This is a genomic window from Chelativorans sp. YIM 93263 (assembly GCF_028767125.1).
Lineage (GTDB): Bacteria > Pseudomonadota > Alphaproteobacteria > Rhizobiales > Rhizobiaceae > Chelativorans.
In genome coordinates this window covers 210,001-261,421 of sequence record NZ_JAKCWP010000006.1, presented here as the reverse complement: position 1 = coordinate 261,421, position 51,421 = coordinate 210,001, and the positions used below count along the sequence as shown (strand labels likewise).

Genomic DNA, 51,421 nt, shown 5'->3' with positions numbered 1-51,421 from the left:
CCGGCGGTCCTGCGGACGACTTCCCCATCCAGGACGTGCTCCACGCCCACACGACCTTCGCTTCGGCCGACAACGCCGGCTCCCATTCGAGCGGTATTGTCGACTGGGCAGTGGACGTTCCGGGTGGTGCGGATGCGAGCACACCCGGCGAACTGGTGCTGACGGTCGAGGTGACGGTGAACGATCCGCTGCCTGCGGGCGTGGTGCAACTCGTCAACATCGCGAAGGAGCCGACGGAGACGGTGGACTGCACGGTGACGCCTACGCCGGCGAACTGTGTCATCACGCCGACGAGACCTCAGGTCGCGAAGGAAAAGCAGCTTGTGGGCGAGAGCGGCACGCTGGCCGGCATCGCCGAACCGGGCGAGACGCTCACCTATGAGATCACGCTGACGAACACAGGCGGTCCTGCGGACGACTTCCCCATCCAGGACGTGCTCGACGCCAACACAACCTTCGCTTCGGCCGACAACGCCGGCACGCATTCCGGCGGCACTCCGGCGGGCGGGATTGTCGAGTGGTCGCTGGACCTTCCAGCGGCGACAAACGCCAGCACGCCGGCGACGGCCGTGCTGACGGTCGAGGTGACGGTGAACGATCCGCTGCCTGCGGGCGTGGTGCAACTCGTCAACATCGCGAAGGAGCCGACGGAGACGGTGGACTGCACGGTGACGCCTACGCCGGCGAACTGTGTCATCACGCCGACGAGACCTCAGGTCGCGAAGGAAAAGCAGCTTGTGGGCGAGAGCGGCACGCTGGCCGGCATCGCCGAACCGGGCGAGACGCTCACCTATGAGATCACGCTGACGAACACAGGCGGTCCTGCGGACGACTTCCCCATCCAGGACGTGCTCGACGCCAACACAACCTTCGCTTCGGCCGACAACGCCGGCACGCATTCCGGCGGCACTCCGGCGGGCGGGATTGTCGAGTGGTCGCTGGACCTTCCAGCGGCGACAAACGCCAGCACGCCGGCGACGGCCGTGCTGACGGTCGAGGTGACGGTGAACGATCCGCTGCCAGCGGGCGTGGTGCAACTCGGCACCATTGCCAAGGAGCCGCCGGAGACGGTGGACTGCACGCTGTCCCCGACGCCGGCGAACTGTGCCATCACTCCGACACCGGGAAGTGCGGTGCCGGTGAAGAACTTGACGGCCGAGAGCGGACAGGTGCCGGACGTTGCGGAGCCAGGTGAGGCGCTCACCTATACGGTGACGTTGACGAACAGCGGGACGGTAGACGCCATCTACGACCTGACCGACAACATCGATGACAACACCCCCTATGTGGCGGGGTCTGGGACGGTGGACGGCACGTCGGACGAGCCGGATATGGCAACCGATCCACTGACATGGGACGACATCACAGTGCCAGCCGGCCAGTCGGTTGATGTTGTATACCAGGTTTTGGTGGCCGATCCGATCCCCGATGGCGTGACGGAGATCAGCAACGTCGCCTACAAGACCGGCGACCCGGAGCCGGATTGCACGGTAACACCGACGCCGGCGGGCTGCGTAACGGTCCCGGTTCCCGGCGAGGTCACCCCGAGCAAGGAGCTTTCGGCGGAAAACGGTACCGTCGCTGACATAGCCGAGCCTGGCGAGACGCTCACCTATACGGTGACGCTCACCAACGATGGCGCGGCGACGGCCTACAACCTGGCTGACAACATCGACGACAACACCACCTATGTGGCGAACTCCGCCACGATCGACGGGGTTGCCCAGGAGCCGGTCGGCAGCGATCCGCTCATCTGGAACGACATCCCCGTGCCTGCCAATGGCACGGTCAGCGTGGTCTACCAGGTGACGGTGGCGAATACCCTTCCCGAAGGCGTGACGGAGATCCGTAACATCGCCTACGACGGCGAGAAACCGGAGCCGAGCTGCGATGACGTGCCGGACCAGTGTGTCGTTACCGACGCGCCGGAGCCCGAAATCACGCTGGAAAAGGGCGGCAGATTCCAGGACGAGAACGGCAATGGCGTTGCCGAGGCCGGCGAGACGATCCTCTACACCTTCACGGTGACGAATGCGGGCAACGTGCCGCTCGATGATGTGACGCCGAAGGATCCCGGCCCGACCTTCAACAAGGTGAAAGGAACGGGGGCGCTTTCCGACTTCGAACCAGCTTCCAGTGCATCCCCCGTCTCGCTTGATCCCGCAGGCGCGCAGGAGTTCACTGCCACCTACTCGCTCACTCAGGAGGACATCGACAACGGCGCCGGCGTCGAGAACGGGGTCGAGAACACGGCCACGGCCGTCGGCATGGCGTTCTCCGGCATGGTGTCGAGCCGGGAGGTGGAATCGGAAGAGGCGGTTGCGCTTCTGGCTCTGCCGGCTGCGGTGAGCGACATCACGGTGACGAAGGTTGCCAATCTACGCTTCATCCGCCGCGGCGAGCAGGCGCCGTTCACCATCCGGGTGGCGAACAACGCCGCCACGCCTGCGCGGGATTTGACTCTGGTCGATACGATCCCGTCGGGCTTCCGCTTCGTCGAAGGCTCGGCGCAGGTGGACGGCGTCAAGGTGATGCCGATCGTCGCCGGGCGGCAGATCCGCTTCGAGGACGTGACTGTGCCGGGCGACGGTGAGATCGAGATCGAGCTCAGGCTCCTGGCCTTGTCGACGGCTGGCCCGGGGGATCACGTCAACCTCGCGCATGCAGAGGATTCGTTAGGTAACCGGGCGGGCAACGAGGCGCGTGCGGTGGTGGAGATCATCGTCGAGCCGGTGTTCGATTGCAGCGAAATCATCGGCAAGGTGTTCGATGACCAAAACCGCAACGGCTACCAGGATCAGGGCGAGCCGGGCCTGCCGGGGGTGCGGGTGGTCACGGTCAAGGGCTGGCTGATCACCACGGACGAATACGGCCGCTTCCACGTCGCCTGCGCCGATCTTCCCGAAGCGCGCATCGGCTCGAACTTCATCATGAAGCTCGACGAGCGGACGCTGCCCACGGGTTACCGGCTGACGACGGAGAATCCGCGCGTGGTGCGGCTGACGGCGGGCAAGATGACGGAGCTGAACTTCGGCGCCTCGATCGGCCGCGTGGTGCGGCTCGACGTCACGGACGAGGCCTTCGTGCCGGGCGAGGTCGAGCTCAACGCGCTATGGGCGGAAGGCGTCGACCAACTGGTCGTGGTGCTGGCCGAGGAGCAGGCGGTGCTGCGGCTCTCCTATATCGATGCCGGGACCGACCGCGAGCTCGCCAAGAAGCGGGTGCTGCGTCTCAGGGAACGGATCGCGGAAAGATGGCGACGGCGGGGAGAAGCCTACCCGCTCAACATCGAGATGCGTGTGGAGGCGGGGCAATGAGAATCCTGGTCCAAGCGATGCGCCTGAATGCGCGCGGCCCGGTCGAGGGCAAGCTTCTTCTCCTCGGCTGTACCGCACTTGCCGGCGTTCTGGCGACGCTGCCGCCGGTCGCCGCCGAGGAGGCGGGGCAGGGGGGCAGGATCCCCGCCGACAGCTCTGTGCATGCCCTCGCGATCGGCGAGAACACCGAAGGCGAAAGCGCTGCCGATCAGCCTCCGATCCCCTTCATGATCAGCGTCGACGGGGAGACGGTCGACAAGAGCGTAGATCCTGTCAATCCTGAGCCGGAGCTTGCCAAAGGGGGCGATCCCGCGCTGGCGGAGGCTAAGCCCGCCGAGAACCTGGCGCCAGGTGAAAAGGACCCCGCCTCCCGGCCTGTGGACCGGCAGCGGCAGACGGATGTCGACCTCGCCACGGTTGACATCCAGGTGAAGTTTGACGGGCTTGAAGCCGAGCCGCTGCTCAACGTTTCGACGTTGCCGGTAAAGCGCACCTACAAGGCAGGCGAGGAGGTGCGCTTCCTTGCCACCGCCAACTACCCCGCCTTCATTGAGCGGGCGGAAATCCGCATCCATGCCACCGAAAGCAGATACAGAAGGGATCCCGTGGCCGTCGTTCCGGTTGCCATCAATGGCGAAGGGGGCTGGACCATGCCGGAGGCGGAGGAGAGCGAGTTTACCTATGTGCTGCGCGTCTATGACGCCAAGGGGCGCTATGACGAGACGGCGCCACTTACCATTGCACGAACGGATCGCGGCTTCGCGCCTGACCCGCGGCAGGCAAAAGCGGTGGTGCCGGGCATGGGCGAGGACCGCACCCTGGTCCGCAACATTCCCGTTCGGGGAGGGGCGGTGACGGTGCACGGCAAGAGCGTGCCGCCCGGCTACTCGGTTATGGCCTTCGGCGAGGAGATTCCGGTCGATCCCGACCGGGCTTTCGTCGTGCAGCGCATCCTGCCGCCCGGCGACCATGCGGTCGATGTGGGGGTGACGGGCGTGTCGAAGTCGGGCGGGCTTTCTTTCATCCGCGACATCAACATTCCAGACAATGACTGGTTCTATGTGGCCCTGGCCGATCTCACCATCGGCAAGCGCATGGGCGACGACAATATCGAGGAGGTCAGGTCCGGCGAGTATGACGATGTCTATTCGAAAGGCCGGCTCGCCTTCTATCTGAAGGGCAAGATCAAGGGCAAATACCTGCTGACGGCCGCCGCCGACACGGGCGAGGACGATCTGGACGAGATCTTCCGCAACCTGGACAGTCAGGACCCGCGGCAGATCCTGCGCCGGCTCGACCCAGACGATTATTATCCCGTCTATGGCGACGATTCGACCATGGTCGAGGACGCGCCGACCAAGGGCAAATTCTATGTGCGGCTGGAGCGCGGCGACAGCCATGTCATGTGGGGCAATTACAAGACCCAGGTGACGGGCACCCAGTTCCTGCGCTCCGAACGCGCTCTTTACGGCGCCTCGGCCGCCTACCGCTCGGAAGCGGCCACCTCTTTCGGTGAGCGGCGCACGGAGATCTCGGCTTACGCGGCGCAGCCCGACACGCTGCCGCAGCGCGAGGAGTTCCTTGGCACCGGCGGCTCGGCCTACTTCCTGAAGCGTCAGGACATCGTCGAGGGCTCGGAGACGGTGACGGTGGAGACGCGCGACCCGGTGACCGGGCGTGTGCTCGAGCGCCGCGTGCTTGCCTATGGCGACGATTATTCCTTCGACTACATGCAGGGCGTCATCATCCTGCGCCGGCCGCTCAACTCCATGACCGGGGCGAGCGGGCCGGTGCGCGACGGAGCGCTCGGCGGCGGCAGGCTTTATCTCACCGTGCAGTACGAGTTTGAGCCTTTGGCCAGCGATGTCGACGGCTATGTCTATGGTGGCCGCGCCCAGCACTGGGTGAACGACCATGTGCGCCTCGGCGTCACCGGCATGGACGATTCGACCGAGATGGCCGACCAGAAGGCCTATGGCGCCGACATCATGCTGCGCCGCTCAGACAAGACCTGGTTCAAGGCCGAGATCGCCCATTCGGAGGGTCGCGGCTTCGACCTGTCGCAATCCTACGACGGCGGGCTGACTTGGGGCCGGGACGAGCCGGGCTATTACGGCGACCCTAACGATGACGAGGGCACGGCTTGGCGCGTCGAGGGCGAAGCCGACCTCGAGGAGCTTGGCGGGCCTTTGAAAGGCCGCGTCGGCGGCTATTACGAGGAGAAGGAGGCGGGCTTTTCCACACTGTTCGACGACGTGACCGTCGATCAGCGCATCTGGGGGGCGCATGCCGATCTCGACCTAAGCAAGAAGGCGGCTCTCGGGCTCACCTATGACGAGCTAACGGACGACCGCGGCCAGGTGCGCCGCGACGGCACCGGCAGCGTCTCCTACGAGTTCGACGAGCATTGGAAGGCCTCTTTCGGCGTCTCCTACACGGAGCTGATGTCGCCGCTCGCCATCGACGCCGGCAAGTCCGGCTATGACGGCAGCCGCGTCGATGCGGGCGTACGTGTCGACTACAGGATCGACGATGACCGGCTGGTCTATGCCTTCGCACAGGGCACCCTCGACCGCTCCGACGACATCGACCGCAACGACCGCGCCGGCGTTGGCGGCAGGATGCGGCTGACCGACAAGATCGGGCTCGAGGGCGAGGTGTCCTACGGCACGCACGGCATTGGCGCGCTCGCCGGCGTCACCTACGATCCGACCACCGACAGTCATTACTACCTCGGTTACAAGCTCGACCCAAGCCGCTCCTTCCACCTCGACAGCACGCGCGATCTCTTCGGCACCGACAAGGGGACGATCGTCGTCGGCATGCGCCGCACCATGGGCGATCTACTCTCGGCCTACAATGAGAGCAATTACGACATGTTCGGCGATCGGCGCACGCTGACCCAGACTTATGGCGTCGTCTATACGCCCGACGCCATGTGGACGGTCGATGGCGGGGTGGAGATCGGCCGTGTGCGCGATGACACGGTGGACGAGGACACCGATCTACAACGGGAGGACTTCGACCGCTACGCCCCGTCGCTGAGTATCGGCTACAAGGACGAGGAGCGCGGCATCAATGCGCGCGTGCGCGGCGAGGTCAGGATCGAGCGTTCGGACAACGAGACACGCGACCAGAACACCTATCTCTTCGCCGCGGGCCTCGGCTGGAAGACTAGCCCCGACTGGCGGCTTCTCGCCCATGTTGATGCGGTGGTGTCGGATTCGAAATCCTCTGAGACCTCCTTTGCCGATACCGACTATGTCGAGGCGTCCGTCGGCTTTGCCTACCGGCCGGTCGACAATGAGCGTCTGAACGCGCTTTTCAAATACACCTGGCTTTACGACCTGCCCGGCAACGACCAGCTGATCAGCGGCTCGACCGGCGATTACCTTGCCCCCGCCCAGCGCAGCCACATCGTCTCCACCGACCTGATCTACGACCTCTTTCCATGGCTCTCCGTCGGCGGCAAGTACGGCTTCCGCTATGGCGAGGTGCGATACCGCACCGGCACGGGATCCGATTTTGAGGAGGAGTGGCAGACAAGCTCCGCCCATCTCGGCGTCATTCGCGCCGACCTGCACGTCGTCAAGAGCTGGGACCTGCTGCTTGAAGGCCGCGTCATGCACATGCCGGAGGCCGAGACCACCGACTACGGAGCGCTCGCCGCGCTCTACCGCCATGTCGGCAACAACTTCAAGGTTGGTGTGGGCTACAATTTTGGGTCCTTCTCCGACGATCTGCGCGATCTCACCCTCGACGACAAGGGTGTCTTCCTCAATGTCGTCGGTAAGTTCTGACGGCATCTCGCCGCCGCGCCATCGCGGCGGGGAACTTTTCTTCGCGGCAGCAAAGCGTTGGGGGACGTAGATGCCAGAGGCAAACCAATGGACTTGCGAGGGCTGCAGCCACAAGCAAGTCTTCCGCAAGATCGATCATCACCGCTGGATCAAAAGCTCGGTTACTCCTTCGGGAGAGATCCTGAGCTACATGCGCCTGTTCGAACTCTGCCCGGCCTGCAAGTTCCGGCTCATGCAGAAGGAGCATCCTGAGTTCTGTCGCGAATTTTGATGTCGGACGCGCAACGGCGGATCACGTCTGCTGTTTTGGTGCGAGGATTTCGGAACTGCTCGGCAAGGGATGGATCTGGATTGAGGACATACCGCGAGATCACTGCTTTGAACGCGACGAGTTCCTCAGGCTAAAGAGCGTGTCATGCCTCGGTTGCTTACCGGAAAGCTTGCGACAGAACCTCGATGCGAAGGCAGCGCACAGCCTGAAGTCGTGCGCCGCTTTCATGTCTGCAGGCGGCAGATGCCCTTCAGTTCGAATCCGGCAGGCTGAAAGCAACCACCTGATCGCCCACGCGCGGCGTCAGAATGGAGTTCCCGCCGACGGCGAAGACTACATATTGCTTGCCTTTGTAGGTGTAGATCGCAGGCATCGAGACGGCTGGTGCATCCACCTGCGCCGTCCACAGCACATCTCCGGTTTTCTGATCAACGGCGCGGACCTTGGAGTCCATCGATGCGCCTATGAAGATCACGCCACCCTTGGTGATCGCCGGCGCACCGATGGTCACGGAACCCCAGGAATCAGGCATATAAAAGCCCCATTTCTGCACTGCGCCCAGTGGCTTGCGCCACAGAAGGTCACCGGATTTCAGATCATAGGCGGAGAGCTCACCATAGGGCGGGTTCCAGCAGGGCATGCCCATCGGATTGAGGAAATTGGACAGGCGAAACCCATAGGGGCTTCCGCTCATAGGCGAATAACCGCCGCCCGCTTCGGATCCACCGCTGGTCACCTTGTCGTAGTCGGCACGCGGGATGAGCTGGTAAATCTGTACCACGTGCGAATGGTTGACGACGAAGGTTTGGCTTTCGGGATCAACCGCGCCGCCACCCCATTCCACACCACCCGTCGTCGGGGGGTATATGAGCGAGCCCTTGAGGCTCGGCGGGGTGAACTGGCCGTCGTAGCGAAGTTCCTTGGCCTTGCGGCTGCAGTAGCCGAGGCTAAGCGCGTCGGCGAGCCAGAACACACCGGGCCATTCTTTTTTCACCACCGGCTCAGGCCGCGCCACAAAGGGCTGGGTCTTTGCCGCGACCTCGCCTTCCACATCGGAGGCGGGTACCGGCTTTTCCTCGATCGGATAGATCGGCTCGCCCGTGTAGCGGTTGAGAACGTACAGGAAGCCCTGCTTGGATGTCTGCACGAGTGCCGGGATCTTCTGCCCGTCCTTTTCAATGTCGACAAGCGTAGGCGGAGAATTGGTGTCGTAATCCCAGATATCGTGATGCACCAGCTGGCGGGTCCAGATGACGTTGCCCGTCTCGGTATTGAGTGCCGTCACCGAGGTACCCATGGGGATGGAATCAAGCCGGTTGCCGCCATAGAAATTGGGGCTCGGTGAACTGACCGGGATGTAGAGAATGTCGCGATCGGGATCGATGGACATGCTGGCCCAAACATTGGCCGTGCCGGTTTTCGCGCGTACTTCCGCTGGTATGGACTCGAAGGTCCATTCCAGCTTGCCCGTCTTGGCGTCGACCGCGAAGATGGTGCCGGACGGTGCCGCGCTATCCGTCCAATCCCTGCCAGCCCAGCCGATAAAGAGCTTATCCTTGTAGACAGTCGGCGGCTGGAGAATGGAAAGCGGCCATTTGTTGTTGGTGGTGTTCCAGGTGTTGATGTCGAGAACGCCATCCTGGCCGAAATCGGCGCAAGGCTGACCAGTGTCGGCATCGACGGCATGCAGCTTCGCATCCATCGTGCCTATATAGATGCGTTTCTGACAGGGTTGGCCATCAACCGGATTCGACGCTTCCCAGTAGGAAACGCCGCGGTTCTTCATATCGGGCTGGGTCAGCGCCTTTAGAATCGCCTTGCTGTCATAGGTCCATTTCACCTTGCCAGTATCGGGCTCGATGGCGAAGACACGGTAAAAGGGCGTACCTACATAAACCGTATCGTTCACAAAGAGCGGCGTGGCGGACCAGACGGACATGGGCACGTCGCCGCTGCCGTCGGACATGTCTCCCGTGTGGACTTCCCAGGCTTTCTCAAGCCGGCCTACATTCTCTGGCGTGATCTGGTCGGCCGGCGAATATTTCTGCGCCTTCAGGTCACCATTGAAGGTTTCCCAAGTCGTTTCCTGAGCCGTGGCAGGCACAAATCCAATCGCGGTCGTGAGCGCCAGGACGGAACAGAAAGAGGCGATCCGTTTCATTTGCATCATGATGCCCCTCCTTTGGCGGCATACGCATGGCGGGCGGGTCTCTCCTTCCGCCCCATAATGGCGAGTAGCCAGCCGATCAGGCACACGGCCATCGCCACCTGCAGCCAGACGCTCGCCAGGAAATGGGCGGCGAGGCCGGTTCCCAGAATGCCAAGCAGAAGCAGGAAGAGTAGAGTACCTCGAAGCCAGCCGCGCATTGCCGGCCAACAAGTAAGCGCCAGGGCCGCCAGCAGTATTGCAGCAGTTGAGGCGATGACAAGCAATGCGCCTGCGGTTCCGTTGATCCCGCTAGAGCGCGAGATGTATGCGAATATGGACAAGGCCAGGCCTGCCGCCGCCCCAAGGGCAATCAGGCCAGCCGTACTGCGCTTTCCAAGAGCCATGGTTTTCGATCTCCCGCCGCTAACCCGATTCTTCGGTTTAAAGATGCTGCGCCGTTCGTGAAGAAAACCTTAAGTTGCAATCCCGCGAGAAAAACCATCTCAGAACTTGAAAAGTTGGTTTCCGGCGTGATGCCGCATTGTTTTGGATTTTACCGGAACGTCATCGCCGAAGATTGCGGTGAAGGGACTGATCTCACCGAGTGCGGAGGCGATGATAACGGTGATAGCCGCCGATAGTGCCATACAGAAGGCCCGCATGGGATCGACGAGTCCTAAGGTAGCCTCCGACAGGTCGTCCATTTCTGCTTAGCTGACGCCACCTTCTGGATGGCCATTTCAGAGAAGGGCACTCCAGGGGGAACGCCTCGGAACCGGGCTCGTTATGGATGGCGATGGCCACGCCTGCTTTGATGCTCGCCGACACGGTCGCACCGAGCCGATCGGATCTGCCGAGGGCCGCGGCTCCTTTGGAGGCAAAGCGGTCGAACTGCAACCGCCAACACGGGTTCACCCCGCAAGGAGGAAATTTGCGTAGGAACATTTTTGCGTTGGGGCTGCTGGAATGGCAGCGGAAAGAGCTGGAAACGATCGCTGAAGCAAGGGAGCTGGATTTTTATTCCCTCCTGACTTGGGACGAACTGGTCGGGCAGCGTCTGGGCTTCGATGAACTCCTGGAACGGGCTCGACAGCAACTGGGCGAGTTCGGCGGCAAGCCGGATGCTTTTATCTGCCATTGGGATTTCCCATCCAGCTGCCTTGCACCGGTCCTATCCGCCGAATACGGTCTGCCGGCGCCCTCGCTAGAATCCGTTCTCAAGTGCGAGCACAAATACTGGTCACGCCTGGAGCAGCAGCGATGCGTGCCGGAGTGTACCCCGGATTTCCAGGCGCTTGACCCCTTCGATCCAGAGGCCGCGGACAAGCTGCGCCTTGAGTTTCCCATCTGGCTGAAACCGGTGGTGGGATATTCTTCCATGCTTGGCTTTTACATCGAGAATCGCAATCAGCTGGAAAGTGCGTTGGAAGAGATGCGCGAGCATGTCGGCGAATTGGGAAGGCCTTTCGACGAATGCCTTCGACACGCCCATCTGCCGGCTGAAGTGGCGGGAATCGGCGGTGGCCACGCTATAGCGGAAACCATCATGAGCGGCGACCAGTTTGCGCCCGAAGGATACGTTCTGGACGGGCAAATGCGCATTCATGGCATGTTCGACATGCTGCTCGATCAAGATGGCAAAGCGGTTTTGGGGCTGCGCTATCCCGCCAACCTGCCGTCTTCTCTGGAAAAACGAACCACCGATGTCTGCCGGCGCGTCCTTGAGCAGGTGGGTTTCGACAATGGGTGCTTCAATATCGAATTTCTCTGGGACGAAGCGGCGGACAAGTTGTGGGTCATCGAGGTGAACACCCGCATATCGCAATCGCATTGCGAGCTGTTCCGCTTGGTGGATGGCATGTCCAACCACGAGATAGCGGTCAGTGTCGCTCTTGGTCACGAGCCGCATCTGCCACATGAGCGCGGACCGAACGAGACGGCGGCGAAGTTCGTGCTCACCAAGCGCGATGATGCGGAGGTGACGCGAGTCCCGACCGAGGAAGAGCTGAAAGAGCTCTCCGGCCAATTGGGCGATGCCCTGATAGAGATCGGCGTGACGGAGGGCCAGCGCCTGTCGGACATTCCGGGGCAACCCGTCTATTGCTTCAATCTTGGAGAAGCATGGATCGGCGCGGATTCGATCGACGAACTGATGGAGCGGTATAGGGAATTGGTGCGCCGCCTGCCGATCGAGTTCAGTGATGACCGTCATTTGGAACCATAAGGAGGTCTCGTGCGAGAAGTAAACGAGTTCCCGCATAAGGTCCGCCAGATAGAACACGTTTTCATCGAGCTGCCCGATAGCGCCCGATTGGGCGCAAAGCTCTGGATGCCCGCGGATGCCGAAGAGCATCCGGTGCCGGCAATTCTGGAGTACCTGCCTTACAGGAAACGCGACATGACGCGCGGGCGGGATGCGGCCAACCATCCCTACCTTGCAGGGCACGGCTATGCGTGCGTGCGGGTCGACATGCGCGGCAGCGGCGAGTCGGACGGTGTGCTGACCGATGAGTACACCGAGCAGGAGCTTCAGGACGGAGTTGATGTGATCGAATGGATTGCCCGCCAGCCCTGGTGTGACGGCAATGTCGGTATGATGGGTATATCCTGGGGAGGCTTCAACTCGCTGCAGATCGCCGCCCGGCGGCCGGCGCCGCTCAAAGCGATCGTCTCCTGCTGTGCTTCCGACAATCAGTACGAGGACAACATGCACTACATGGGCGGCTGCCTTCTCGGAGACCATCTCTCCGAGGCAACCGTCATGTTCGCCTTCAACAGCCTTCCGCCCGATCCGCAACTCGTAGGCGATCGCTGGCGCGATATGTGGATGGAGCGCTTGAAGGGCAGTGGCCTCTGGCTGAAGACATGGCTTGAGCACCAGCGCCGGGACGCTTTCTGGCGAAGGGGCTCCGTTTGCGAGGATTATTCCGCGATTCAATGTCCCGTGCTGGCAATAGGTGGCTGGGCGGACGGTTACACGAATGCCGTTTTCCGCCTGATGGAGCATTTGCAGGTGCCGCGCCAGGGACTCATCGGGCCTTGGGGACACCGCTACCCCAATATGGGTGTTCCCGGCCCGGCGACCGGGTTCCTTCAGGAAGTGCTGCGGTGGTTCGATCATTGGCTGAAGGGCCAGGACACCGGTGTCGAACACGATCCGATGCTGCGCGTCTGGCTTCAGGACAGCGTGCCGCCTTCCGCGTCCTATGAAGAGCGGCCGGGCCGGTGGGTCGCGGAGCCGTCATGGCCTTCGCCGGATATTCAAGAACGCGTATATTCATTCGGCTACCGGCACTTGATGGAAGGGGATGCCGCGGGTGCGAACCTGGAGGAGACTGTGAACTCGCCACTTTCGGTTGGCCAGTTTGCGGGCAAGTGGTGCTCCTATTCCGCAGTGCCTGACCTGCCCTACGATCAGCGTGAAGAGGATGGGGGATCCCTGGTTTTCGATACCGATCCGCTGGAAGAAGATCTGGAGATGCTGGGCAATCCAGTGGTCGATCTGGAGATCGCATCCGACAAACCTGTTGCGCAGGTAGCCCTTCGCCTGTCGGACGTCCTTCCGGACGGTCGTGCGACACGCATTACCTATGGTCTTCTGAACCTCACGCACAGGGACAGCGACGAGCATCCTGAGCCGCTGCAGCCTGGGCGCTTTTACAAGGTCTGGATGCGGCTGAACGGTCTGGCGCAGCGCATTCCGGCAGGCCATCGGCTACGTCTGTCCCTGTCCAGCGCTTATTTCCCGCTGGTCTGGGCACCGCCGGAGCAGGCCTCGCTGACGGTTCGCACGGCAAGCAGCAGATTGCGGCTGCCTGAGCGCCCACGGCGGGGCGAAGGTGTCATTCGGGACTTGGGAGAGGCGGAAGGCTCACCTGCGCCGGAGGTCCAAAGGATCAACCCGCCGCGTCATGCCTGGCGTCTCGTACGCGACCTTGTCGAGGACAGATCGACGCTCGAGGTGGTAAACGACCAGGGGAGCTTCCGAATTCCCGAGATAGATTTGGTGGTCCGCCGCAACACGGAGGAATGGTACAGTTTTCGCGATGCCGATTTCAATTCGCTGCGCGGAGTAAGCTATACCGAGCGCGAGTTGCGCCGCGACGACTGGCACATTTCCACCACCACACGTACCGAACTGACCTCGGATGCGGAGAACTTCTACATACACGCCAGGTTGGATGCCTACGAAGACGACCGCCGTATCTTCTCGGATAATTGGGACGAAAAGATCCCTCGCCATCTCGTTTAGAGGCAGCCGTAGGATTCCCCGGCCACTCCGTTTCCCTCATGCAATTGTCAGGCGGGTAGTGCCATGCCTCCGTTCTTAATTTCCTGCGTAAGCACTGCTCTTTCCGCGTTTAGAGAGAGCGGTGCTTATCCAATGCTCGATCGAAGCTCGTGGAGCGCGGCATCACTTACCACCTATCCGACCACCTAACCTGGAGAGCGGTATGCTGGAAGAGAAAGTGAAGGAAGCAATCGCCGATGAACTGAAGCGTCAGGCGCAGCTCAGGCCCGACGATCTCAAAGTGTCACAGGATGGCCATAGAATCCGCGTCGACGGCGAGATTGATCTCGACGACCTTGCCATGGTTGTAATCGGTGCCCTCGCGGGAGGACCGTAGGACGCAGCTTTTGGTCCGCTGCAAGGAGATGTGACATAGTTGCAGGCATCCAGGAAAGCAGCCGTCAGTAGCCCCTCTCGCGGCTGCCGCCCTTGCGACGGTCCTTCTTTGCGGCCTTGCGGGCGGCGTAGCGCGCGTCGCGGCTGGCCTTCTGCTCGGCCTTGAGAAGAGCCTCGCGCTCGGCCTCTTCGGCGGCAAGGCGCGCCGCTTCCTCGACGGCAAGGCGCTCGGCGTCCGCGGCAGTCCTCGCCGCGATCTCGGCCTGATGGGCGAGCTCAGCCTCCTGCTCCTGCCGGGCGCGCTCGCGCTCGGCATGCCGTTCCGCCCTGGCCTTGGCGATCGCTTCGCGCTCGCGGCGTTTTTCGATCATGCGGGGATCATCCGGCCCCGGCGCCGCACGGAATTTCTCCAGCATGGCCTGGCGTGCCTCCGCCGCGTGCTTGCGGCGATCGTGGAAACCCGGGATAGCATTCTTTCTCATCAGTTCAGTCACTGTCCTTCATTGGAGTACTGGCTGCGGGAGTAGGGCTGGAGCCATCCCAAGGGGGTAACGTTCGGGCTGACGCTCACATTCTGGAGGTGGATCATTGATCGCCTGACAGCGGGCGAACACAGCGATTTCACGCTGCGCCGAATCCGCAATCTGGTAACCGCGCGGTAACCCTGGTCACTTGAGGTGGGATTTCGGATCGCGATTTCAACCGCCTTGGAAGCACGAAAGCCGCGGAGTTCTGCGGCTTTGGAAGACTTGGAAACTGGAGCGGGCGAAGGGATTCGAACCCTCGACCCCAACCTTGGCAAGGTTGTGCTCTACCCCTGAGCTACACCCGCTCATAACGGCGAATGCCGCAAGCGGCGCTTATATGGCTGATGTTACGGTCGAATGCAACAGCAAATTCGCAAGTTTCCATCACACCGCGACGCTCTTTTCCGCACATGCCGGTCTTGCCAATGCAGGAGTGCAGCCGATACAGATCTGCTAAAAAGCGCGGAGGAAAGAAATTGCCGAAAACTCCGGAAGAATTGTTAAGCCACCTCGCCAAACTCGGACTCGAAGTGGCGCATCACGAGCACCCGCCTCTTTTCACGGTGGAAGAATCGCGATCACTGCGCGGTACGATTCCCGGTGGGCACACGAAAAACCTTTTCCTGAAGGATAAAAAGAAGAACTTCTACCTTGTCACGGTTGACGAGGATGCGGAGGTCGACCTCAAGACCATTCACACGATCATCGGCGCCTCGGGACGGGTCTCCTTCGGCAAGCCGGATGAGCTTATGGAATCGCTCGGCGTCCAGCCGGGTGCGGTGACCGTCTTCGGCGTCATCAACGATACGCAACGCAAGGTAACCGTCGTGCTGGACGAAACGCTGATGGAAAACGACATCATCAATGGTCACCCTCTGCATAATGAGGCAACGATTTCGATCGGCAAGGCGGACCTGCTTTCCTTCCTCCAGGCTGTCGGGCACGAGCCGCTCGTCTTGAAAGTTTCGCAATAATCGCCACATCACGACCACTGCGCTTGCCCTGAGGCGGGCAGTCGTCATATTGGCATGCTAAAGAGCATGCAGCACACGAAGGGACAGCAATGAGCGACCACGACAATCCCTTTGGCGGAGGCGGTGGCCAGCCGGTGACGAATGTCAGTTTCGGGACACCGCCGCAAGACAGTCAGAGCCCGGGAGTTCTGTCAGAACCCGGCTCGACAGCAGCCAGTCTCATCAAGGACACCTCTACGGCCGCCTTTTCCAAGGATGTGATCGAGGAATCAAAGAACCAGCCGGTGCTTGTGGATTTTTGGGCGCCTTGGTGCGGTCCGTGCAAGCAGCTCACGCCAATCCTTGAGAAGGTGGTGAACGAAGCCGGCGGCAAGGTGAAGCTGGTCAAGATGAACATTGATGAGCATCCCGCCATTGCGGGTCAGCTCGGCATTCAATCCATCCCCGCCGTGCTCGCCTTCCAGAACGGGCAGCCCGTCGACGGCTTCATGGGCGCGGTGCCGGAAAGCCAGATACGCGAATTGATCAACAAGCTCGCAGCCGGCAGTGGCCAGGACCAGGTGAAAGAGGCGCTTGCCGCGGCCACCCAGGCGCGCGATGCAGGCGACCAGCAGGGCGCGGCGCAGATCTATTCAGCGGTCCTTCAACAGGAGCCGGAAAATGCCGATGCGCTCGGCGGACTGGCCGACCTCCTGTTCGAAGCCGGGCAGGTTGATGAGGCGAAATCCGTGCTCGACCGCGTACCGGAGGCGAAGAAGGATGTTCCTGCGGTTGCGGCCGTACAGGCGAAGATCAAGCTTGCCGAGCAGGTGGCCGACCTCGGCGATCCGATCGAGCTGCAGAAGCGACTCGATGCCGATCCTTCAGATCATCAGGCGCGTTTCGATCTGGCGCTGATCCAGAATGCCCGGGATGATCGCGACGAAGCCGCCGACAGCCTGCTTGCGATCATCAAAGCGGATCGTGACTGGCAGGACGGGGCCGCACGAACCAAGCTGCTCGAGCTTTTCGAAGCGTGGGGCATGAGCGATCCGGCGTCGCTGAAGGCCCGGCGCAAGTTGTCTTCGCTCCTGTTTTCCTAGGAGCGGAACACGCCCAGGGTGCTTTGGGATAGACCGGCAATGACGGAAGAGCATTCAGGTCACAGGCTGGTCGAACCCAAACTCCTGCAGCTTCTGGTCTGCCCCGTTTCCAAGAAGCCGCTCGAGTGGGATGCGGCACGGAATGAACTTATCTCGAAAGGGGCTCGGCTCGCCTATCCGGTGCGCGACGGCGTGCCGATTATGCTTCCCTCGGAAGCGCGACCCTTGAGTGAAGACGAAGCACGCCGATAGATCTCAATGGAAGTTTCGCCCCTTGGGCATGACGGCCACCGCGTTAGAATGCGGCAGCGCCGCATGGAACTCCGGACGCTTCTGTGAAACCGTTTCGGTGCGCACGTAATCCTCCAGTTGTTCGTCGTCACGCAGGAGGGCGCCGAGCATTCCACTCCGGTCCTCGATACGCTCGGCGATGACATGAATGACACCGGAGGCGATTTGCAGCTTTCCGGTGACCCGCACGAAACGCGCGCCCAGAACCTGCGGCCGAAATTGCTTGAACACTTTGTCCCAGACGACAATGTTTGCGACACCCGTTTCATCCTCGATGGTCATGAAGATGACGTTGGCCGTGCCGGGTCGCTGGCGGATGAGCACAATTCCGGCAACGGAAACGCGCCGGCCATTGCGCAGGTCTTCCAGACGGGCATTGGGAACGACTGCCTCCCTGTCGAGCCTGCGACGCAGGAAGGAGACGGGATGCGCCTTGAGGGAGAGCCCCAGCGCCCGATAGTCATGGACCACATGCTCGCCGAGCGGCATGGCAGGCAGACGCATTTCCGGCTCTCGTTCGGCATGGTCGAGATCGGGTCGGTCCAGAAGCGGCAGCCGCTCGGCCAGTCGGGCATCATCCAGCGCCTGGACCGCCCAGAGCGCTGCGCGCCTGTCGAGGCCGAGCGAGCGAAATGCGTCCGCCTCCGCAAGGCGCGTAATCGCGCTCCGGGTCAGGCCCGAGCGCAACCATAGATCATGAACCGAGACATAGCCTTCCCCGCGATTGGCGACGAACCGTTCCATGTCGGTCTTGGACAGGCCCTTGATCTGGCAAAAGCCGAGCCGGACGGCATGCCGGCTCTCGATCGTGACGCGCATATCTGCATGGCGTGCAGCTACGCGGGCGGGATCGAAGGGCGCGTTCTCCAGGGTGCAGTCCCATTCGGAGGCGTTGATATCCACGGGCCGGACCTCCACCCCATGCTCACGCGCATCGCGCACGAGCTGTGCGGGCGCATAAAAACCCATGGGCTGGGAATTGAGGATCGCCGCGCAGAAGACATCCGGATAATAGGCCTTGAACCAGGCGGAGGCATAGACAAGGAGCGCGAAGGAGGCGGCGTGACTTTCGGGAAAGCCGTACTCGCCAAAACCTTCGATCTGCTTGAAGCAGCGTTCGGCGAACTCGCGCGGATAGCCGCGCGCCTCCATGCCATCGATCATCTTTTTCTTGTAATTGCGAATGGTCCCCGTTCGCTTGAAGGTCGCCATGGCACGCCGCAATTGGTCGGCTTCCCAGGGTTCGAAACCACCGGCCTCAATGGCGATTTTCATCGCCTGTTCTTGGAACAGAGGGACACCCAGCGTTTTGCGCAGGATGCGTTCCAGCACTTCGCTGTGATATACGATAGGCTCCTTTCCTTCGCGCCGGCGCAGATAGGGATGCACCATATCGCCCTGGATCGGCCCAGGCCGCACAATGGCCACCTCGATGACAAGATCGTAGAATTCCTTCGGCTTCAGGCGCGGGAGCATTGACATTTGTGCCCGGGATTCAACCTGGAACACACCGATCGTGTCGGCGCGGCTGATCATGTCATAGACGGGCTTTCTTTCCTTCGGAATTGTCGCGAGCGTCAGCCTTTCGCCAAAATCGGTTGGATAGTTCTGCTCCAGAATGTCGAAGGCCCGGCGCAGGCAGGAGAGCATGCCGAGCGCCAGAACATCGACTTTGAGGAGGCCGACGGCATCGAGGTCGTCCTTGTCCCACTCGACCATCTTGCGCTCCTCCATCGCCGTCTTCACGATGGGGACGATCTCGTCGAGTCTGTCTTTTGTGATGACGAAGCCGCCCACATGCTGGGACAGGTGGCGCGGGAAACCCAGGATTTCATTGGCGCGTTCGACCAGATGCCTTGTCCGGGGGTCGGTCTTATCGAGGCCGGCGGCCCCGGTCTCCATGTCGCCAACCTCGGCACTTGACCAGCCCCAGATCGAGCCGGAAAGCGCCGTCATGACATCCTCGGAAAGGCCGAGCGCCTTGGCCACTTCCCTGAGCGCCGAGCGACCGCGATAGGTGACCACCGAGGCGGCAAGCGCGGTGTGTTTCTGGCTGTATTTCTTGTAGATATAGGCGATGACCTCGTCGCGCCGATCGTGCTCGAAATCCACGTCGATATCGGGCGGCTCGCCGCGTTCCGCGGAGATGAAGCGCTCGAGCAGGTGATCCATGATGTCGGGCCCGACATCCGTAATGCGCAGACAGTAGCAGATGATGGAATTGGCCGCCGAGCCGCGTCCCTGGCACAAGATTCCTTCTGCGCGCGCAAACCGCATGATGTCGTGGACGGTGAGAAAATAGCGCGCATAATTTTGTTCTTCGACAAGCGCCAGCTCCTTGCGAATGAGCTTCTTCATCTTCTCGGGAACGTCGCCCTCGAAGCGCTCCTGCGCCCCTTCCCAGGTAAGGCGCTCGAGTTCTTCCTGGGCCGGAAGGCCGGATTCGGTGGGCTCGTCGGGATAGTTGTGCTTGAGTTCCCCAAGCGAAAACGACAGGCTCTCAGCAAATCGTTGCGTCTCGATGAGCGCCTCGGGATAGTGACGGAAAAGATGTGTCATTTCCTCCGGCGGCTTCAGGTGGCGTTCGGCATTGGCCTCAAGGGCAAAGCCTGCCTCTGAGACTGGTACGTTCAGCCGGATAGCGGTGAGCACATCCTGCAGCGGACGCTTTTCCGCCGCGTGATAGAGCACATTGTTGACCGCCATCATCGGCAGGCGGGATGCCTCCGCCATGTTTGCCGCCTGGGCCAGCCGGAAACGGTCATCCCCATCATAACAGGCTGCCACGGCAAGCCAGACGGAACGCCCGAACCGGTCCTTCAGGCGCTTGAGGAAAGCGAGCGTTTCCTCGGTCGGCTTATCAAGCACAGGCAGGACGGCGAGGGAGATGCGCTCTCCCCATTCGAAGAGATCGTCCACGAGAAGGATAGGCGCTCCCTTCTCGCTTTCCTCGCGCATATTCGCCTGTGTCAGCATGCGGCAGAGATGACCCCAGCCCCGGCGATCCTGCGGATAGGCGAGAATGTCCGGCGTGCCGTCGGCAAAGACGAGCCGGCAGCCGGGATGATAGGGAATCGAGGTTGGCTCGTCCCCTTCCTCCAGGACGATGTTTCTGGACTGGCTCCACGCCCGCACCACGCCCGCCACGGTGTTGCAGTCGGCGAGACCAACAGCGGAAAAGCCGAGCAGCTTGGCCGCGACGACCAGCTCTTCCGGCCTCGAAGCACCGCGCAGAAAGGAGAAATTCGACTGCACGGCGAATTCGGCATAGGCAGGGGTTGCGGTCGCGCTCATGGGAAAATCCCGTGCAGGAACCAGCGCGGCGCGGTGGCATCTCCATAGCGTCCTTCCCGGTAGAGCCAGTAGCGGCGGCCCTCAACATCCTCGATACGGAAATAGTCCCGCTCGGGCGCGGGCGTATCTTCAAGCCACCACTCGGAGGCGATGCGTTCCGGCCCCTCGGCGCGGGCCACGCGGTAAAGCGCGCGCCGCCAGCGAAAGGAAAGGGGCGGGCCTTCGGGAACCTCTGCCGAAGCCTCGACCGGTTCAGGCTTCTCCAGAAGGCGGATGGGGCGGGGGCTTGTCGGTGGTGCACCATGCGAGGGGACGGTTTTCGCGGGCTTGCCGGGCACATCATCACACAAGGGCCTGAACCGAGCCCTGCGCTCGGGCACATGACTTTCAGCCAGGGCAGGGGACAGAATAGCGCTGCTGCCGAGCCGCGCGCGAATGCGGTCGGTGAGCAGGGAAAGTCCCTCCTCTTCCCGCGCAGACTGTCCCGAGAAATCCGCCTGTGATGTGGAAAATGGTCTGGCGACGATAACCGACAGGCGCAGAAGATCGAAACCGTAACCGGGATCCAGACTGTTTTCGAGCGCCGTCAAGCGCTCGTGAAAGAGCCGTGCAATGGCTTGTGGGTCGCGCATCGGGCGGGCAGTGCCCACCGGGATGCGCCTTACGACACCGTCAACACGGAAAAGAGAAAGCTGCAGGCGCCTTGCACCCTCGCCGCGCCGTTCCAGATCGTCTTTCAAAGACCGGGCAAGAAGCAGGATCAATTGTTCAATACCCTCTATGGTGCCGATCGATTCCGCCAGGCGGCGTTCGACGGAAAGCGGCGCCACGGGAAGACGGGGAGAGGTGACCTCCTCGACTGTTCCCAAGGCCTGGTCCAGCTGGGTGAGCAACATGCGTCCAAAACGGCGGGAGAGTGGCGCACGAGGAGCGCAAAGCAGTGCTCCGACATGGCGCAAGCCGACGCTCTCAAGGTTTGTTCGGGTCTTTCCGTCTATACGCAGGGCGGAAAGCGGCAAGGGAGAAAGCCTCTCCTCCTCCGCGCCCGCCGGCACATTGCGGTTGCTTCCTTCAAAATAACGGGCAGCGGCCCAGGCCACCCCTGGCGTTGAAGCGAGGCCGGCACGCACATCGAAGCCCTGCCCGGAAAGGCGATGAACAATCTCGTCCAGCATCGCATCTTCCCCGCCGAAAAGATGCGCGCAGCCGCTGATGTCGAGAAAAAGGCCGTCCCGGCCATCAAGCCCCACTAATGGCGTGAAGCGGTCGCACCAATCCGCCAGGCTCTCCAGCAATCGCCTGTCCGCATCCGGATCGGCTTCGAGAATCTCGATCTGCGGATGCATGGCCCGTGCATCGGCAATGCCTGTTCCCGGCCTGAGGCCGAGACTTTCGGCGCTTTCATCCAGAGCCATGATGCGTTGGGCGTTCTCCTGGCGGTGGCTGATGACCAACGGCGGAAAATCAACCTGCGCGCCTTTTCCTTCTCTGAGGCGCCAATCCGCCCCATGCCTGCGCCGCAGAACCCGATCTGACGGAAGATGCGGGAACCAGACCGCGAGGATCCTGCGGCCCTGATGTTCGGGCATTTTCCTGAACAGGTCGGTCTCTGATGGAGACTCTTTCCCGGAAAGTGAAATCATGAGGGTTCCATTCCAGTAGGAAGTTTTCGTTTCTTCCGATCCGGCTCCTGGCCAGGGCGACGGAAAAAGCCGGAGGGCCGATGGAGCGGGAGAGTGCGCCGGCCAGGGTCTCCCGCGGGGATGAAGGCGCAGGAGAAATGACAAGGCGCGTGGGCGCGGCCGTGGGCTCCGGTTCGGCCGAATGGCGGATGAGGAAAACGGGACGGCCCGCCTCCCGCGCCCGGTGGTGCAGGCGCCGGGTGGCCGTCAGGTCGAGGCGGGCGGGGTTGCCGCGAATTTCCAGGAACACTGCGGAAAGTCCGCCCGATTGGGCCGCCTCTTCGGCCACCCAGAGCGCATCTTCAAGCCGCCTTGCGCATGTCATAAGGAGGCGATCGGGCGCCAGATCGAAGAATTGCTCCACGCCGGGCGCATAGGGAAAGCCGGTCTCAAGGAGCATATCCGCCATGCCGACCCAGAGAACCGGCCGGGGCCGCTGCTCTTCATCGCGGCCATTCCGGGACGCCATGGCTGCCAGGGCCAGGGCAAAGCCGGAAACGATGCCGCCGTCGCGGCTTTCACGGCCGACGATTTCCGTAAGGGCAGCCTGCTGCAGACCGCCGCCAAGTGCAGCATCGAAATGCGGCGTGCCTGTTTCCGTGAATGTCGGGACATGCAAGCCCTCTGCCCGCCCGTCATGGCGCAGAACGGTTTCACCGCCATTCTCTGTCGGCGCAGCAAACCGCTCGGGCTGTCGGCCCTCGATCCTGGCTATTTCCCGACGCAAGGCATAAATCTTCTCCTGCGCCATGGCAAAGCGTGCCATGCCGTTCGCTCCTGACGAAATGTTCCTGTTATGTTCTTATGGATTCCAAACCTTGCTCCGAGAGTCAAGAAGGATTTTATTCCTTCGGCGCGGCACTTATCTTCGGCCCTTAAGCGGCTGTTGTGCAGAGCACTCTCGAATCCTGGCTCCGAAAGCGCTATATGCGCGTCAAAGGGTAAAAAATGGCACGCAATTATCAGACACGAGCCTGGCAAAACCAGCTTTCCCCCTCACTTTCGGAAATCGAACTTCTGGCGATGGAAACCTATGCCAATCTGCCGGATGATTTTCGTAAGCTGACGGGTGACGTCATCATTAGGGTCGCCGAGTTTCCCAGCGAGGAGATTATGGACCATCTGGCGCTGGAAACGCCATTTGACCTGCTCGGCCTTTTCGAGGGGCTCGGAATCGCCGAACGCTGGAACCCGGCCACCGGTGAGGGGCCGAACCGCATCACGCTGTACCGCCGCGCGATCCTCGACTACTGGACCGAGAACGACGAGACGCTGGGCGATATCGTCGCCCATGTACTGATCCACGAACTCGGACACCATTTCGGGCTGTCGGACGACGATATGGCGCGGATTGAGGAAACGGTGGATGACCGGCCGCTGCACGGAGCATGATCTAAGCAGATTCCACGTCCATCTGCGTGCCGCATGGAGTATGAAAGCTCAAGTAGATGGAACGCGGAAAATCCCGCGTGCTGACAATGCAGCGTCACGGCACTGGTGGTCGAGGGACTCTTCGACGGCGAAATCCTGAAAACCGAAACGCCCGCCGCCATGCATTTCTACACCGAAGGCAGAAAGCGGGTCTTCACCCTTCCAGGATCAAGTCCTGGGATGACGAGGTGGAGGACGTTTCGACCAATCACCGACGTTCAAGATTAGCGCAGACATCTCCGCCTTCGTCATACCAGGGCGTCGACCCTGGTATCCATGCCAGAGCATTGACGACACACGCCGGCGCCTCCGAAAAGCATCCCGCGCGGGGATAAAAAATGGCGCCTCAGACATTGTCTCGGCAGATAAGCAGTTGTTTTTGCTCGATATCAGAAGAAAGTTCGAGCTTTTTTCGACTGATTTTATCCTACGACATCCAGCCGCTCTTATCATCGGATCCATCGCCCTCGCGGGAACCGGGTCCGGACCGGGGATCAGGGAGGGCGGCGGCAGCCTCCCCCTCCAGGGATCCGGTACCTGGAGGCATGTGAGGGCCCGCAACAGGCCGGCGGCGCCGGGGTGCTGGGTGACAGACAGCATCGCCGGAAAAACCGGGCACCGGGTGAGAGACGGTGTCGGGCAGCCGCGGAGAAGCCGCTAGGGTTTCTTCTTCGGCCCGGCCAAGACCACCCCCTAATTGGGTGCAGCCGGGAAGGCGAGGAGGCCCGAGTGACCGGCCAACCGCGGGACAGCGGCCGGCGGGGCGCGTGGAACGCGCCACTTAAATTAATAGAGAGGCTCGGACCACGCGCCCCGTTTCCCGATTAACCAAAGGCCAGACGGTGAAGAAACCGGGCGTGGCGACGATGCCGCGCGTTCTGATGACAAGTGAAACTCGAATACCGGGAGCGCGGGAACGGGTTTGCGTGTCTACGCTTGCTGAGACGGAGAGCGGCGCACGTACAGGATGTCCGGCAGCCCCTCCTCGTTTTCGCTGCCGTCACCGAAGGCCTCGGCCTTGAATCCACGCCGCTCGTAAAAGCGGCGGGCTCCGCCATTGGCCTGGAAGCAGTAAAGCCTGACGGTCGGTATGCCGACGGTTGCGCTGCCGAGCAGCCGGTTTCCTATGCCGCGCCCGGTCCAGCCGGGCTTCAGGTAAAGCTGCTCGACCCACTCGCCGTGTACAGCGATGAAGCCGACGATTCCCTCGCCTGCTGCGGCAACGGTCACCCGCTGATGCGGCAGCACATGTCCGGAAATGAAGGCGCGGTCCTCCTCCGGCGTATGCAGCCTTGGCATCCAGTCGAAGGCGTCGAGCGCCGCGCGCATGACACATGCAATCTCGTCCGCATCCGCCGGTCCTGGAGAACGCAGGACGAGATCGCTAGCCATCGCCGTCAGGCGGCCTGCTTCTTTGGCTGGATAAGCCCGCGTGCCACCAACAATTCGGCAATCTGGATTGTGTTGAGTGCCGCGCCTTTGCGCAGATTGTCCGAGACGACCCACAGGGACAGGCCATTATCCACAGTCGAATCCTCGCGGATGCGGCTGATATAGGTCGCGTCCTCGCCAGCGCTTTCATGCGGTGTGACGTAGCCGCCATCCTCATGCTTGTCGATCACCTGGCATCCCGGCGCATCCCGCAGGATGTCGCGGGCTTCGTCTGCCGTGATCGGATTCTCGAATTCCAGGTTCACGGCCTCACCATGACCGATGAAGACGGGAACGCGCACGCAGGTGGCCGAAAGCTTGATCTTGGGGTCCAACATCTTCTTGGTTTCGACCACCATCTTCCATTCTTCCTTGGTGGTGCCGTCTTCCATGAAAACGTCGATATGCGGAATGCAATTGAAGGCGATGCGCTTCGTGTACTTCTTCGCCTCGATCGGGTCGGCGACGTAAACGGCGCGTGTCTGCTCGAAGAGCTCGTCCATGCCTTCCTTGCCCGAGCCGGAGACCGACTGATAGGTGGCCACGACCACGCGCTTGATCGTCGCCTTGTCATGCAGCGGCTTCATGGCAACGACGAGCTGGGTTGTGGAGCAATTCGGATTGGCGATGATGTTTTTCTTACGGAAGCCCTCCACCGCATCCGGGTTCACCTCCGGCACGATAAGCGGTACGTCCTGGTCGTAGCGCCAGGCCGACGAGTTATCGATGACGACGCAGCCCTGCTGGCCGATTCTCGGTGAGTACTCCTTGGAGATGGATCCGCCTGCGGACATGAGGCAGATATCCGTGTCGGAGAAGTCGTAGCCGTCCAGCGCCTTCACCTTCAGTGTCTTGTCGCCGTAGGACACCTCCGTGCCTACGGAACGGCGCGAAGCCAGCGGCACCACCTCATCGGCGGGAAAACCGCGCTCTTCCAGAATATTCAGCATTTCCCGGCCGACATTTCCTGTGGCGCCGGCAACAGCGATCTTGAAACCCATGGGTCGAAACTCCTGTCCTCTCCGCGTGGCTTATGGATTGGGCCCGCCGGCCTGCGGGCTTCTCCTCCCCGGCCTGTCTCGGGGAGAGAGCGAGCGGGCCAAGGAAGATCAGACCGTTTTGGCGGTTGTTTTGGCCGTCGTCGTGGTAAAGCGGGAACCGACGCCACCGTTCCCGGCAGCGATAAGCAGGCTGGCAATCTTCGGCGCAGAGAAGTGAGCGCGCATCCAGACGGTCTCCGTTTCCGCTTGCGTTTTTACGCTGAATCGCGGCGAAGTCAATTGTGCATCCCGAGTGGATGGTTTGTCGTGGTGCTCGCCGGAACGTGAATTGACCCACGGCATTGAAGCCGTACCTTGTATCAAAGGCCAATCAGGGAGACGGCTATGATTTCTCCAATGCGTTCTTCACTCGCGGCACTATCGACTATCGGATTTTTGGCTGCATTCCTGGCTCAGGCCGTCGCCCATCATGGATGGTCCTGGACCGAGGACGGTTTTTTCGAGCTTGAGGGCACCATTGCCGAGATCTATGTCGGCAATCCGCACGCAACGCTGGATATCGATGTCGAGGCAGAAGTCTGGCGTGTCGACCTCGCGCCACCTTCACGAACCATCGCCGCCGGCTTCGAGGAAGGCACGGCCAGCGTCGGCGATACAATCACTGCGATTGGCCATCGCTCGCTGGACCAAAATGAAAGGCGCATGAAGGCCGTGCGCATCATCGTGGATGGAAACACCTATGACGTATATCCCGGACGCGTGCCGAGCAACTGACAAGAGCCCCGTCCACGCGCGCTTTCCCGGGGCGGCCTGATTGGAGTTCCTGTCTGCCATTGAGCAGCTTGCGCCCGTCCGCGCACTCAGGATCTCCTTCTATGCCTATCCGCTCGTTAACGCCGCGCACATTCTCTCGATCGGCGTTCTCCTGACGGGTGTTCTCCTGATGGATATGCGTATCCTGGGCTTCCTGCAGGCACAGCCGCTTCAGTCGTTCCTGCATCTCATGCGCCGGGTGGCGCTTTTGGCTTTCGGCGGTGCCGTGCTCACCGGTGCTTCCCTCTTCTCGATCCGCGCCAGCGAGTATGTCTTCAATCCGGCCTTTCAACTCAAGATGCTGCTGATCGCTTTTGCCGGTCTCAACCTGCTCATCCTGCACCTCACTGCATCGGATGCAGACGGCATGCCCCTCGCGAAACGCGGCGCACGCTGGTTTGCTACCTTCTCAATCCTGCTCTGGATCGGCGTACTCGTCTGCGGCCGCTTTATCGGTTTCCTCTAGTAGGGAACATTTTGCGCCCGCCCCGATTGACCGGGGCGAGGAAATGAAATGGACGAAAAACGCAAACCAGCCACATATCCAGCCAGTAAGGCCCGGCAGGGCTATGTCGTGCTCAAGACGCCGCTTCGCCGCGCGATATTCTTCGGCGGTTTGATCGGGCTCGTGGTGCTGTCAATCGTTCTGGCGCTCGCCTGATCGAAATCAGGCGGAAAGCGCGCGAAACTTCTCCACGATAGCGTCGCCCATCGCGCTGGTGCTGACTTCGCGCATTCCCTCGGACATCAGATCGCCCGTACGCAGACCGTCGTCCAGTACGGCCGCAATCGCCTTTTCGAGCCTGTCCGCTTCCTCGACCATGTTGAAGGAATAGCGCATGCACATGGCGAAGGAGGCGATCATGGCGATGGGGTTGGCGATGCCTTTCCCGGCGATATCAGGCGCGGAGCCGTGCACCGGCTCATAAAGCGCCTTGCGGCTGCCGGTCTTGGGATCGGGTGCGCCGAGCGAAGCGGACGGCAGCATGCCGAGCGAGCCCGTGAGCATCGCCGCCACATCCGACAGCATATCGCCGAAGAGATTGTCGGTCACGATCACGTCGAACTGCTTGGGCCAGCGAACGAGCTGCATGCCGCCGGCATCGGCCAGCATATGGGTGAGCTCGACGTCGGAATACTTCGCCTTGTGCGTGGCGGCCACGACGTCCTTCCACAGCACGCCCGACTTCATGACGTTGTGCTTTTCCATCGAGCAGACCTTGTTCTGGCGCGTACGCGCCAGCTCGAAGGCCACGCCGGAAATGCGCTCGATCTCGAAGGTGTCGTAGACCTGCGTGTCGATACCGCGCTTCTGCCCGTTGCCGAGATCGATGATTTCCTTCGGCTCGCCGAAATAGACCCCGCCCGTCAGCTCGCGCACGATGAGGATATCGAGCCCTTCGACCACATCCTTTTTCAGGGACGACGAGTCCGCCAGCGCCGGATAGCAGATTGCCGGGCGCAGATTGGCGAAAAGCTCCATCTCCTTGCGCAGCCGCAGGAGGCCGGCCTCGGGCCGCACCTCATAGGGCACACCGTCCCATTTCGGTCCCCCGACGGCTCCGAAGAGAACCGCGTCCGCCGCTAGCGCACGATCCATATCGGCATCAGAGATCGATTGGCTGTGCGCATCGTAAGCCGAGCCGCCGACAAGCCCCGTCTCCGTTTCGAAGCCGGCACCAAACTCCGAATTCATCACATTGATGAGCTTTTCCACCTCGGCCATTGCCTCGGGGCCGATGCCGTCGCCGGGAAGAAGAAGGAGCTTGCGCGTTGTCATTTGTGCCTCTCGGAAATTGAACCCGTGCCCTTGCTAAAGCGCGGGACCGTCTTGCGCAAGATGAAGAACGATCAGGCGCGGGCGCGATTGCGCCTGAGAGCCGTCACCTCGATCTCGATCTTCATTTCCGGCTTGTTGAGTTCGCAGACGATCATCGTCGCCGCCGGTCGGATCTCGCCAAAGGACTCGCCGAGGATCGGGAAAACCCGATCCACATAGGAGCGGTCCGTCACATAATAGTGCGCCCGCACCACATCCGCCATTTCAAACGCGGCCTCGGTGAGCGCCGCGTTGATCGTGGCAAGGCAATTACGCGTCTGCTCTTCCACGCTGTCCGGCATGATCATGGTGGCGTAGTCATAGCCGGTCGTGCCGGAGACGAAGCACCAATCGCCATCAACCACCGCCCGGCTGTAGCCGGCGATCTCCTCGAAGGGCGATCCGGTGGAGATCAGACGCCGCACTCTTACGCCCAAGGGCGGCTTTCGCCGTATTTCTGTTCGAAGGAGTCGATTTCCGGCGCCTTCTCCAGCGTCAGGGCGATATCGTCTAGGCCGTTGAGCAGACAATGCCGCTTGAAGGCGTCGATCTCGAATTTGATCACACCGCCATCGGGCCCCTTGATCTCCTGCTTCTCCAGATCCACGGTCAGGGTGGCATTGGAGCCGCGCTCGGCATCGTCCATCAGCGCCTCAAGTTCTTCCGGGCTGACGGTGATGGGCAGGATGCCGTTCTTGAAGCAGTTGTTGTGGAAGATGTCGGCGAAGCTGGTGGAAATTACGCAGCGGATACCGAAATCGGCCAGCGCCCAGGGCGCGTGCTCGCGGGAAGATCCGCAGCCGAAATTGTCGCCGGCAACCAGGATCTTGGCGTTGCGATAAGCCGGCTTGTTCAGCACGAAATCCTCGATCTCCGACCCATCCGGATTGTATCGCATCTCGGCGAAAAGACCCGTGCCAAGCCCCGTCCGCTTGATCGTCTTCAGATAATCCTTGGGGATGATCATGTCGGTATCGACATTGACGATCGGCAGGGGAGCGGCGACGCCGGTGAGCGTTGTGAATTTTTCCATTTTTCGGACCTGTTCGGGTAACCAGACTTGGAGACATTCTTTACATCAAGCCGGCGCGCTACGCAAAGACCCTTGCGAACGTCATCCGTGTAGGCCAAGAAGTCACCATGCATGAGCCTCTTTCACGTCTCCGCCGCTCCGTTCTCTATGTGCCGGCCAGCAACGAAAGGGCGCTGCGAAAGAGCGCTTCGCTTGCTTGTGACGCTGTCATTTACGACCTCGAGGATGCGGTCGGCCCCGAGGAGAAGGAACCTGCGCGCGAGCGTCTCCGCTCGTTCCTGAGCGGCAGTGACCGTCCCGATTGCGAGGTCATTGTTCGCATCAATTCGTTTTCGAGCGAATGGGGCACGGAAGATTTCCTGGCAGCGCGCGCCTGCAGGCCGGATGCCATTCTCCTGCCCAAAGTCGATGGGCCGCGCGACATTCTCGATGCCGATGCGGCTCTTGACGAAACTGATGCAGGAGCTTCCCTGCGCCTGTGGGCCATGATCGAGACGCCACGTGCGGTGCTGAATATCGGGGCGCTTGCCGAGCTGGGCCGGGATCCGGCGGCGAGGCTCTCATGCGTCGTTGCGGGCACCAATGACCTGGTAAAGGAAACGCGGGTTTCGACGGACGGAGGACGAAATCTCCTCCTGCCTTGGCTGATGCAGATCGTGCTCGCCGCCCGCGCCGGCAATCTCACCGCGCTTGACGGCGTGTCGAACAATTTCCGTGATCTCGAGGCGTTTGGCCGGGAATGCGAAGAGGCGCGCGCCATGGGGTTCGACGGAAAGACGCTTATTCACCCGGGCCAGATCGCACCCGCAAACAAGGCCTTTTCGCCTACAGCCGATGAGGTCGCGGAAGCGGAAATGATCGTGGCGGAATTCGCGAAGCCGGAAAACCGTCATCGCGGCGTCGTTTCCGTAGATGGACGCATGATCGAGCGACTGCATCTGGAGCAGGCCGAGGCTCTGCTGAAGAAACATGAGCATATCAGGGAGAGGGGCGAATGAGACTCTATCGTTTTCTGACCGGGCCGGACGATTCCAGCTTCTGCCATAAGGTGACAGCGGCTCTGAACAAGGGGTGGCTGCTTCATGGTACGCCGACCTATGCCTATGACCCCGAAGCCAAGGTCATGCGCTGCGGCCAGGCGGTCTATAAGGAAGTGGACGGGGTCGATTATACGCCGGAGATCAAGCTCGGGAGTTATTGAGCCGGATAAATGTTTTTAAACTCGTTTTGTTAGTCGGCTATACATCACTATGCGGTGTCGAAGTGCACCGATGATTCCTCCGGTCAGAGCGAAGTGGGACGTCATGTCCGCTAGAATTGGAGCCGGCTTCAAACTTCGGCGAGTCCGAGTTCCCGCTGCGTTTTCCTGGGCAATCCGGATGCCACGATCCGATGGCTTTCGCGTAGATATTCCAAGAGCGCCGCATCATCCATCTTTTCGGGCGTCTGGCGCTGGATCCATTTCATTCCGCGGGAGGCGAGGTAAGGCGCGGGGCGAAGCCCCGGCTGTTCCTGGAGAATATCGTAGGCAGTCGAAGAACACTTGAAGGTGACCGCAAGCTCGTCTTTCTCGCTCCAGCCAGCGATGGCAAAAACCTTGCCGGCCACTTTCCATACATGGGCTCCACCCCACTGCACCACATGGGTCGTATGGGGGAGGGAGGCGCAGAAGGCATTGTAACCTTCAAGTGTCATCTGCGCCTCCCCACGTTTATGCCGCCTCTTCGGCCGTCTCCTCGGCATTCTTGCGAGACCGGAAGTTCAGCCGGTCAGACCCGGCGGTGACCTTCACTGCCGACCCGTCATAGATTTTGCCCATCAGGATCTGTTCCGCAAGTGGGTCCTGCAGTTCCTTCTGCATCACACGTTTGAGCGGACGAGCACCATACGCAGGGTCGTAGCCTTTGTTGGCCAGCCAGTCGATAGCGTCATTGTCCACATCCAGACCGATCTTACGATCCTCGAGCAACTGCTCGATGTGACCAAGCTGAATCCGTACGATCTGGCCCATATCCTGCCGGCGCAGGCGGTGGAAGAGGATGATCTCGTCCACCCGGTTCAGGAACTCGGGCCGGAACGAGGCCTGCACCACGCCCATCACTTCGTCGCGAACCTTATCGACGTCCTCGCCCTCGCCGAGATTGACGAGGTACTCGGCCCCGAGGTTCGACGTCATGATGATCAGCGTGTTGCGGAAGTCCACCTTGCGCCCCTGGCCGTCGGTGAGCCGGCCGTCGTCGAGTACCTGCAAGAGCACGTTGAAGACGTCCGGGTGCGCCTTCTCGATCTCGTCGAAAAGAATCACCTGATAAGGCCTGCGCCGAACGGCTTCGGTCAGTACGCCACCTTCCTCATAGCCGACATAGCCCGGAGGCGCACCGATGAGCCGGGCCACGGAATGTTTTTCCATGAATTCGGACATGTCGATGCGCACCATGGCTTGCTCGTCGTCGAACAAGAAGTTGGCCAGCGCCTTGGTCAGCTCCGTTTTGCCCACGCCGGTGGGGCCGAGGAACATGAAGGAACCGATCGGCCGATTGGGATCCTGCAGGCCGGCACGGGCACGCCGGACCGCCTTGGAGACCGCCTGAACGGCCTCGCCTTGGCCGACAACCCGCGTGGAAAGCTCATCCTCCATGCGCAGGAGCTTCTCCTTCTCGCCCTGCAGCATCTTATCCACCGGAATGCCAGTCCAGCGCGAGACGATATGCGCCACGTGGTCCGGGGTGACCGTCTCTTCGACCATGGAGCCGGTATTGTCCCGCGTTTCAGCTTCCGTGAGTTTCTTCTCCAATTCCGGAATGCGGCCATAGGCCAGTTCGCCGGCCCGCTGGAATTCACCCTTGCGCTGGGCAATCGCCAGCTCGTTGCGCGCCTCATCAAGCTGCCGCTTCAGATCGGCGGCGAGCCCCAGCTTGTCCTTCTCGGATGCCCAAGCGCTGCTGAGCCGATCCGATTCTTCTTCCAGATCTGCAAGCTCCTTCTGGAGCTTTTCCAGTCTGTCCTTGGAAGCTTCGTCCGTTTCCGAACGCAGGGCCTCGCGCTCGATCTTGAGCTGCATGATCCGACGGTCGAGCTCATCCAGCTCCTCGGGCTTGGAATCGACCTGCATTCTCAGCCGCGAAGCCGCCTCATCCACGAGGTCGATGGCCTTATCGGGCAGAAAACGGTCCGTGATGTAACGGTTTGAAAGCTGAGCCGCAGAAACCAGCGCAGAATCCGAGACACGCACCTTGTGGTGCTGCTCGTATTTCTCCTTCAGCCCGCGCAGGATCGAAATGGTGTCTTCCACCGTCGGCTCATTCACGTAAACCGGTTGGAAGCGGCGGGCGAGAGCGGCGTCCTTCTCAACGTGCTTGCGGTATTCGTCCATAGTCGTCGCGCCGATGCAGTGCAACTCTCCGCGTGCCAACGCTGGTTTCAGAAGGTTGGACGCGTCCATCGCGCCTTCTGCCTTGCCGGCACCGACCAGCGTGTGCATCTCGTCGATGAAGAGAATGATGCCGCCCGAGGCTGCCTGAATTTCGGAAAGGACCGCCTTCAGCCGTTCCTCGAATTCACCACGGTATTTCGCACCGGCAATCAGCGCACCCATGTCCAGCGCCATGAGTTGCTTGTCTTTCAACGATTCGGGCACGTCGCCATTGATGATGCGCAGGGCAAGCCCTTCGGCAATCGCCGTCTTGCCGACGCCCGGCTCGCCGATAAGCACCGGGTTGTTCTTGGTACGCCGCGAAAGCACCTGAATGGTGCGGCGAATTTCCTCGTCGCGCCCGATCACGGGGTCGAGCTTGCCCGAACGAGCATCCGCCGTCAGATCACGCGCATATTTCTTCAGCGCATCATAACCCTCTTCGGCACTTGCCGAATCGGCCGTGCGGCCCTTGCGCAGATCATTGATCGCTTGATTGAGAGCGGTCGGCGTCACTCCGGCCTTGGCCAGGATGTCGGCCGCCTTTGCGGATTTTTCGATGGCGAGTGCCGTCAGAAGCCGTTCCACCGTGACATAGCTGTCGCCGGCCTTTCGGGCTGCCTCTTCCGCTGTGGCGAAGACTTTCGCCAGGGGTTGCGCCAGGTAGAGCTGCCCACTGCCGCCTTCCACCTTCGGCATCGCCTCCAGCGCGGCCTCGACGCCGAGCCTGACATCTTTCACGCTGCCGCCGGCCCGCTCGATGAGCGAGGCAGCAAGCCCCTCATCGTCGTCCACCAGCACCTTCAGGATGTGCTCGGGCGTAAACTGCTGGTGATTGCTCGTAAGAGCGAGAGTTTGTGCGGATTGGATAAAACCGCGCACTCGTTCGGAATACTTTTCAATGTCCATTCACGTCTCCATTTCCTTGCCGACCCGCTTTGCGGCGTCAGACAGGCCAATGTGACGGACTCCCTACGGCCCGATAGAATTTCGGCACCGATATGCGGCGAGTCCAACCGGACGAGATATGGGAATATTTTTTTGCCGGGACAAGTAGAGCACACAAAAGCAAAGCGGCGGGAGGCCCGCCGCTTTAGCAAAGATAACCGGTCTGCTGATGAAGATATTACTCCGCAGTGGCGGCTTCCTCGCTTTTGGATTCACTGTTGTCTGACGAGTCGGACGTCTTCTTATCGCTGTCGGACGGTTCCACCGTCTTCTTCGCTCGCGTTCGCCGAATACGCTTCGGCTTCTCCTCCGCCTCTCCGGCAGCCGTTTTCTTCACGTCCCCGTTATCGGCGGACTTGGATGCCTTTTTCGCACCCGCACCGTTGACCTTATCCTCGCCGTTGGACTTGGCAGCCTTGTCATGGCCATTGGCGGCGCCGTTGGCGCGGTTCTTCTCGCCTTCTTTGAGAATAACCTCGACGGGCACACCGTCGAATTCGGGCTGCGGGCCGGAACCGTCATCGATCCGTTGCTCCTGCTGCTGATCGCCCTTCCGCCGGGGCTGATCCGCTGCTGAAGCCGACGCTTCACGGCCTTCCTGCTGATCGCGACGGCCTTCCTGTTGATCGCGGTCTTCGCGCTCGTTGAAATCACCGTTCACATCATCCCGATCGTCACGGGAAGGCTGCTGGTTTTGCTGCTGCGCTTGCTGCTGAGCCTGAGCCGCCGCAATGATACGGTTATAGTGTTCAGCGTGCTGGAGATAGTTCTCTGCAATGACGCGGTCGCCGCTGCTTTGCGCGTCGCGCGCAAGCGTTGCATATTTATCGGCAACCTGCTGCGCTGTACCGCGGATCTTTACATCCGGCCCATTGCTTTCATAGCTGCGGCTGAGGGGGTTAGGGCCCTTGCGGCTATTATTGCCGCCGCGACCGCGCATACGCCTGTTCTGCTGTTGTGGCCTCATTCCATTCTCTTTGTCTGAAACACTGGTCGATTCGCGAATTTACTTACGGACCAAGCAAGCGGCGGGGCCGTTTGTCTCGCCTTACCCTTGGCGGTCAGCCTGCGCGGCCGAGCGCGAATTTGTCCTGTTTCGGTTCGTGTTCAAATGCCCGATGATCCCCGCACGAAGCATATACGCTGGTAGCGCAAACGGCAGTATGTCCGCGGGAACCGAATCGAAAACGGCGCTGCCTGCTTCGTCTCATCCGGCAGGCGGAACCTAGCGACATTCCCGGCGATTGCCAAGTCTTTTTTCCGCTGCATCATGCCGATTGCTCATGTGAGAACAGTATTGCTCTGTCACGGTCACCCAGGTCGCGGGCAGTCTTTAGAACTCTGAAGCCCCGACCGGCGAAGATCGCAGTTACGGCTTCGCGTTGATCGTAGCCGATTTCCACGGCAGCAAGTCCCTCTTCAGTCAAATGGCTCCCGGCGTCCGCGGCAATCCGCCTGTAGGGGGCCAGACCGTCCGGTCCGCCATCGAGCGCCGTCAGTGGATCATGGACCCGTACTTCGCGCGGCAGTGTCTCCAGTTCTGTACTCGATATATATGGCGGATTGGAGACAATCAGGTCGAACCGGCCATCGATACCCTCCAGCCAATTCGATCGCAGCGGCGTGAAACGCGCCGCACACCCATTAATATCGGCATTTCGTGTAGCGGTTGCAAGGGCCTCAGAGGAAATATCGGTAGCAACGGCTTCCGCATTTGCAACCTCCTTCAACAAAGCCAACGCAATGGCCCCGGTTCCCGTCCCGAGATCGAGGATGCGGCAATGGCCCTTTGTCTCGGCCGTTCGGCGAACCTGCGGCAAAACCAGATCAACCAATGTTTCAGTATCGGGCCGCGGCTCCAGCGTTGCAGCGCTCAACGAAAGCTTCAGTCCATAGAATTCCCGAAAGCCGAAAATGCGATGAACCGGTCTGCCCGCGGCGCGCTCTTCCACTGCCGCCAGTGCTGCCAACGCCTGCGCTCGATCGATCGCTTTTTCCGGGGTGACGATGGCATCCGTGCGGGTGGTCTCCGTGAAGTGCTCCACAATCAGGCGCGCCTCCAGCCTTGGATCGCTTACTGCGGAATTCGCCAGCCGCAGCCGGGCCTCGTCGAGCAAAGCTCCCAGGGTGCCGGAAGACTGGTCAGCTCTCTGCATCTGCTTCGGCCAAGAGCCTTGACTGGTGATCCGCGATCAGTGCGTCGATCAACTCGTCCATATCGCCCTGTATGACCCTGTCGAGCTTGTAAAGCGTCAGATTGATTCGATGATCCGTTACACGGCCCTGTGGGAAGTTGTAGGTGCGGATACGCTCGGAACGATCGCCGGTACCCACCTGCAGACGCCGTGCTTCCGAACGTTCGTCCTCGGCTTTCGAGCGTTCGGCGTCGAAAAGGCGGGCGCGAAGGATCTGCATGGCGCGTGCGCGGTTCTGGTGCTGGGACTTTTCCGACTGCAACACCACGATGCCTGTTGGGATATGCGTCAGACGCACCGCGGAATCGGTGGTGTTGACGTGCTGCCCGCCCGCACCGGAGGAACGCATCGTATCGATGCGGATATCTTCCGGCCGGATTTCAATATCAACTTCTTCCGCCTCCGGCAGGACAGCGACAGTGGCGGCAGACGTATGGATGCGTCCTTGTGTTTCGGTAGCGGGCACGCGCTGTACCCGGTGCACACCGGACTCGAATTTCAGCCGTGAGAACACGCCGCGCCCAGAAACCGTGGCGATGATTTCCTTGTAACCGCCCGCTTCCCCCTCGCTGGCCGACATGACCTCGACGCGCCAGCCCCGTTCGGCGGCGTAGCGCTCATACATGCGAAAAAGATCGCCCGCGAACAGGGCCGCCTCGTGCCCGCCGGTGCCGGCGCGGATCTCGAGAATAGCATTTTTCTGGTCGGCTTCATCCTTGGGCATCAGCAGGACTTGCAGCTTCTGGCGCAAGTCTTCCACCTGCTCGTCCACTTCCTTACGGTCCGCCTCGGCCAATTCTCGCATTTCGCGCTCGGTCGCCTTGTCGGCGATCATTGCTTCCAGGTCGGCAAGCTCTTCCTCGGCCTTCCGCAGCGTGCGAATGCTTTCGACAACCTCCTGCAGCTCCGCGTATTCCGAGGCGAGCTTCACATACTCGTCCGGCGATGGGCCAGCCGCCATCTGCGCCTCGATAAGCTCGAAACGCTTCAGCACCTGGTCCATTCGTTCGCGCGGCAGTTCAGTCATACTTAGATTTCTCAAACAGGAATGTCGTGTTCGCTGGCAAATCGCTTTAGTTCAGCGCGGATATCGGTCTTCGTACCGCCATTGGCAAGAGCTTCGTCCATTCGCTCGGACAGCAATTCCAGCGGCAGGTCGCAAAGCATGGCCTTAACCGGGCCGATCGCAGCTGGCGCCATCGAGATGGCACGGTACCCGATTCCCAAAAGCGCCATGGCTGTAATCGGCCGTCCCGCAAGTTCTCCGCACAGGGTGACGGGCGTTCCCGCCTCGCTGCCCGCATGGACGATCTGGCGCAAGAGCCGCAGGAAGTGCACGCTCAAAGGGTCGAAGCGGTCCGAAATGCGTGTGTTGCCCCGGTCGGTAGCGGTTACGAACTGAAACAGGTCATTTGAACCGACGGAGACGAAGTCTACAGCCTGCATCAACTCGTCAAGCTGCCACAAGAGCGCCGGCACCTCGACCATCGCACCCAGTTTGAGGCTGGTCGGCAGATGATACGCAAAGCGCGATAGATGCCGCACTTCCCTGTCGATGATGGCTCGGGCCTGGTGAATTTCCTCCACCGTCGTGATCATTGGCAGCATCAGCCTGAGTTCACGGCCGCCTGCTGCCTTGAGCAGAGCACGAATTTGCGTGCGCAACAGCGCCGGCCGGTCGAGGGTCAGCCGGATGGCACGCCAGCCGAGCGCGGGGTTTTCCTCGTGCTGGGCCCCCTTGAAATACGGGAGCACCTTATCTCCGCCGATATCGATGGTGCGGAAGGTCACCGGCTTATCGTCCGCCGCGTCCAGCACGTCCCGGTAGAGCCGTTCCTGCGCTTCGACGCGGGGAAAGGTCGAGACGACCATGAACTGCAGCTCCGTGCGGAACAGTCCGATTCCCGCAGCCCCCGACTGCGCGAGTTGCGGCAGATCGACGGCGAGCCCCGCATTCATAAGGAGGTCGACGGCTATGCCGTCCTTGGTCATTGCCGGCTTATCGCGCAGTTCGCGGTAATGGCGCTGGCGTCGCGCGCGGAAACGAACCTTTTCCTTATACGCAGCCTCGATATCGGCCTGCGGGCGCAGATGCACCTGCCCATCCTCGCCATCGGCAATGACGGCGTCGCCATTTTCCGCCATGGAGACCGCGCCCTTCACCTGACCCACGGTGGGTACACCGAGAGCGCGCGCCACGATCACGATATGGCTGGTCGGCGTTGCTTCCTCCAGGACCAACCCACGCAACCGCTCGCGCGGATAGTCGAGCAGTTCGGCCGCTCCCATCGACCTGGCGACGATGATCGCATCCTTCGGGACGATCTCCGAAAGCGCATCCGGTCCGCGCCCCATGAGCTGACGCAGAAGGCGATTGGCGAGATCGTCGAAATCGCTCATGCGCTCGCGCAAATATGGGTCGGTCATGTGCAGCATGCGCGCGCGCATATCGCTTTGCACTTTCTCCACCGCCGCTTCCGCTGTGAGGCCGTTGCTCACGGCCTCTTCCAGTCGCCGAACCCAACCGCGATCGTTGGCAAACATGCGATAGGCCTCGAGTACGGCCCGGTGTTCACCTTCGAAGGCGACATCTCGCCGGGAAAGCATATCGTCGATGGAAAGCCTGAGTGAACTGAGCGCCTCGTTCAGCCTCTCCAGTTCCTGATCCGAATCCTCGTTGAAGAGATTCGTGACCACAATGCGCGGCTCGTGCAGGACCACGTGCCCAAGCCCGATGCCATCGTTGAAGCACAGCCCCTTGAGAGTGGCAGAACTCCTCAGGTCCAGTTCGATGCCGGCCCGGTTGAGACGTGCCAGATCGCCTGTCGCGATCATCTCCGCGATCACCATGGCGACAGTCTCGAGCGCTTCCACCTCGTCTTCTCGGTACTGGCGCCGCGTTTGGTTCTGCACCACGAGTACACCCAGCGTGCGTCCGGCTCTCAGCACCGGCACGCCCAGGAAGGAATGGTAGATCTCCTCACCGGTCTCCGGCAAATAGGCGAAGGCGGGGTGCTTCTGTGCATCCGAAAGGCTGAGCGGCCGGGCGCTCGCCGCAATCGAACCGACGAGGCCCTGGCCAAGACGCAATTGCGCGAGGTGGACGGAGGTAGGGTTCAAACCCTCTGTGGCATAGAGTTCGAGGACCGAGTCCGCGCGCAATATATAAAGGGAGCACACCTCGGCCACCATGTTCTGCGCGATCTCGCGCACAATTCGGTCGAGTCTCTCTTGCGGCTCCAGCGCTTCCGCCATCATTTCACGGAGACGTCTCAGCAGCACGCGCGGGCCAGCGGTAATTTCTCGCATCGAACCTTACTCCAGCCTCGTCAAGCGTGGCCAGGCCACGCCCGTAGTACGGCTCCAGCCAATCGTCCTACTGCCTATCCAGCCCGTAGACCGAATGCAAAGTCCGCACCGCCAATTCGGCATAGGCGCTATCGATCAAAATTGAAATTTTAATCTCGGACGTGGTGATTGCCCGTATATTAATACCCTTATCCGCCAGCGCCTTAAAGGCTGTAGCCGCGACACCCGCATGGCTACGCATCCCGATCCCGATAACCGAAACCTTGACCAACCCGGCCTCGGATTGAATCGCGTCGAAGCCGACGGTGTCACGCGCTTTTTCGAGCGCGCTTACGGCCTTTTCAAGGTCGCCGGTCGGCACCGTGAAGGTTATGTCCGTGCGCGAACCATCCTCGGAAACATTCTGGACGATCATGTCGACATTGATGTTCGCCTCGGCGAGCGGCCCGAAAATGCCGGCGGAAACGCCCGGCCTGTCGGCCACCCGGCGCAGCGAAATCTGCGCCTCGTCCTTGGCGTAGGCGATACCGGTGACGACCTGCTGTTCCACGATCTCTTCCTCGTCGCAAATGAGCGTGCCGGGCGGATTATCGAAATCGCCCATGCCCGGCGCGTCCGGATCCTCGAATGAGGACCTTACAAAGGTTCTGACCTTGTGCACCATAGCAAGCTCGACAGAGCGAACCTGCAGGACCTTGGCCCCCTGGGATGCGAGTTCCAGCATTTCCTCAAAGGAAATGCGGGCAAGCCGCCGCGCCTTGGGTTCAATCCGCGGGTCGGTCGTATAGACGCCGTCCACATCGGTATAGATATCGCAGCGGTCCGCCTTCAGTGCCGCAGCCACTGCAACGGCGCTCGTATCCGAACCGCCGCGCCCCAGTGTCGCGATCCGATTGTCGGGAGCCAGTCCCTGAAAGCCCGTCACGACAGCGACCTGTCCCAGCCCCATGCGACGCGTGATCTCCGCGCCTTCGATATCGAGAATGCGCGCCGCTCCGTGGGCGTTATCGGTACGAATCGGGATTTGCCAGCCCTGCCAGGAACGTGCATCGACGCCGATGGATTGCAAAGCGATCGCCAGAAGACCGCTCGATACCTGCTCGCCAGAGGCCACGATGGCATCGTATTCTCGCGCGTCGTAGAGAGGCGATGGGGCGCCCGTCACCCGTGGAATGGCTTGTGCCCAGCCGACGAGTTCATTGGTCTTTCCCGCCATGGCGGAGACGACCACCGCGACCTCGTGCCCGTTATCGATCTCGCGTTTGACGTGCCGCGCCACATTGTGAATGCGGTCGAGATCGGCGACTGATGTCCCGCCGAATTTCATCACGATGCGCGCCATGGCGTGAGATTGCCTTCAACGTTTTCCAGATATACGAACGGGGCCCAATTGGACTCCGCGCCGTCTCCGGCGGAAGTCAAATACCGGATGGAGACGCCTTCCGCAAGCAACGGTTTGCCCCATAAATACGCACATACTAGCGTATTTCCGGGCAAAGTGTGGGCGCCGGGCACGGCGGACTTGACATCCCCCGCTGTTGCTACGACTTGATGACCGCCTAAGAGGAGACCACACTCATGCCCGAGGCTCGACGAACCACCGTAGATAGCGGCGAGATCGAACGTTTTTCGGCATTGGCCGCTGAATGGTGGAATCCGAACGGCAAGTTCCGCGCGCTGCACAGGTTCAATCCGGTTCGGCTCGCCTATATCCGGGACAATGTCACCGCGCATTTCGGTCGCGATCCACGCAGGGCGCAGCCCTTCGAAAAATTGCGTTTTCTCGACATAGGCTGCGGGGGAGGGCTCCTCTGCGAGCCTATGGCACGGCTGGGAGCCGAAGTGGTTGGGGCCGATGCATCGGAAACGAATATCGAGGTGGCGAAACTGCATGCCACCGAAAGCGGCGTGAAGGTGGACTACCGCGCCGAAACGGCCGAAGCGCTTTGTGACAAAGGCGAGAAGTTCGACGTCATTCTGAACATGGAGGTGGTCGAGCATGTAGCCGATATCGACCTCTTCCTCGGAAAATGCGCCGAGATGCTCAAACCCGGCGGCATCATGTTCGTCGCCACCATCAATCGCACGCTCAAGGCACTGGGGCTCGCCATTATCGGTGCGGAATATGTGCTGCGCTGGCTTCCGCGCGGAACGCATCAATACGGTAAACTGGTTCGTCCCGAGGAGTTGGAGCGCGCGCTGGCGACCGGTGGATTGGTGGTGAAGGACAAAACGGGGGTGGTCTACAACCCTATTTCCGATCGCTGGCAGCGTTCACGCGACATCGACGTCAACTACATGGTGCTGGCCGAAAGACCGCGTGGAGACGCGTCGAGCTGACGTTGATACGTGGTATAATCAGCTGATCCCGGAGACATGAAGCCATGGGTCCAATGTGTTTGGTCTTTAATTCTGATCGTCCGGAAAAACCGGCAGGGGCATGAATTCGACGCCTTCGTCGGCTAGACTCTTCGCTTCCTCCGCCGTGGCTTCGCCGTAAATGCCGCGCGCTTCGGTTTCACCAAAGTGAATCTTCCGTGCCTCCTCGGCAAACTTGTCGCCCACGTAATCTGCGTTATGGCGGACCTTTTCGGTAATTTCCTTGAGCTTGGCCAGCGCTTGCTTCTGCTGCTCGTTCATGCTCAGTGCTACCGGCTTCTTCTCCTCGCGCGTGGCGATCGCGGGCGCCATCAAGGCCTTTTCCACACCATGCGAATTGCAGTGCGGACATGAGACGAGGTCGCGGGCCTTCTGGCTCTCGAAATCCTCGCTATTGCGAAACCACGCTTCGAATGCGTGCTTGTTCTCACAAACCAGACCAAAGCGGATCATATGACACCTCCTTCAAAGGCGGCCTCGGCAACGTCGAACTTGCGTGCGTTCTTCAGATTGGGGACTTTGGCACGCGCCTTCGCAACCGCCCCGGTGTCGATATCCGCAACGATCACTGCGGGCTCGTCATGCTCCGCCTCTGCAGCGATGCGACCCCATGGATCGATGATTATGGAATGGCCGTAGGTTTCGCGTCCGTCCTCGTGTTCGCCTCCTTGCGCCGCTGCAACAAGCCAGGCGCCGTTTTCGATGGCGCGTGCTCGCGTAAGCACATGCCAGTGTGCCTTCCCGGTCTGGCGGGTAAACGCGGCAGGGGCGGTCAGAATGTCCGCGCCGGCGAGCGCCTGCGCACGGAAGAGCTGCGGAAAACGCAGATCATAACAGATGGAAAGCCCGACCCGTCCGAAGGGAAGCCTGGCGACGACAGTCTTCTCACCGGCCGCGTAGGTCGCCGATTCCCGCCAGCTTTCGCCGTGGTCCAGGTCCACATCGAACATGTGGACCTTGTCGTAGGAGGCGATTTGCGCGCCATTCGGCCCGAAAAGAAAAGCCCTGTTGGCCACCTTACCGTCAGCCAGCTTGATGGCTGTCGATCCGATATGGACGAACAGCGACAGCTCCCGCGCCAGATCGGCGGCTCGTTGCACCAGAGGGTCCGCCTCAACGGTTTGGATGCGTGAAAATAACAACTCGCGGCTGCGCACGAGAATGCCGGTCATCTCCGGGCTCTGCACGTATTGAGCTCCCTTGTCCGCCGCCTCGCGGACAAGGGCTTCGAAAGTCTCAAGATTGACGCGCGGATCAGTCCCGGAACGCATCTGTAATGCGGCGGTGCGCAAAGTGCTCATGCGGCACGCCCCTCAAGCAGGTCGTCGAGCTTGCCCGCACGCTCCAGGGCATAAAGCTCGTCACACCCGCCAATGTGGGCGTCATTGATGAATATCTGCGGAAATGTGGAATGTCCGCGCGCGCGCTGGATCATCTCTTTCCGCAGTTCCGGCGAACTGCCCACGTCATGCTCGGTGTATGCCACACCTTTCTGATCCAGAAGCCGCTTTGCTGCGGTGCAGAAGCCACATCCCGGCCGGGTATAGATGATTACATCAGCCATTTCTGTCTCGCCTTGTCGCCGCCTATATAGTTTCGCTTTTATCCGACGCAAAGTGCCCGGGGAGGACCCGAGCGAAAGTCAACACGTCCACAGTTTGCACGCCCGCCCGCTTAAGAGCACGAGTTGCCGCGGAAACGGTCGCACCGGTGGTATAAACATCATCGACCAGGATGACACGCCGCCCTTTAAGAGCAGTCACGCCGTCGGGGGGAGCAATGAAGGCGCCACGAACATTGGCTTCCCTCTCGCGCGCGCCGAGACCCACCTGCTGGCGTGTCGGACGGCGCCGCTGGAGAGCGGCCGGCGCAAACTCCAGACCGGCCTGTCGAGCGAAGGCCCGCGCAAGTTCGGCAGACTGGTTGAAGCGCCGTGCGAAAAAGCGCATCCGGTGCAGCGGCACAGGAATCACGACCGGACCCTCCTCGGTCAGTTCGCTCCCCGCACGCAGCATCCACCGTGCCATCCAGGGTGCCAGGTCCTCGCGATCGGAGAATTTCAGACCCTGGACCATGCGTTTGACAACGCCATTATAGGCAACGGCGGCTCGCGCCCGCGCAAAAGGCGGTGGGTTGGCGATCGCCTCGGCAGACAGGAACCCTTCACCCATGTCATAGCTGAAGGGTGTACCCATCACTGGACACCATGGCCGATCGAGGAAGCGAATTTTCGGCCAGCATGCGGGACAGAGGGTGCCCGGTTCGGTGACAAGGTCGCGGCAGCCCAGGCAAACAGCCGGGAACAGCACGCGTGCCGGCCATTCCCGCATCACCTCGATTGTCCGCCCCATGACACCCATATTGTTCCCAAGCCGTTCACCGTCTTTTCGAGCATAGCACTTTTGTGCCATTGCGCGACTTTGAACAGGAAAGCCGACGGATATGGAAGCGATTTTCGATACCGATCTTTTGCTCGCGCGCAAGCGCCGTGCCTTTGAGCGAGGTGACGGCGACGCCCGGTTCCTTATGCATCGAACAGCAGAGGATCTGGAAGAACGACTGGCGACCGTCACGCGGCGTTTTGATCGTGCAGCCGCACTCTTCTGTCTTCTGCCCGATGCGGCGGCAGCCATTGCCAGAAGCGGCAAGGCCGATTCGATAGTCCGGGTCGAAGCGGACGGACGCCTGTTGGCAGATGATCCGTCCGGCATCGTCGCTCCGCCGGAAACGGTTCCGCTCGATGCGGAGAGTATCGGGCTAGCTGTTTCATTGATGACATTGCACGAAATCAACGATGTCCCCGGTCTGCTGGTGCAGATTCGCCGTGCTTTGCGGCCGGACGGACTGTTCCTCGGAGCCATGGCGGGAGCTGGAACTCTTCAGGAGTTGCGGCAGAGCCTTTTGCAGGCGGAAACGGAGCTAAGCGGAGGGGCGGCCCCGCGCGTCAGCCCCTTTGCCGACGTGCGCGATGTCGGAGGTCTTCTCCAGCGCGCCGGCTTTGCCTTGCCCGTCGCCGATACCGAAACAGTCACCGTGCGCTATGCGACCATGTTCGACCTGATGCGTGACTTGCGCGCGATGGGTGCAACCAATGCGCTGGCCCAACGCAGTCGGCGTCCCACGAGCCGGCACCTCTTCCTCAGGGCAGCGGAAATCTATCAGGAGCAATTCTCCGATCCAGATGGACGCATACGTGCCACCTTCAACACCATCTGGATGTCCGGCTGGACACCGCATGGGTCACAGCAAAAGCCGCTCAAGCCCGGCAGCGCGAAGGTTTCTCTGAAGACGGTCCTCTCCCCGGAAGGAGAAGGCGGCAAAGAAGGCGATTGATGCTTCCATCACTCAGTCGCGGCGGAGACCTTGTCGGCAACATCGCCGTAGGTTTCGCCGACCAGGCGACCTACTTCCGTCACCCCGGTAATAATGGCCAGGACGAGGATGCCGACGATCAGCGCGTACTCGACCGCGGTCGTCCCGTCTCTGCTTTGGAGGAAGTGTCTGAACATGATTGACCTCTTCTCCCGAGGGCCATTCTAAGGAAAACTGTTAATATTTCTTAACGGCGGTGGGATTAGCATGCGCCGTTCGTCGTGCCATCGTCGCGTATGACGCAAACGGCATTCCGGGGTTGAAATACGCTTCGACGGATCGTGTAGGTGCGGCTCCGGTCACCTAGCGAGCCGGTCGATATAGTGTCGACACCGATCGCGCTGCCGGCGATCTGGTTCGTTCGCCGTTCCAGAACGGGAACAAGCAGCAGTGTCAGCGCTATCGCGACGGAACCGAACAGAAGCGCAATCCTGAGCATGCCCGCTCCTGCCTTGCTGAAGTGCGTCCAGTTCCTCCTGTCCCGCAATGATTCCTCGATCCGGGAATTCATTCGATCTCCACCTTGCAGCCTGCCCGCGTGTACGCGGCTCACGTAGTTAAATTTGGGAGCAATGACTAAAGGAACGATTAACGTTCCGGGTAAACGTCACAAGAGATCGACAAGAAACGGGATCAGCGGCGCGTCGGCGGGAGGCATCGGGTAGTCCCGCATCTGCCGCGGGCGCACCCATTTAAGTGTCTGCCCCTCCCGCGGCTGCGGAATGCCCCAGAAGCGGCGGCAGACGAACAAGGGCATAAGGAGGTGGAAATCCTCGTAGGCATGGCTGGCGAAAGTCAGCGGTGCAAGGCACGTAACCTTCGTCTCGATGCCCAGTTCCTCGTCGAGCTCGCGCAGGAGCGTCTCTTCCGGTGCTTCGCCCGGTTCCACCTTGCCTCCGGGAAACTCCCACAGCCCTGCCATGGGCTTCCCTTCCGGCCTCCGTGCGAGGAGTACGCGGCCATCGACATCGACAAGCGCGCAGGCAGCCACCAGAAGAACGGGCTTCACCGGAACGTCCATTTTCAGGCCTCCGACCCCGGCTGGCGGTAGTGATAGCGGTAAACTTCCTCGAATCCGAGCGAACGATAAAGATTGAGCGCGGCAGCATTGCTTTGTTCGACCTGCAGCCAGGCCTCCCGCGCGCCGTGTGAATAGGCCCACTTCAGAGCAGAAAGCAGCATCCGTTTTCCAAAGCCCTTGCCGCGTTCCGCTTCCACGGTCGCAACCTCGAACAGGCCGGCTAGACGGCCGTCATGCACGCAAATCGCAGTGGATACCGGAACATTTCCCTGCTCCAGGATAAACAATCCTGCCCTCGGTTTGATGGAGCTGATCACTTCCGTGAATCCCGGCCGCAGCTTGTCTTGATAGCCGTGCACCTGGAATGCCGCAGTGACGAACCGGTCGAGATCCTTGAGCGGAATTTGATGCATGGCATCGGCGAAGACACGTTCATTCAACGCGCGCCGCAGCACGAGCGTCGTTTTGATCTTTCGCCAACCCTGTGAAGCGAGGTGGGCGGAGACCGCTGGAGCTGCAAGTGGCGATATGCGGAACGTAAAGGGCCGACCAAACGCCCGGAAGTGGCGGGTAAGCCGCTCGATCCGTTCCTCGATACGCCAATCGTCGCTTGGATCGAGCGGGTTTACGGAATTGAGCCGATGGGAGGGATGGCTGGCCGTTAGTCGTACCGCCCAGGTGCCGTCATAGTGCACTGCCGTGGCCGGCCAAGCACGAAAGCCGGCCGCCTCGAACTGGCGGATAACAGCCAGATGTTCCGGGGCGGGTCTTTTCATGCCGCCGTCAGCTCCGGTAGTCGCCGTTGATGGCGACATACTCTTTGGTAAGGTCGCAGGTCCACACGGTCGCTTTGCCCCGCCCGATGCCGAGATCGACACGGATCGCGATTTCGTCGTGCTTCATATAGGTAGAGGCCGCTTCTTCGGAATAGTCATGGTCTCGCTCCCCTGCATGAGCGACGCGAATATCGCCGAACCAGATGTCGAGCCGATCGCGATCCGCAGGCTCACCGGCCTTCCCGACCGCCATGACGACGCGCCCCCAATTGGCATCCTCTCCTGCGACTGCCGTTTTCACCAGTGGCGAATTGGCGATGGAAAGCGCGATGCGTTTTGCCGAACGGGGTGATTTCGCGCCGGTGACCGTTACTTCCACCTGCTTGCGGGCCCCTTCGCCATCACGGACCACTTGTAAGGCAAGGTCCTTCAGAACCCCGCCAAGTGCCCTGCGGAAAGGGCCAAGGCGCGAATCCCGCACATTGTCGATCTCGGGTGCTCCGCGCGTGGCGGCTTTACCTGTTGCGAACAACATCAGTGTGTCGCTTGTCGATGTGTCGCTGTCGACCGTCACCGCGTTGAACGTCTTTGCCGTCGCCTTTTTCAGCATGTCCTGAAGCACCGGTGCGGCTATCGGCGCATCGGTGGCTACGAAGGACAGCATGGTCGCCATATCGGGTGCGATCATCCCAGCACCCTTGGCGATCCCGTTGATGGCGACTTCGACCTCACCGAGGCGCACACGGGCCGTCGCCAGCTTCGGATATGTATCCGTGGTCATGATCGCGCGCGCCGCATCTTCCCAACCGTCCGACCGGGCCTGGCTCGCAAGATTGCTCAGCACCTGAGAAAACGCACCGGCATCCAACGGCTCGCCGATGACACCGGTCGAGGCGAGAAAGATCTCCTTTTCAGTCGCACCGAGCGCTTCGGCCGCCGCGTTGGCCGTCATCGCCGTTGCTTCGCGTCCCCTTCGGCCTGTGAACGCGTTTGCGTTGCCGGAATTGACGACCAGTGCCCGTGCCTTTCCGCCGGTCAAATTTTCCTTGCAGAACTCAACCGGTGCCGACGGACATTTTGACTGGGTGAAAACACCGGCCACCGCCGTGCCAGCATCAAAAACCATGACCATGAGGTCCTTGCGGCCTCGGTATTTGATACCTGCTTCGGCGGCAGCGAGGCGCACTCCCTCGATCGCTGGCAATTTCGGATAGTGCTTCGGAGCGAGCGGCGAGACGGTTGTATCCATGGAAGACTTTCAAGAAAACGGACGGATTCTCCTTCTCCGTCTGCCTCATGCGCCCTGCCCACGCAAGCCGATTCTGGAGCGGTCTTCCGGCCCGGGAGAGACGCTGGTACCTTGTCATACTCCGATTTGTCGTACCGGCGGGTTGAGGAAGCCGCGAAAGGCGCGCTGGAGAAGGGGGATCAATCCCCAGATCATCGAGACCACCATAATGGGCACGATCAACAGCGTCCGCTGCCACAAGAGCCATCCTTCGGTGAGCGGGAAGACCAGGTAGAGGATGGCGGTGATCAAGGGATAGACCCCGAAAATAAGGAGTAATGCAAAGCGGGGGCGTGAAAAGCGAGTAGGGGCGGGCTCAAGGGCGGCGGCAGCGGATGCGTGGCTGTGGGCGTCCATGATTGGCTCTCCATACTAGTGATTACGACGACAGGACGAGACAGAGGGCCGGATGGTGACATGAGCCGGAAAGTCTCTTCTCCGAAAGGTCTAATGAGAACGGAACGTTTCGTTAAATAAAACGATCCGTTTCGTTTTGTCAAGGCGTTGTGCTACGCTTGAAAAGAGAAATGCGAGAAGCGGATGAGAAAGAACGAGGAACCGCCCCAGCGCCGCTCCATTGGTGCCCGCCGCAGCCCTGCCACAGCCGATGCCGTCCGTGAGGCCGCGCAGGCTGTTCTGCAGGAGGAGGGCTATGCGGGCTTTACCATTGAGGCGGTCGCGCGCAGGGCGCGGGCGGGCAAGCCCACCATATACCGCTGGTGGCCGAGCAAGGCTGCTCTTCTGCTCGAGGTCTATCATCACCAGAAGCGTGATGTCGTTCACGGTGATACTGGAGATCTGGAGGAAGACCTTTTCGTGCTTCTCTCCACTCTGCTCGGTCACTGGCGCCGCACGCTCTCCGGCTCGATCTTCCGGTCTATCCTGGCAGAAGCGCAAGCCGACCCAAAGGCCTTGGAAGCAGTAGCGGCTTACGCAAAGGAGAGATCCGCGCACATCGCCGAAATGGTGGAACGGGCGAGGGCGCGCGGTGATCTCGATGCTAAAGCGGAATCTTCCGTCATTGCGGAACTGGTGCTTTCGTTTGCCTGGACACGGCTCATACTGAACCAACTGGAGATCAGCGATGACGAACTCCGCTCGGTCGTTCGCTCTATTGTACGCGGCGCATTAAAGCCGGCCGGCGGATAGGCATGTGGCGCAAATCCATCACGGGTCCTTAACAGCCTCTAGCCATTTTCATGCCCCGTTCATATTCTAGGAGCCATACAAAGTGGCGGTGAAATGTCTCTTCGGAATCGATATGCAAGCAGGAATTGAGCGGTTGAAGCTAAGGCGGTTGACTCTTCTCCTCGGCGCACTGGCCGTTCCTCATGCGACGGACGCCTTTTCCGCCGCGCGGATGGACTCGCCGGCCGGACAGGGCAATTCTGACGAGCTGGTGCAATTGGCTCAAGCCTACGATTTCGATGTGTATATCGATCAGTATGGACGGGAGGTTATTGTCGATCCCCGCACCGGAGAGATCGTGGAGGTCCGTCCGCTAACCGATCGGCGCCCGCCACCACCCCCTCCCGAGCCCTCGCGGACGCGAGAGTCGCGGCGGGACTATTACGATCTCACCGATCCGCGTGATGTCGAGCGGTTTTATCGCGACCGTGAAGCGGCGATCGCGCGTGGATGGGATGGCCCCGGCGCGCAGGGTTTTCCCGAATATGGCGAGGAACCTTACGACCAGAGAAACCGGGGCGGGTATGAGGTGTTCCCGCCAGCGGAGCCGCGCTATGAAGTCTATCCGCCTGAACAGGAAGACCGAAGTGTACGCCGCGCTCCGCTCGAGCCGCCGTTCGGCGATGAACGCGATACGGCTGCGATGCCGCCGGATTCGGGAATGGGTGCTGCCGATCCGGATTCTGACGATGTGCGGGAACGGAGGCAGGATACTCCCTCTTTCGACGTGCCGGGAGCGCGTGGCGCGAAGGAAGAGGTTGCCGCATTCCAGGTTCTGTTGGACAGGGTCGGTGCTTCGCCCGGCGTGATCGATGGCCAGATCGGGGATAACGTCAATAGAGCCATTGAAGCCTACCATCGGCTTACGGGGCAGCGCTTAAGGACTTATGATCCGGAATGGGTCGAAGCCGAACTGGAGAAGACCGGCGGACCCGCTTTCGTCGAATATACGATTACTGCGGAGGATGCGGCCGGACCTTACATTGCTTCCGTTCCGCAGGATTACGGCGAGAAGGCCAAACTGGAGCGTCTCGGTTACACGCGGGTATCGGAAATGCTCGCTGAACGCTTTCATATGGCTGAGGATTATCTGATCGCGCTTAATCCCAATGCAAACTTTGACCGCCCCGGAACGATCATCAAGGTGGTCAATCCGGGCGAACCGATAAAAGAAGAGGTGGCGCGGATCGTCGCTGACAAGGGGCGCAAACAAGTGCGCGCTTATAATGAGCGTGGGAAGCTTTTAAGCACGTATCCGGCGACGATCGGGTCTGTCGACACACCCTCACCGAGTGGTACGCACGAGGTGGAGCGAATCGCCTTCGATCCGGAATACACCTATGATCCGAGAAAGAATTTCAAGCAGGGCAATAACGACCGGGTGCTGACTATTCCGCCGGGACCGAATGGACCCGTCGGTACGATCTGGATCGCACTTTCGAAGCCGACCTACGGTATTCACGGCACGCCGGATCCCTCCAAAATCGGGAAAACGTCATCGCACGGCTGCATCCGCCTGACGAATTGGGATGCCAAAGAGCTGGCCGAGAATGTGAAACCCGGTGTGTCTGTGGAGTTTGTTGAGTAAACCGCTTCCGATCAGCCTGATATGTCTGCGACCGGTACCGGCTCCGTGAACGAGTCCTGCAGGAGTTCATCGACGCGTTCACGCTCGCGGATAAAGGCTTCGAGCGTCTCGTTCTCAAGCGTATGGCTGTCGGGAAGTCGAACACGCATGGGATCGACTTTCCGGTCGTTGACGATCAGCTCGTAGTGCAGATGGTTGCCGGTAGACTGGCCGGTCGAGCCGACATAGCCGATCACCTGGCCTTGACGCACCCGGGCGCCCGGCGTCACGCCCTCTGCAATCCCGCTTTGGTGGTTATATGAACTCACATACCCGTTGGCGTGGCGGATGATGGTCTGGCGGCCATAACCGCTCGCCCATCCTGCCTTCTCGACTACGCCATCACCGGCAGCGATGATGGGTG

Annotated in this window: 48 protein-coding genes, 1 tRNA gene and 1 pseudogene (1 of these 50 cut by a window edge); 19 read left to right on the top strand and 31 right to left on the bottom strand. The window is 60.9% G+C overall.

The features are described from left to right. Both LY631_RS14330 and LY631_RS14325 read left to right on the top strand, forming a co-directional pair. Positions 1 to 3,317, top strand: a 3,317-nt coding sequence (locus tag LY631_RS14330) for a DUF7507 domain-containing protein (RefSeq protein ID WP_274426158.1), incomplete at its 5' end; no start/stop codon positions are given. Beyond that, positions 3,314 to 7,117 carry a TonB-dependent receptor gene (locus tag LY631_RS14325; protein WP_274426156.1) on the top strand — a complete coding sequence of 1,268 codons (3,804 nt, stop codon included), beginning with the start codon at positions 3,314 to 3,316 and terminating at the stop codon, positions 7,115 to 7,117. The genes LY631_RS14330 and LY631_RS14325, both read left to right, overlap by 4 nt. A gap of 521 nt (positions 7,118 to 7,638) precedes the next feature. Here LY631_RS14325 and LY631_RS14320 read toward each other — a convergent pair. The 3 genes from LY631_RS14320 to LY631_RS14310 all read right to left on the bottom strand — a co-directional run bounded on the left by LY631_RS14320 (position 7,639) and on the right by LY631_RS14310 (position 10,241). Continuing rightward, positions 7,639 to 9,558 carry a pyrroloquinoline quinone-dependent dehydrogenase gene (locus tag LY631_RS14320; RefSeq protein WP_274426155.1) on the bottom strand — a complete coding sequence of 640 codons (1,920 nt, stop codon included), beginning with the start codon at positions 9,556 to 9,558 and terminating at the stop codon, positions 7,639 to 7,641. Beyond that, positions 9,555 to 9,941, bottom strand: coding sequence for a hypothetical protein (locus LY631_RS14315; protein ID WP_274426154.1), 387 nt, complete (start codon positions 9,939 to 9,941; stop codon positions 9,555 to 9,557). The genes LY631_RS14320 and LY631_RS14315 overlap by 4 nt, the downstream gene beginning before the upstream one ends. Positions 9,942 to 10,040: 99 nt before the next feature. Beyond that, positions 10,041 to 10,241 (bottom strand): hypothetical protein, encoded by a 201-nt coding sequence (locus LY631_RS14310; RefSeq protein WP_274426153.1) that lies wholly within the window; start codon positions 10,239 to 10,241, stop codon positions 10,041 to 10,043. 227 nt (positions 10,242 to 10,468) lie between these two features. On the opposite strand from LY631_RS14310, the gene LY631_RS14305 reads away from it, so the two are divergent. The 3 genes from LY631_RS14305 (at position 10,469) to LY631_RS14295 (ending at position 14,165) form a co-directional block, all read left to right on the top strand. Then, the gene (locus LY631_RS14305) at positions 10,469 to 11,761 is read left to right on the top strand and encodes an ATP-grasp domain-containing protein (RefSeq protein ID WP_274426152.1); all 1,293 of its coding nucleotides are present in this window, start codon (positions 10,469 to 10,471) and stop codon (positions 11,759 to 11,761) included. A gap of 9 nt (positions 11,762 to 11,770) precedes the next feature. After that, positions 11,771 to 13,789: a CocE/NonD family hydrolase gene (locus tag LY631_RS14300; protein WP_274426151.1), complete on the top strand. Its 2,019-nt coding sequence runs from the start codon at positions 11,771 to 11,773 to the stop codon at positions 13,787 to 13,789. A 202-nt stretch (positions 13,790 to 13,991) separates the two neighbouring features. Further along, entirely contained in the window at positions 13,992 to 14,165 is a 174-nt protein-coding gene (locus LY631_RS14295; RefSeq protein ID WP_274426150.1) for a hypothetical protein, read from the top strand. A 64-nt stretch (positions 14,166 to 14,229) separates the two neighbouring features. Here the strand turns inward: LY631_RS14295 and LY631_RS14290 are convergent, their stop codons facing one another. Next, a complete protein-coding gene (locus LY631_RS14290) occupies positions 14,230 to 14,646 on the bottom strand; it encodes a DUF6481 family protein (RefSeq protein ID WP_274426149.1) in 417 nt (138 codons plus the stop codon). A gap of 275 nt (positions 14,647 to 14,921) precedes the next feature. Next, positions 14,922 to 14,996: transfer RNA gene (locus LY631_RS14285), tRNA-Gly, on the bottom strand. Between the two features lie 171 nt (positions 14,997 to 15,167). Here LY631_RS14285 and LY631_RS14280 point away from each other — a divergent pair. The 3 genes from LY631_RS14280 (at position 15,168) to LY631_RS14270 (ending at position 16,999) form a co-directional block, all read left to right on the top strand. Further along, positions 15,168 to 15,665 (top strand): prolyl-tRNA synthetase associated domain-containing protein, encoded by a 498-nt coding sequence (locus LY631_RS14280; protein ID WP_274426148.1) that lies wholly within the window; start codon positions 15,168 to 15,170, stop codon positions 15,663 to 15,665. A gap of 89 nt (positions 15,666 to 15,754) precedes the next feature. Next, complete coding sequence (gene trxA / locus LY631_RS14275; protein WP_274426147.1) at positions 15,755 to 16,747, top strand: thioredoxin; 993 nt, start codon at positions 15,755 to 15,757, stop codon at positions 16,745 to 16,747. A 39-nt stretch (positions 16,748 to 16,786) separates the two neighbouring features. Continuing rightward, positions 16,787 to 16,999, top strand: a complete 213-nt coding sequence (locus tag LY631_RS14270) for a Trm112 family protein (RefSeq protein WP_274426145.1) — start codon at positions 16,787 to 16,789, stop codon at positions 16,997 to 16,999. Positions 17,000 to 17,002: 3 nt separating this feature from the next. On the opposite strand, the gene LY631_RS14265 is transcribed toward LY631_RS14270, so the two are convergent. From LY631_RS14265 to LY631_RS14255, 3 genes are read right to left on the bottom strand one after another with little or no spacing between them, the layout of a single operon-like run. Beyond that, positions 17,003 to 20,332: an error-prone DNA polymerase gene (locus LY631_RS14265; RefSeq protein WP_274426144.1), complete on the bottom strand. Its 3,330-nt coding sequence runs from the start codon at positions 20,330 to 20,332 to the stop codon at positions 17,003 to 17,005. Next, positions 20,329 to 21,747, bottom strand: coding sequence for a Y-family DNA polymerase (locus LY631_RS14260; RefSeq protein ID WP_445082889.1), 1,419 nt, complete (start codon positions 21,745 to 21,747; stop codon positions 20,329 to 20,331). The genes LY631_RS14265 and LY631_RS14260 overlap by 4 nt, the downstream gene beginning before the upstream one ends. A 49-nt stretch (positions 21,748 to 21,796) precedes the next feature. Further along, positions 21,797 to 22,780 (bottom strand): ImuA family protein, encoded by a 984-nt coding sequence (locus tag LY631_RS14255; protein WP_274426142.1) that lies wholly within the window; start codon positions 22,778 to 22,780, stop codon positions 21,797 to 21,799. Between the two features lie 182 nt (positions 22,781 to 22,962). Here LY631_RS14255 and LY631_RS14250 point away from each other — a divergent pair, with 182 nt between their 5' ends. After that, entirely contained in the window at positions 22,963 to 23,406 is a 444-nt protein-coding gene (locus tag LY631_RS14250; RefSeq protein ID WP_274426140.1) for a metallopeptidase family protein, read from the top strand. Between the two features lie 96 nt (positions 23,407 to 23,502). Further along, positions 23,503 to 23,673: pseudogene (locus LY631_RS20500) on the top strand (hypothetical protein); the annotation flags it as partial. A gap of 702 nt (positions 23,674 to 24,375) precedes the next feature. On the opposite strand, the gene LY631_RS14245 reads toward LY631_RS20500, so the two are convergent. Further along, a complete protein-coding gene (locus LY631_RS14245) occupies positions 24,376 to 24,837 on the bottom strand; it encodes a GNAT family N-acetyltransferase (protein WP_274426139.1) in 462 nt (153 codons plus the stop codon). A 5-nt stretch (positions 24,838 to 24,842) separates the two neighbouring features. Continuing rightward, positions 24,843 to 25,877 carry an aspartate-semialdehyde dehydrogenase gene (locus tag LY631_RS14240; RefSeq protein ID WP_274426138.1) on the bottom strand — a complete coding sequence of 345 codons (1,035 nt, stop codon included), beginning with the start codon at positions 25,875 to 25,877 and terminating at the stop codon, positions 24,843 to 24,845. Positions 25,878 to 26,273: 396 nt separating this feature from the next. Here LY631_RS14240 and LY631_RS14235 point away from each other — a divergent pair, with 396 nt between their 5' ends. The 3 genes from LY631_RS14235 to LY631_RS14225 are packed head-to-tail and all read left to right on the top strand — an operon-like array spanning position 26,274 to position 27,351. Then, entirely contained in the window at positions 26,274 to 26,651 is a 378-nt protein-coding gene (locus tag LY631_RS14235) for a DUF6152 family protein (protein ID WP_274426173.1), read from the top strand. Between the two features lie 40 nt (positions 26,652 to 26,691). After that, complete coding sequence (locus LY631_RS14230) at positions 26,692 to 27,156, top strand: hypothetical protein (RefSeq protein ID WP_274426137.1); 465 nt, start codon at positions 26,692 to 26,694, stop codon at positions 27,154 to 27,156. A gap of 48 nt (positions 27,157 to 27,204) precedes the next feature. Then, the gene (locus LY631_RS14225; protein WP_274426136.1) at positions 27,205 to 27,351 is read left to right on the top strand and encodes a peptide ABC transporter permease; all 147 of its coding nucleotides are present in this window, start codon (positions 27,205 to 27,207) and stop codon (positions 27,349 to 27,351) included. Between the two features lie 6 nt (positions 27,352 to 27,357). Here LY631_RS14225 and leuB read toward each other — a convergent pair whose 3' ends face one another. The 3 genes from leuB to leuD all read right to left on the bottom strand — a co-directional run bounded on the left by leuB (position 27,358) and on the right by leuD (position 29,542). Next, positions 27,358 to 28,470 carry a 3-isopropylmalate dehydrogenase gene (leuB, locus tag LY631_RS14220; protein WP_274426135.1) on the bottom strand — a complete coding sequence of 371 codons (1,113 nt, stop codon included), beginning with the start codon at positions 28,468 to 28,470 and terminating at the stop codon, positions 27,358 to 27,360. Positions 28,471 to 28,541: 71 nt separating this feature from the next. After that, a complete protein-coding gene (locus tag LY631_RS14215; RefSeq protein ID WP_274426133.1) occupies positions 28,542 to 28,934 on the bottom strand; it encodes a RidA family protein in 393 nt (130 codons plus the stop codon). 2 nt (positions 28,935 to 28,936) lie between these two features. Next, complete coding sequence (gene leuD / locus LY631_RS14210) at positions 28,937 to 29,542, bottom strand: 3-isopropylmalate dehydratase small subunit (protein WP_274426132.1); 606 nt, start codon at positions 29,540 to 29,542, stop codon at positions 28,937 to 28,939. 107 nt (positions 29,543 to 29,649) lie between these two features. Between leuD and LY631_RS14205 the strand changes: the two genes are divergently transcribed. Both LY631_RS14205 and LY631_RS14200 read left to right on the top strand, forming a co-directional pair. After that, positions 29,650 to 30,540 carry an HpcH/HpaI aldolase/citrate lyase family protein gene (locus LY631_RS14205; protein WP_274426131.1) on the top strand — a complete coding sequence of 297 codons (891 nt, stop codon included), beginning with the start codon at positions 29,650 to 29,652 and terminating at the stop codon, positions 30,538 to 30,540. Continuing rightward, positions 30,537 to 30,743: a DUF1737 domain-containing protein gene (locus LY631_RS14200; RefSeq protein ID WP_274426130.1), complete on the top strand. Its 207-nt coding sequence runs from the start codon at positions 30,537 to 30,539 to the stop codon at positions 30,741 to 30,743. Before LY631_RS14205 ends, LY631_RS14200 begins: the two co-directional genes overlap by 4 nt. Positions 30,744 to 30,871: 128 nt before the next feature. Here LY631_RS14200 and LY631_RS14195 read toward each other — a convergent pair whose 3' ends face one another. The 7 genes from LY631_RS14195 to LY631_RS14165 form a co-directional block, all read right to left on the bottom strand. Further along, positions 30,872 to 31,237, bottom strand: a complete 366-nt coding sequence (locus LY631_RS14195) for an MmcQ/YjbR family DNA-binding protein (RefSeq protein WP_274426129.1) — start codon at positions 31,235 to 31,237, stop codon at positions 30,872 to 30,874. Positions 31,238 to 31,253: 16 nt separating this feature from the next. Continuing rightward, positions 31,254 to 33,863, bottom strand: coding sequence for an ATP-dependent chaperone ClpB (clpB, locus tag LY631_RS14190; RefSeq protein WP_274426127.1), 2,610 nt, complete (start codon positions 33,861 to 33,863; stop codon positions 31,254 to 31,256). Positions 33,864 to 34,080: 217 nt separating this feature from the next. Beyond that, entirely contained in the window at positions 34,081 to 34,869 is a 789-nt protein-coding gene (locus LY631_RS14185; RefSeq protein WP_274426126.1) for a DUF4167 domain-containing protein, read from the bottom strand. A 301-nt stretch (positions 34,870 to 35,170) separates the two neighbouring features. Continuing rightward, on the bottom strand, positions 35,171 to 36,058 hold the full coding sequence (gene prmC, locus LY631_RS14180) for a peptide chain release factor N(5)-glutamine methyltransferase (protein ID WP_274426125.1): 888 nt from the start codon (positions 36,056 to 36,058) through the stop codon (positions 35,171 to 35,173). Then, a complete protein-coding gene (gene prfA, locus LY631_RS14175) occupies positions 36,045 to 37,124 on the bottom strand; it encodes a peptide chain release factor 1 (RefSeq protein ID WP_274426124.1) in 1,080 nt (359 codons plus the stop codon). Before prfA ends, prmC begins: the two co-directional genes overlap by 14 nt. 11 nt (positions 37,125 to 37,135) lie before the next feature. After that, entirely contained in the window at positions 37,136 to 39,406 is a 2,271-nt protein-coding gene (gene ptsP, locus LY631_RS14170) for a phosphoenolpyruvate--protein phosphotransferase (protein WP_274426123.1), read from the bottom strand. A gap of 67 nt (positions 39,407 to 39,473) precedes the next feature. After that, complete coding sequence (locus LY631_RS14165) at positions 39,474 to 40,748, bottom strand: aspartate kinase (protein WP_274426122.1); 1,275 nt, start codon at positions 40,746 to 40,748, stop codon at positions 39,474 to 39,476. A 236-nt stretch (positions 40,749 to 40,984) separates the two neighbouring features. On the opposite strand from LY631_RS14165, the gene ubiG reads away from it, so the two are divergent. Then, positions 40,985 to 41,746, top strand: a complete 762-nt coding sequence (gene ubiG, locus LY631_RS14160; protein ID WP_274426121.1) for a bifunctional 2-polyprenyl-6-hydroxyphenol methylase/3-demethylubiquinol 3-O-methyltransferase UbiG — start codon at positions 40,985 to 40,987, stop codon at positions 41,744 to 41,746. 66 nt (positions 41,747 to 41,812) lie between these two features. Here ubiG and LY631_RS14155 read toward each other — a convergent pair whose 3' ends face one another. The 4 genes from LY631_RS14155 to LY631_RS14140 are packed head-to-tail and all read right to left on the bottom strand — an operon-like array spanning position 41,813 to position 44,145. After that, complete coding sequence (locus tag LY631_RS14155) at positions 41,813 to 42,238, bottom strand: DUF1178 family protein (RefSeq protein ID WP_274426120.1); 426 nt, start codon at positions 42,236 to 42,238, stop codon at positions 41,813 to 41,815. Continuing rightward, positions 42,235 to 43,086 (bottom strand): carbon-nitrogen hydrolase family protein, encoded by an 852-nt coding sequence (locus tag LY631_RS14150; RefSeq protein ID WP_274426119.1) that lies wholly within the window; start codon positions 43,084 to 43,086, stop codon positions 42,235 to 42,237. The genes LY631_RS14155 and LY631_RS14150 overlap by 4 nt, the downstream gene beginning before the upstream one ends. Beyond that, positions 43,083 to 43,349, bottom strand: a complete 267-nt coding sequence (gene grxC / locus LY631_RS14145) for a glutaredoxin 3 (RefSeq protein WP_274426117.1) — start codon at positions 43,347 to 43,349, stop codon at positions 43,083 to 43,085. The genes LY631_RS14150 and grxC overlap by 4 nt, the downstream gene beginning before the upstream one ends. Positions 43,350 to 43,371: 22 nt before the next feature. Beyond that, positions 43,372 to 44,145: a ComF family protein gene (locus LY631_RS14140; RefSeq protein WP_274426172.1), complete on the bottom strand. Its 774-nt coding sequence runs from the start codon at positions 44,143 to 44,145 to the stop codon at positions 43,372 to 43,374. An 82-nt stretch (positions 44,146 to 44,227) separates the two neighbouring features. On the opposite strand from LY631_RS14140, the gene LY631_RS14135 reads away from it, so the two are divergent. Then, positions 44,228 to 45,118, top strand: a complete 891-nt coding sequence (locus LY631_RS14135; protein WP_274426116.1) for a methyltransferase domain-containing protein — start codon at positions 44,228 to 44,230, stop codon at positions 45,116 to 45,118. A gap of 8 nt (positions 45,119 to 45,126) precedes the next feature. Here the strand turns inward: LY631_RS14135 and LY631_RS14130 are convergent, their stop codons facing one another. From LY631_RS14130 to LY631_RS14105, 6 genes are all read right to left on the bottom strand, one after another. After that, the gene (locus LY631_RS14130) at positions 45,127 to 45,294 is read right to left on the bottom strand and encodes a Flp family type IVb pilin (protein WP_274426115.1); all 168 of its coding nucleotides are present in this window, start codon (positions 45,292 to 45,294) and stop codon (positions 45,127 to 45,129) included. Between the two features lie 65 nt (positions 45,295 to 45,359). Then, positions 45,360 to 45,668 (bottom strand): hypothetical protein, encoded by a 309-nt coding sequence (locus tag LY631_RS14125; protein ID WP_274426114.1) that lies wholly within the window; start codon positions 45,666 to 45,668, stop codon positions 45,360 to 45,362. A 96-nt stretch (positions 45,669 to 45,764) separates the two neighbouring features. Then, positions 45,765 to 46,178: a (deoxy)nucleoside triphosphate pyrophosphohydrolase gene (locus tag LY631_RS14120; RefSeq protein ID WP_274426113.1), complete on the bottom strand. Its 414-nt coding sequence runs from the start codon at positions 46,176 to 46,178 to the stop codon at positions 45,765 to 45,767. A gap of 2 nt (positions 46,179 to 46,180) precedes the next feature. Beyond that, positions 46,181 to 46,954, bottom strand: a complete 774-nt coding sequence (locus LY631_RS14115) for a GNAT family N-acetyltransferase (protein WP_274426111.1) — start codon at positions 46,952 to 46,954, stop codon at positions 46,181 to 46,183. Positions 46,955 to 46,961: 7 nt separating this feature from the next. Beyond that, positions 46,962 to 48,203 (bottom strand): bifunctional glutamate N-acetyltransferase/amino-acid acetyltransferase ArgJ, encoded by a 1,242-nt coding sequence (argJ, locus tag LY631_RS14110; RefSeq protein ID WP_274426109.1) that lies wholly within the window; start codon positions 48,201 to 48,203, stop codon positions 46,962 to 46,964. 114 nt (positions 48,204 to 48,317) lie between these two features. After that, the gene (locus tag LY631_RS14105) at positions 48,318 to 48,599 is read right to left on the bottom strand and encodes a hypothetical protein (RefSeq protein ID WP_274426107.1); all 282 of its coding nucleotides are present in this window, start codon (positions 48,597 to 48,599) and stop codon (positions 48,318 to 48,320) included. A gap of 183 nt (positions 48,600 to 48,782) precedes the next feature. Here LY631_RS14105 and LY631_RS14100 point away from each other — a divergent pair, with 183 nt between their 5' ends. Both LY631_RS14100 and LY631_RS14095 read left to right on the top strand, forming a co-directional pair. Then, on the top strand, positions 48,783 to 49,391 hold the full coding sequence (locus LY631_RS14100; RefSeq protein WP_274426105.1) for a TetR/AcrR family transcriptional regulator: 609 nt from the start codon (positions 48,783 to 48,785) through the stop codon (positions 49,389 to 49,391). A gap of 112 nt (positions 49,392 to 49,503) precedes the next feature. Beyond that, positions 49,504 to 51,018, top strand: a complete 1,515-nt coding sequence (locus LY631_RS14095) for a L,D-transpeptidase (RefSeq protein WP_274426104.1) — start codon at positions 49,504 to 49,506, stop codon at positions 51,016 to 51,018. An 11-nt stretch (positions 51,019 to 51,029) separates the two neighbouring features. Here the strand turns inward: LY631_RS14095 and LY631_RS14090 are convergent, their stop codons facing one another. Further along, a protein-coding gene (locus LY631_RS14090; protein WP_274426103.1) for a M23 family metallopeptidase crosses the window boundary here: on the bottom strand, positions 51,030 to 51,421 show its end. The gene runs 1,543 nt beyond the window's last position; 392 of the gene's 1,935 nt are visible here — the last part of the coding sequence; its start codon lies off the right edge, out of view; the stop codon is at positions 51,030 to 51,032.

Coding starts and splice junctions, on each gene's coding strand:
- LY631_RS14245 (WP_274426139.1), bottom strand. CDS start 24,837: ATGGCTAGCGATCTCGTCCTGCGTTCTCCAGGACCGGCGGATGCGGAC.
- leuD (WP_274426132.1), bottom strand. CDS start 29,542: ATGGAAAAATTCACAACGCTCACCGGCGTCGCCGCTCCCCTGCCGATC.
- LY631_RS14100 (WP_274426105.1), top strand. CDS start 48,783: ATGAGAAAGAACGAGGAACCGCCCCAGCGCCGCTCCATTGGTGCCCGC.
- prfA (WP_274426124.1), bottom strand. CDS start 37,124: ATGACTGAACTGCCGCGCGAACGAATGGACCAGGTGCTGAAGCGTTTC.
- LY631_RS14165 (WP_274426122.1), bottom strand. CDS start 40,748: ATGGCGCGCATCGTGATGAAATTCGGCGGGACATCAGTCGCCGATCTC.
- LY631_RS14135 (WP_274426116.1), top strand. CDS start 44,228: ATGGAAGCGATTTTCGATACCGATCTTTTGCTCGCGCGCAAGCGCCGT.
- LY631_RS14225 (WP_274426136.1), top strand. CDS start 27,205: ATGGACGAAAAACGCAAACCAGCCACATATCCAGCCAGTAAGGCCCGG.
- LY631_RS14310 (WP_274426153.1), bottom strand. CDS start 10,241: ATGGACGACCTGTCGGAGGCTACCTTAGGACTCGTCGATCCCATGCGG.
- LY631_RS14295 (WP_274426150.1), top strand. CDS start 13,992: ATGCTGGAAGAGAAAGTGAAGGAAGCAATCGCCGATGAACTGAAGCGT.
- LY631_RS14270 (WP_274426145.1), top strand. CDS start 16,787: ATGACGGAAGAGCATTCAGGTCACAGGCTGGTCGAACCCAAACTCCTG.
- grxC (WP_274426117.1), bottom strand. CDS start 43,349: ATGGCTGATGTAATCATCTATACCCGGCCGGGATGTGGCTTCTGCACC.
- LY631_RS14155 (WP_274426120.1), bottom strand. CDS start 42,238: ATGATCCGCTTTGGTCTGGTTTGTGAGAACAAGCACGCATTCGAAGCG.
- LY631_RS14120 (WP_274426113.1), bottom strand. CDS start 46,178: ATGGACGTTCCGGTGAAGCCCGTTCTTCTGGTGGCTGCCTGCGCGCTT.
- argJ (WP_274426109.1), bottom strand. CDS start 48,203: ATGGATACAACCGTCTCGCCGCTCGCTCCGAAGCACTATCCGAAATTG.
- LY631_RS14200 (WP_274426130.1), top strand. CDS start 30,537: ATGAGACTCTATCGTTTTCTGACCGGGCCGGACGATTCCAGCTTCTGC.
- LY631_RS14205 (WP_274426131.1), top strand. CDS start 29,650: ATGCATGAGCCTCTTTCACGTCTCCGCCGCTCCGTTCTCTATGTGCCG.
- LY631_RS14185 (WP_274426126.1), bottom strand. CDS start 34,869: ATGAGGCCACAACAGCAGAACAGGCGTATGCGCGGTCGCGGCGGCAAT.
- LY631_RS14255 (WP_274426142.1), bottom strand. CDS start 22,780: ATGGCACGCTTTGCCATGGCGCAGGAGAAGATTTATGCCTTGCGTCGG.
- ptsP (WP_274426123.1), bottom strand. CDS start 39,406: ATGCGAGAAATTACCGCTGGCCCGCGCGTGCTGCTGAGACGTCTCCGT.
- ubiG (WP_274426121.1), top strand. CDS start 40,985: ATGCCCGAGGCTCGACGAACCACCGTAGATAGCGGCGAGATCGAACGT.
- trxA (WP_274426147.1), top strand. CDS start 15,755: ATGAGCGACCACGACAATCCCTTTGGCGGAGGCGGTGGCCAGCCGGTG.
- LY631_RS14115 (WP_274426111.1), bottom strand. CDS start 46,954: ATGAAAAGACCCGCCCCGGAACATCTGGCTGTTATCCGCCAGTTCGAG.
- leuB (WP_274426135.1), bottom strand. CDS start 28,470: ATGACAACGCGCAAGCTCCTTCTTCTTCCCGGCGACGGCATCGGCCCC.
- LY631_RS14265 (WP_274426144.1), bottom strand. CDS start 20,332: ATGAGCGCGACCGCAACCCCTGCCTATGCCGAATTCGCCGTGCAGTCG.
- LY631_RS14240 (WP_274426138.1), bottom strand. CDS start 25,877: ATGGGTTTCAAGATCGCTGTTGCCGGCGCCACAGGAAATGTCGGCCGG.
- clpB (WP_274426127.1), bottom strand. CDS start 33,863: ATGGACATTGAAAAGTATTCCGAACGAGTGCGCGGTTTTATCCAATCC.
- LY631_RS14260 (WP_445082889.1), bottom strand. CDS start 21,747: ATGGCTCTGGATGAAAGCGCCGAAAGTCTCGGCCTCAGGCCGGGAACA.
- LY631_RS14130 (WP_274426115.1), bottom strand. CDS start 45,294: ATGTTCAGACACTTCCTCCAAAGCAGAGACGGGACGACCGCGGTCGAG.
- LY631_RS14250 (WP_274426140.1), top strand. CDS start 22,963: ATGGCACGCAATTATCAGACACGAGCCTGGCAAAACCAGCTTTCCCCC.
- LY631_RS14290 (WP_274426149.1), bottom strand. CDS start 14,646: ATGAGAAAGAATGCTATCCCGGGTTTCCACGATCGCCGCAAGCACGCG.
- LY631_RS14235 (WP_274426173.1), top strand. CDS start 26,274: ATGCGTTCTTCACTCGCGGCACTATCGACTATCGGATTTTTGGCTGCA.
- LY631_RS14315 (WP_274426154.1), bottom strand. CDS start 9,941: ATGGCTCTTGGAAAGCGCAGTACGGCTGGCCTGATTGCCCTTGGGGCG.
- LY631_RS14105 (WP_274426107.1), bottom strand. CDS start 48,599: ATGGACGCCCACAGCCACGCATCCGCTGCCGCCGCCCTTGAGCCCGCC.
- LY631_RS14325 (WP_274426156.1), top strand. CDS start 3,314: ATGAGAATCCTGGTCCAAGCGATGCGCCTGAATGCGCGCGGCCCGGTC.
- LY631_RS14095 (WP_274426104.1), top strand. CDS start 49,504: ATGCAAGCAGGAATTGAGCGGTTGAAGCTAAGGCGGTTGACTCTTCTC.
- LY631_RS14140 (WP_274426172.1), bottom strand. CDS start 44,145: ATGGGTGTCATGGGGCGGACAATCGAGGTGATGCGGGAATGGCCGGCA.
- LY631_RS14125 (WP_274426114.1), bottom strand. CDS start 45,668: ATGAATTCCCGGATCGAGGAATCATTGCGGGACAGGAGGAACTGGACG.
- prmC (WP_274426125.1), bottom strand. CDS start 36,058: ATGCAGAGAGCTGACCAGTCTTCCGGCACCCTGGGAGCTTTGCTCGAC.
- LY631_RS14320 (WP_274426155.1), bottom strand. CDS start 9,558: ATGATGCAAATGAAACGGATCGCCTCTTTCTGTTCCGTCCTGGCGCTC.
- LY631_RS14195 (WP_274426129.1), bottom strand. CDS start 31,237: ATGACACTTGAAGGTTACAATGCCTTCTGCGCCTCCCTCCCCCATACG.
- LY631_RS14150 (WP_274426119.1), bottom strand. CDS start 43,086: ATGAGCACTTTGCGCACCGCCGCATTACAGATGCGTTCCGGGACTGAT.